The following is a 57,671-nucleotide window of genomic DNA, read 5'->3' as shown; positions in this document are numbered from 1 at the left end:
GAAATACTTGTGCACCGGATGGTCTTTGCTTAGGGCCTCGCTTTCGAGCAGGGTGTAGAGACGAACCATTTCGGGTCGGTCTGCGTTGGTTTCCACGGTTCCTGTGGAGATGGCCTTGAGTCCGAGAGCGCAATGGTATGCGATGCCGTCTTGCAAAACTTCGCCGGTCACGCCTTCAACGCCAAGATGCTCTGCAATGGCGATTTGGTTGGTGCGGTCGGCGTATTTGAGGGTTTCTTCAAGGAGTTGTTCTTTGGATTTGAAGTAGTAAAGGAGGCCTGCTTCGGTGATGTTCTGAGCTTGTGCCACGTCGCGAATGGTGAATCCCCAGAAGCCGAATTGGGAGATGAATGAAACGGTGGTTTCGAGTATCGCTTTTCTGCGATCTTCGGCGCTCATTCGTTTCCTGCGTTTATCTTCGATTCGGCGGCGCATGCTCTCTCCTTTTCTTGTACTTACTAAGTTACAGTACGGAGGAGAGGAAGTGTGGCAGAAACGTTGGAACACGCTGAGAAGTGACAGATAAAAGAGATTGTAATACGCTTTAACTAAGCAGTTACTAGGTAATAAAAACCGAGATTCTGCTTAAGAGTAAAACTAAACATGGAATCATGGTGTCGGATTCGCAAAATCAACAAATCGAACACGATTGACTTGCGCTTTTGGCAGAAATGATTTACGGTAACAAATACGTTAATTACTGATTGGTAGTTAATTGACTGGGCGGGGCAGTCCGTGTCACACAACAAAAACACTACTGAAACATGAATCGAAGGAGAGAGTTTCATGAGTGAAGCAATCGCAAGCAAAGAGGAGCGTTTGGTGGCGTACAACGCCAACATCGCAGCCGCGGACAAGGATCCGTCGCTGTCTCCTGAAACCGGCAAGCCGCTGAGCAAGGTCAACACCATCCGCTTCGGCGCTGGCTTCCTGGTGTTCGGCATCCTGTGGATGTCAGGCCTCGGCATCGTCTCCGCCGTGCTGCTGCCGATGCACTACAAGACCATCGAAGGCGCCGATCCGGACGCCCTCGTCGGTATCGTCAATGCGTTCACCGCAGTGGCGTCCCTGGTTTCTAACCTGATGTTCGGCAACTTCTCCGATCGTTCCCGCTCCAGGTTCGGTCGTCGTACTCCGTGGATCGTTTTCGGTGCGGTGCTCGGTGGCGTCACCCTGTTCCTGACCGGCACCACGCATAACGCGGTGCTGCTCACCATCTTCTACTGCGCCTGCATGTTCGGCCTCAACTGCATGATTGCCCCGCTGGTCGCCGTGCTGTCTGACCGCGTGCCGTCCGGCATCCGTGGCACTATGTCAGCCTTCTATGGTGCAGGCTCCACGATCGGCGCCCCGATTGGTACCATGATCGGTGCATTCTTCATCGAGAACCTGACTGTCGGCTTTGCTGTTGCAGGCGTGCTCATGTTCCTCGGCGGTATCGTTGCGGTGATCATTCTGCCCAAGGAACGTTCCGCTGACTTCCTGCCGAAGGAAGAGGGCTCTTTCAAGGACATCCTCGTATCCTTCCGCCCGCCGAAGTTCGCTGGCGCCCACGACTTCTACAAGGCTTTCGCCGGCCGTTTCTGCATGCTCATGAGCTACCAGATGATCAACGTCTACCAGCTCTACATCATCCAGAACTACATCGGCCAGTCCGTTAAGGAATCAGCCGTCACCGTGTCCGTCGTCTCCATGATCATGATGGTCATGTCTCTGGTCGGCTCCTTTATCTCTGGACCGGTTTCTGATCTCATCGGCCGCCGTAAGGTCCCGGTTGTCGTAGCTTCCGTGCTCTTCGCTATCGGCATCGCCATGCCGTGGCTGATTCCGTCCACCTTGGGCATGTACCTGTTCGCGGGCATCGCTGGCCTCGGCTACGCCGTCTACTACGCAGTCGACCAGGCTCTGCTCGTCGACGTGCTGCCGAACAAGGAAGAAGCTGGCAAGGATCTGGGCATTCTGAACATGGGCACCACCCTTGGCCAGATGTGCGGCCCGGTCGTCATGTCCACCATCGTGGTGTCCCTCGGCTACAACTTCGCCTTCCCGACCGCCATCGCCCTGGCCATCATCGGCTGCTTCTTCATCATGGCCATCAAGAAGGTCAAGTAAGTAATCCTTCCTTGAATGATTGCCCCGGATCCGTCGTTTTCCCCTTCTCGATCGGGTCCGGGGTTTTCCGTAAGGAAGCGAACAATTGCAAATTGATGAATCCGAAGGATTTGTGACGATGCCGAGGGTTTTGAATTTGCTGATCCTTGCAATGTCGATCGTGGTATCAAGGTGACGCTTGCTCCGTTTTTGTTTAACGCATTCGTGTTGGACTGACGGGGAGTTGCCTGGCTGACGCGGATGTGTGCGTAACGCGTCAGCTTGGCTGTGGCAACGGTTTGTTGAATGCCGGGTGGTGGATTTTCCCTTCTCTTCCTGCCACCTTCGCAAGCCGGTGTTGTGTTGCAGGGCGTTTGTCTGTGGTGATTGGTTACTGGTCGCCGTGGGCAAACGCTTTTTCGTTACAAGTTGCGCAGAGAAGAAAAATGTATTATCATTTAACTAAGTAGTTACTAAGTAATAGAAACTATGGTGAAAACGTACGAAGGAGTGCATATGGGTCTCAATTACATCAAGGGCGTGAACCTGGGTAACTGGCTGGTTCTGGAAAAGTGGATGAACCCGGCATTGTTCGATGGCACTACCGCCGACGACGAATATTACCTGCCGACGCAGCTCGACCCGGCCGTCTATGAGGCACGCATCAAAACGCATCGCGCCGAATACATCAACGAACGCGACTTCGCCACCATCAAATCATGGGGATTGAATTCCGTACGAATTCCGGTACCGTATTTCATCTTCGGCGATCGAGCACCGTTCATTGGGTGTATTGATGAACTTGATAAGGCTTTCAACTGGGCTGAAAAATACGGTTTGACGATTCTTATTGATTTGCATACCGCTCCGATGAGCCAGAACGGTTTCGACAATGGCGGCATCTCCGGCGTGTGCAAGTGGGCACAACTGCCGGAAGAGGTTGAATTCGTGCTTAGTGTGCTCGAGCGTCTTGCCAAGCGTTATGGCAATAGGGAAGCGCTGATGGGCATTGAAATCATCAACGAGCCGAACACCACCACGTCCTGGCCGATGATGAACGTGACCGAACGATACAAGGCCGTCGATGCCGAACTTGCGGAAGGCACCGGTCCGATTGAATTCGACTGGCTCAAGAACTTCTACATCACCGCATATCGTCGCCTGCGCGACGTCGACAAGGGTGCTTTGCCGATTGATAAGGCTGTGGTATTCCATGATGGATTCGATATCGAACAGTGGAAGGACTTCATGCGTGGCGCAGATGGCAAGCTTGCGTCAGAGTTCGAAAACGTGATCCTCGACACCCACCAGTACTTGATGGCCGCGGAAATGATGGGTTGCCCGCAGACCGTGGAAGGCTACGACGATTTCGTGCGCAACACGTACGCTCCGATGGTCGCCGAAATGAGCGAATACTTCCCAGTGATTGTGGGCGAGTGGTGCCTGTTCAACTCGGTCGGCTGTGGTGTGGACACCCACGGCGGCCAGAGCGTGCTCAACGGCGAGGAAGGTGCGCAGGCGGAAACGCTCAGTGCCGAAGAAAAGCGTGCGCTCTACCAAGGCGTTGCCAAGTCGCAGCTTGAAGCATGGAGCAACGGCAGCGGCTTCTACTACTGGAACTACAAGCTGCTCACCGACACGGTCAACACCCCTGGCTGGATCGGCTGGGACTCTTGGGACCTAGGCCGCTGCATAGCCCAATCCTGGTTCCCCCTCCCTCCCATCCTTTAAAAAAGGAAAAACTCACTAAAAACATCAACTTGCGTAACACAACGTAAGTGCAACGCAACGTAACGCAAAAGCGTTACGAGCCGGAGTCTGCGATGCTCTGTTGAAGACCGTAAAGACTGGCCAGAGCGGCCTTGGAGCGTGTCAGCAATAGAGCATCGCAGCCTCCGGCGGACACTGCAGTAACCAAATAACACTGCAGTAAGCGGCGGGCGCCGCAATAACTAAAGCAAAATCGCAATAAGTAAAAAACGAAAAAAGAAAAGCAGAAATCAAAGGAGAGATAATGCTGCAGAATCCTATTTTTAAAGGCTTCAATCCTGATCCGGCCATTTGCCGTAAAGGTGACGACTATTATGTTGCCGTTTCCACATTCGAATGGTTCCCAGGCATTCCGATCTACCATTCGAAGGACATGAAGCATTGGGAATTGCTCACCCATGTGCTTACCGATGATACGAATCCGAACCTTACCAAGCTGCCGAGCGCTAAGGGCATTTGGGCTCCTTGCCTCACGTATTGTGAGGAAGAGGACATGTTCTACGTGATTTATGGTGTTATGAATTCCATGAATGCACGCTATTTCGACGTGAATAATTATCTTATTAAGTCGAAGAATATTGAAGGCCCGTGGAGCGAGCCGGTGTATTTGACTTCCTCCGGTTTCGATGCGTCCATTCTGCATGACGATGATGGCAAGAAGTACATCGTCAGCTTGGAGTGGGAGACCCGCGAAGGCTACGAGAAGCCGGGTGTGATCTGCTGCGTGGAATATGATCCGGAAACCAAACATGTGGTCGGCTATCCGAAGCGTATTTGGCGTGGTGCTACTGATCGTGGCTGCATTGAGGCTCCGCATCTGACCAAGCGTGACGGCTGGTATTACATTATGTGCGCTGAGGGCGGTACTGGCTACAACCATTCCGTGACCATGGGGCGTTCCCGCAATGTGTGGGGTCCGTACGAGCCGGATCCGAATGGCCCGCTGGTTACGTCACAGCCGAAGGAGTCGAACGAGCGTGCCGATGACGATCATCTGAAGCCGCGCTATTTCAACCCGGATTCCGTGCTGCAAAAGTCCGGGCATGGCTCGTATGTTGACCTGCCGAATGGCGAAACCTATCTGGTGCATTTGACCAGTCGTCCGTTTGTGCCGGAATTGCGTTGCACGCTTGGCCGTGAAACCGCTATCCAGAAGATGCAGTGGACGCCTGATGGCTGGCTGCGTATGGCTGACGGTTCCAATCTGGCGAAGATTGAGGTTGAGGGACCGAATCTGCCGGATGTGCCGATGCCGGAGATTCCGAGCTTTGATGACTTTGATGGCGGCGAATTGGGCAACTGGTATTACTCGCCGCGTCAGATGCCGAGCACGTTTGCGAATGCTACGGAACGCCCGGGCTGGCTGCGTGTTCGCGGTGAAGAATCGCTTGCCTCGCTGAATCGTACGAGCCTGCTTACTCGCAAGCTGACGAGCGTGTATGCCACGGTGACCACCAAGATGGAGTTCGAGCCGGAAGTCTACCAGCACAGCGCTGGCTTGACCATCTACTACGACAACATGAATAACATTTTCCTGCGCAAGTATTATTCGCAGACGCTTGGCGGCAGCGCGATTTCGATCGTGCGTCTCGAAAACGGCGAAAAGACGGAAATGCTTGACACTCGTGTTGCCGTGGAAGATAAGCCGATTTACTTCCGTTTGAACATTGAGGGCCGTCGCACTTGGTTCGAATGGGGTTATGATGGCGAGAATTGGACCAAGATCGGTCCGGATTTCGATACCACCACGTTCTCTGACGAATACTGCAAGTTCGGTGAGTTCACCGGCACTATGGTCGGTATTGCCGTCACTGATGCTTCGCTGCATGAGAAGACCGCCGATTTTGATTTCTTCGATTATGAGGCGGACGAAACGAAGCCTGTCGACTGATCCCGCCCGGGCGGCCACCACGATCATTCAACGACCCTGATCCGGTCGTGATCCGATTCCGGGCGGCCGTGTGGCCGCTCGCGGGGCACATACAATGGACCAAGGAATGTTGCGAATGACGCACGGTTCCTTGGCCCATTGGGCCGAATGGGTTTTGCCATGGGTTGTGATGGACGGAAACGAAAAGTCGGGCAACCCCCGAGCGTAAGGGCGGTGAGACGCATGGTGCTAGGCATCGATGAGCGAATCGACGGCGTGAACCTCGGCAACTGGCTGGTGCTGGAGAAATGGATGGATCCGAAACCGTTCACCCGCAGCGCCGAAGACGATGAAATCTGGATGCACCGCACGCACGTATCCCTCTGGTCCGAACGGAATCTCGCCGAGGAACTGCGCCGGCACCGCGAAACCTACATCACCCTGGAGGATTTCCGTATTATCGTCGGTCACGGAATCAACCTCGTACGCATTCCCATACCGTATTTCATCTTCGGCGACTGGCCCGGGCATCCGGGCTGCATCACGTACCTCGACCGCGCGTTCCGTTGGGCGCGGGAGACGGGATTGAAGATTATGATTGACCTGCATACCGTTCCCGAATCGCAGAATGGTTTCGACAACGGCGGTCTGACGGGTGTGTGCAAATGGGCGCAGAATACGGACTTGGTGGAGTACACGCTGAACGTGCTGGAGCGATTGGCTCGCCGATACCGCGACGAACCGGCCCTGCACAGCATCGAAGTACTCAACGAACCAGTGAGCTGGTCGGTGTTCCATAGCACGTCGAACACGGCGAAAGACTCTCATGAGGCTTCCGGTAGCACGTATGTCTCACTGCGGTTTCTGAAGCGCTTCTACCGCGACGCTTACGCCCGGTTGCGCGCCGTGCTGCGTCCGGAAACCGTGATCGTATTCCATGACGGTTTCCGACTACTCCGCTGGGGCGGTTGGTTTCGTCGTGCTGGCATGCGCAACGTCATGCTCGACACCCATCAGTATCTCATCGCGATGGAGGATCCGCTGTTTTCGGGACCGGCACGCCGGCTGTACCTGCGATCGCGGCGACTGCCATGGCTGTACCGGATGCTGGTGGGCGCGAGTGGTATCGCCATTCGTTCGGCGGCTCGTCGTATTCCCGTGCTGGTGGGCGAGTGGTGCGTGGAGAATCAGTGGGCCCTACACAGCCAAAACCGATCGGCTGCATACCGCCAAGTGTCACGATTGCAACGCGCGGCATGGGACGTGTCGGCGGGACAGATCTATTGGAGCTACCAGCTTGCGCGCTCCGCGAAACCGGGTAGTGGCGAAGGGAAACCGCCGCGGGATCCTCGCAACGGCGGCAATCTTGAGGCGTGGGATCTGACTCGCGTATGGCGTCATGGATGGATTCGGGCGGATACCTCTCACGATGACATGCCATAGTCAGTCAATCAACGGCAATCGACACAAGGTGCATTAGACTCGGAATCATGGCAGAGGAAGAGACTCCGAAACGTATCCGAAAATCACCGCAGGAGCGGCGTGAGGAAGTGCTGGATGCCGCGGTGCAGCTGATCAGCGAGCGTGGGTTCAACGGTATTTCCATTCAGGATGTGGCTGATCGTGTTGGCATCTCCAAGCAGGGTGTGCTTCGGTATGTGGGTAATAAAGACAATATGCTGGCCATGGTGTTCAACGAGTATTACGGTGAAACGGGCACTCCTGAGGATTTCTTTGCATCAGGTATGCCTGGCAGTGATCCTACTGCGCCGCTGTTTCCTGCGTATTTGCGTTATTTGGTGCGGCATAATTCGCGTCGTCGCATGATGGTGCAGTTGTTTACCGTGCTTTCTGCGGAGTCGTTGAATCCTGATCATCCGTTGCATGATGAATTCACTGCCCGTATGGACGATATTTGGGAGCATTATTCGCGATATCCTTGGCTGATTCCTCCGCAATTGGGTTCGTGGAAGTCGAGCATGCGTCCGGTGGTGCGTAAGGCCATGGAAATCATGGATGGCGTGCAATTATGGTGGTTGCGCGAACCTGAAGTTGATTTGTGCAAAGAGTGGGCTCAGATGGAAAACATGCTGTTTCCCGCTCCATTATGGGATGCATATCGCTGATTATTTAAGATTGCATTGCATGTATTCGTGTGAGAAGGCGAGGGGTCTGACGGGCTTCTCGCCTTCTGTGTTGGTATGGTCATGCCGAGTTGCGTGCGTGCCTGCATCGTGTTAAACTACCAATTGGTAATTAAAGGAAATCGCTTCAATGAGGAAAGTGAGCAATCCCATGACCGAAACCATTGAAAACACTGCGAATCTGCCGTATAAGAATCCGGAACTTCCCACTGAGGAACGCATCGCCGATCTGCTTGGCCGTATGACCCTTGAGGAAAAAGTCGGACAGATGATGCAACTTGACGCGCGAAGCGGCGATTTGGACGATCTAATCGTCAACAAGCATGTTGGTTCCATTCTGCACACCTCGCCGTCCGACCTGCCGAAAGCCGTGGAAACGGTGAACACCAAAACCCGTCTCGGCATTCCGCTGGTGATCGGTGACGACTGCATTCATGGCTATTCCTTCTGGCCGGGAGCCACCATTTTCCCGGAACAATTGGGCATGGCGACCACGTGGGATTCCGAAAAAGTGCAGGCCGCGGGCCGTGCCACCGCCGAGGAAGTGTCGACTACCGGCGTGCATTGGACGTTCTCTCCGGTGCTGTGCATCGCGCGAGACACCCGTTGGGGTCGCGTGGGCGAAACCTTTGGCGAGGACCCGTACCTGATCGGCGAAATGGCATCGTCCATCGTCAAAGGCTATCAGGGTGGTGCCAAGGCGGGCGAGCCGCTTGCCAAAGACGCGATTCTCGCATGCGCCAAGCATTTCGCGGGCTATTCCGAAACCCAGGGAGGCCGTGACGCTTCCGAAGCCGATCTGAGCCACCGCAAGCTGGAATCCTGGTTCCTGCCGCCGTTCGAACGCGTGGCCAAGGAAGGCTGTGGCACCTTCATGCTTGGCTACGAATCCATCGAAGGCGTGCCGGTCACCTTCAACAAGTGGCTGCTTTCCGACAAATTGCGTGGCGCTTGGGACTATCAGGGCACGCTTATCACCGACTGGGACAACGTCGGACGTTCCGTATGGGAGCAGAAGGTTAAGCCGGACTATGTGCAGGCCGCCGCTGACGCGGTCAAGTCCGGCAACGACTTGGTGATGACCACCCCGAAGTTCTACGAGGGTGCGATCGAAGCCGTGAAGACCGGTCTGCTTGACGAATCGTTGATTGATGCCGCCGTGGCTCGTATTCTCGCACTAAAGTTCCGTCTTGGACTGTTCGAAGATCCGCGTCTGCCTGATCAGGAACGCATCAATGCGGTGATCGGCTCCGAAGAACACCAGCAGCTCAATCTCGAAGTGGCTCGCGAAGCCGTGGCATTGCTGAAGAACAATGGTTCGCTGCCGTTCAATGTGGCTGGCGCGAAGCGTATCGCGGTCGTTGGTCCGCTTGCCGACGATGCGCAAACTCAGCTGGGCGACTGGGCGGGCAGCTCCGGTCAGATCAACTGGATGCCTGACGGCCACCCGCGCGAGATGATCACCACCGTGCTTGATGGCTTCAAGCAGCTCTCTCCGGAAGGCTGCGAGGTCGTGTACTCCCGCGGTGCCAATATCGTGGATTTGGTGCCTGATCCGGAAGGCGAGTTCTACCCGGATGGCCAGCCTCGCCCGAAGATCGGCGTTTCCGCCAAGCTCGACCGCGCACTGCTCGATGAAGCCGTGGAAAACGCTCGCCAAAGCGACCTGATCGTGGCCGTGGTGGGTGATGTGATTCAAGCCATTGGTGAAGGCTGCTCCACCGCTACGCTTGAACTGCTCGGCGGCCAGAATGCACTGATCGACGCGCTGTCGAACGTGGCTCGCGAAACCGGCAAGCCGTTCGTGGTGGTGCTCGTCAGCTCCAAGCCGCAGGTGCTGCCGGCATCCGTGATCGGTACCAACGGTGTGATTGTTGACGAAACACCGGCCGAAGGCACTTCGGCTCTGCTGTGGGCTCCAAGCCCGGGCATGAAGGGCGGCCAGGCCATCGCCGAAATCATCCTCGGCGAAACCGAGCCGAGCGGACGACTGCCGATCACCTTCCCACGCCATGCAGGTCAGCTGCCGGTCTACTACAACCAGATTCGCGGCCAGCACGGCAACCGCTACGCCGACCTCACACAGGATCCGGCATTCGCATTCGGCGAAGGCCTGAGCTACACCACGTTCGAATACGGCGAACCGACGGTCACCAACGTTCCGGAATCCGGCGCATTCGGCGAAACCGACACCGTGCATGCCGAAATCACCCTCACCAATACGGGCGATCGCAAGGGCACGGAAGTAGTGCAGCTCTACATCGGCGACATCGTGACCTCTTACAGCTGGACGGATCGTGAACTCAAAGCATTCCAGCGTGTGGAACTCGAACCGGGCGAAAGCGAGACCGTTGCCTTCGATATTCCGGTTTCCGATTGCACCATCGTCGATTCTGAAGCTAACCGAATCGTTGAGCCGGGCGAATTCGAAGTGCTTATCGGTCACTCCAGCCGTCGCGAAGACCTGAAGCGCACCACCTTCACCGTCGCATAAGCAACCAAAATAAACCGTGTCGCAGAACTCGATAATCGACACGCCAGACTGATATGAGCCGCCTACGAAATGCTGATCGTAGGCGGCTCATGCAATTTCACGTAACATTTCTGCCTTACATAATGTTCTGCCTTACGTAATGTGTGGTGTGTGCCGGCGCAAACTGTAGCCGCGCCGGCATGCGAATATCGTCGACAATTTCGAAGCAAAAACTATTACACAACCTTTCTATCGAAGGAGCAGAATGTCTACGGATAAGAGGGACGCACCATCAGACATACCCATCGAACATGCCGAAAACGGCACGGTTTCCGCCACCAACGGCGTACAAAGCGGCGCAATCAACGACAAGTGTATGAGCGAAGGCAAACTCACCATCGTGGTGGTGACGCTCGCCATTCTCACCTTCCTCGGCATTCTGTCGGAAACTTCGCTGAACATCGCATATTCGGCGTTGATGGAAGAGTTTGCGATTTCCGCCGACGTGGTGCAATGGCTGACCACCGGGTATCTGCTGTTGCTTTCCGTGGCCATTCCGACGTCACCGTTCATGGTGCGCAAATTCCCGACCAAAGCGTTGTTTGTTATGGCCATCGCGCTGTTTTCCGTGGGAACGCTCGTCGGCGCGCTCGCATTGAACTTTCCGATGCTGCTTGCCGCACGACTGATCATGGCGCTCGGCACGGGTGTTTCCCTGCCGCTGCTGACCAACATCATTCTCGACAAGGCTCCATTCCACAAGCGCGGCATGATGCTTGGGTTGGTGAGTTTGGTGACGTGCGCGGCTCCGGCCATCGGGCCGGTGTTCGGCGGATTGGTGATGGAATTCCTGAACTGGCATTGGATTTTCTATGCCATGATTCCGTTCCTGGTGATTTCGTTCGTGCTTGGCGCGGCTACCGTGCCTGACATCCGTCACGGTGAGAAGGGCTATCTGTCGGTGCCATCACTGCTGTTGGTGGCTGTTGGCTTGGCCGGCATTATTGTTGCGGCCAGTTTCTTCGCGCAATGGAATGGCGATTGGCGATTCTGGAGTGTGCTTATCGGTGCCATTGTGGTGTTGGCGGTGTTCGCCGTATTGCAGTTGCGTATGGCTCATCCGTTGGTGGAAGTGCGTACGTTTGCATATTCGGGATTCACGCTCGGCATGGTGATTCTGCTCATGTCTTCCGGCGGTGTGCTTGGTGTGAACTTCTTGCTGCCGATTCTGCTGCAGCGAGGATTGGGGCATACGTCGATGACGGCCGCTTTGATTTTGCTGCCGGGCGCTGTGATTGGCGCGGTGTCGGCTCCACTGATCGGCGGCGCGTTGAAAGAGCATTTCCCGCCGAAGTTCATCGCCTGCGGTTTTGTTGGCGTAGCGGTGATGGATGTGGCGATGATGCTTGGCGGCTCGCACGAAGGAGCCATTGCCGTGGCATACGCGCTGTTCATGGCCGCTTCCGGATTCGTGCTGGTGCCCGATCAGACGCATGCGTTGAACCAGTTGCCGTCTTCCATGAACGCCGACGGTTCCGCGGTGATGAATACCATGCAGCAGCTCGCAGGCGCCATCGGCACGGCTGTGGCATCCACGTTGATTTCCGAATTCTCGGCCGCCAACGTGAATGCCGGCATGCAGCAGGCTGACGCTTATGTGGCTGGCTTCTCCACCAGCATGTGGGTGTTCTTCGGCATGGCCGTATGCGGTGAGATTCTGGCGTTGCTCATGTTCCGCTTCTCGGTGAAGCGTGCTCAGGAGTAGCCTGCAAGCCGAACCATTTGGGGCATGACTGCCCCAAATCTCAGTCATGGTGACATGCGGCCAATCCTCAGCGTCGAGCGATTCAGCCAACGCCATGCCATCCTCAAAGCATTGCGCCAACGATTCACGCTCGATTACGCGACTTTCCGCAGGACCTCCGGGAGGATTGATAACAACGGTTCCAGTGGGAAAGTGGTAATCGTAGGTTACTTGCGAACGATCGCCGGAATGGAAAATATCAAGCATGCGCTGCGTTGGCGCGAACTGTTGAAAAGCGAACGCCTTGCATTCCACCAAATCCAACAGTATGCCTCTGCGCAGCAAATGCGGTGCCTGCGCATCGCGAATCAAGGTACGCAACGACGTCATTATGCGTAAATATCGTTTTATATCGCAAACATTACCGTAGAGGCAAGGTTGTGCAACCAGCCAAGTCGGCAGCAAATCGGCACGCACCAACCCATCTTCGGGGGAGAAGGCCTTGCGTACCAATTCCCCGGAATAATCGGTGATTGACGTCTGCAATCGTCGTAATTGCTGAATGCGCTCATCCACCTGCGACTGCGCTGCGGCAAGTAACGCTCGCCAATCAAGCGAACCGTCTTCGAAACGGAATTTCTCCAACGAATCCAATGGCACGCCGGCGGCGATGCAGATACGCATCACATCGACGTCAAGCATTTGATCGGGGTGTAGTATCGGTAGCCGGTAGCCGGTAGCCGGTAGCCGGTAGCCGGATCTACTGCGGCTGGTTTCAAGATGTTATGCGCATCGTAATAGCGCAACGCCTTGGCGGTGATGCCGTCCAATTTGGCCACTTCGCCAATCGTCAGCAGCTCGTCATCATCGCCGGCCACGTATTGTTTCCTTGTCGTGGGCTTCACTGTTCGTGTTGACCTTGCCCTCGGGGCAAAGTCTATCATTCCGTGAGGTTGCTCCGTGAGGATGCGGAGCCTGAATGATATGCCGCTTCGACGATGAATGGCGGTAGGAGGTAATGCCATGGGCAATGAGGAACAGCGCGACTGGCTTGGTTCGGCCACACCGGTATTCGGTGACTTGCAAGACAAGTCCCGTGCCGCAGTCTGATGGTTTGAAATTTTCAAACGCTGCAGAATAGTAGTAAGGGTGGGTTTCGCCAGGTAAGGAGACCCACCTTGCCGTTGTGTTGCGTCGAGTTGGGCTGTGCTAACAGTGTTCCGCATGCGATTATGCGCGTGTGGATTCGCGTCGGATTAGAGTCGGCTCGATAAGCGTGGTGCTGTGCACGTGTGCGGCGGGATTGTCGATGTAGTCGAGCATCTGCGCCATGGCCTTGCGCCCCATGTCGATAGCGGGCGCGTTCACTACGGTCAGCGACATGGGGCATTTGGTCTCCAACCGTGCCCCCTCCATGCCGATGACGCAAACATCTTCTGGAACCCGTGGGCCGTTATGGTCATGGAATGCCGACAGCACGCCGGCGGCAAGCGCGTCCGAGACGGTGATGATGCCGTCTGGAATGGCGTTCAGGCCGCTACGCTTCATTGTGTCGATGATGTCCAGGCCGAGCTGGTAGCCGTCTTCAAACATCAGACCTTTGGAATTGATGAGTTCCAATTGCGTGCTTCCATGCGTGCGCGCAATGGTTTTTTCGACGCCCATCTGCCGATCTTGTACGGATTCATAGTCGAATGAGTGTGCGGCGAACGCGATGCGGCTGCATCCGATGCGAATGAGTTCATCGGCTGCGATCTGCCCGGCCGCCATATTGTTTTCAAGCACGCAGCACACCTGATCGGCGTGACGGGGATTGGTATGGTCGAGCAGGATGATGGGAATGTTGGCCGCTCGTGCCGCGGCCACGTCTTCGGGGGAGTCGGATATGGTGCTGAGCAGAATTCCGGCCACGTTCATGTCGATGAGTGTTTTCACCAGTTCGTTTTGCCGTTGCGCGTCGGATGATGCGTTCAAGGCGATAAGCTGCAGGTCGTTTTCTTCGCAGACCTCCTGCGCTCCTTCATGGATGAAGGTGAACAGGGAATGTTCGATATCGGTCATGATATAGCCGATGAGGCGCGGTCCGGCGTTCTCTCGCTGGGGGAGAAGCGTGTTTCTGCGGGGGGTGTAGCCCAGTTCTTTGATGCTTGCGCCGATTTTCTCTTTTAAGGTGTCCGATACGCGTTCGGGGTAGTTGAGATAGTTGGATACGGTGCCGATGGAGACGCCGGCATGTTTGGCGATGTCGGAAACGCCCACACGTTTTGATGCTGGCATGAGATTGCTCCTGTTCGTACATAAACCGGTTATTCCTTGATGTATCAATAGTCTACGCGCTCTCTTTTGAAATTGTATATTGAAAAACGCGCGACGATTTTGAAATTTTCAAAAACGAATGTAGTGTTTCAACTACAACATCACTGGAGGTGCTGCTGAGAACGGCAGGATGTTCTGGTGTATAAAACAATGGAATCGCAGTGTTTTCTGAATGCTGGACAGATCAAAGGAGATGCCTCGGCAATTTGAAAACGCAGTGAAAATCATTTGAAAAAAAGAAGGACATACTTGTGTGAAAAAACGCATGCAAGTATGAAAAAGTAAGGAAAGAGCAATGAATACTTCAACCAAGAAGGGCAAAGGATTGGGCGAATACATGCCGCTCGCCTTCGCCGCAGGCATCGGATCGATGCTGGGATCCGGCATCATCGTCGGTCTGTCGGCAACCATTGTGGTCTGGCAGGAAGGCCTTGGACTCGATACCACGCAGGTCGGCCTGCTTTCCGGTATTCTGACCTTCGCCATCGCCTTCGGCTCGCTGTTCGGAGGCCGCTTGGCCGACAAGATCGGCCGCGTGCTGTTTTTCAACTGGATCAACCTGTTCTACGCCATCGGTGCCGCCATCTGCGTGTTCGCCCCGAACTTCACCGTACTGCTGATCGGCCTGATCATTGCAGGTTTGGCTTCCGGCGCGGATCTGCCGGTTTCCATGACCATCGTCTCCCATGATGCTCCAGACGAGGCCACCGCCGCACAGCTCGTCTCCACCACCCAGGTGTTCTGGCAGGTGGGTGTGTTCATCTCCTTCATTTGCGCGTTCCTGGTTTCCGCCATGCAGGGTGCCACCGGTGGTCGTGTGGTGTTCGCCATCCTCGCAGTATTCGCTGTGATCGCATGGCTGTGGCGACTGCTTTCTCCGACCTTCCGCCGCTTCCATGAAGCTGCCGACGTTCGTGACGCCGCACGTCCGGCTGTTGTAGGCAACGGCAAGGTTTCCGTGACCAAGGTGCTGTTCGGCGCCGACAAGAAGGTGCTGCTCACCTACTTCCTTGCCATCGTGATCTTCTACGTCGGCTGGAACCTGCTGGCCAACACGTGGGGCCAGTTCCAGACCTACATGTTCTCCAAGGCCGGAGCCGCCCAGTCCCTGGCCACCGGCTTGGGCATCATCCTCAACTTCGTGACGCTCGTGCTCAACATCGTGTTCGCGTCCATCGCAGGCGGCAAATATCGTAACAAGGCGTTCTTCGCAGGCATCGTGATCTCGCTGATCGCCATGGCCGCCATGGCCATGGGCGGTGCAAACCTATGGGTCATCGTCGGCGCGACAGCCTTCATGAACCTCGGATCCCCGCTGGCAGGCGAAGCACTGTACAAGGTGTGGACCCAGGAATCCTTCCCGATCGAGATTCGCGCCTCCATCCAGGGCTTCATCAACGGCTTCTCCCGCCTGTGCTGTGGCCTGTTCGCGCTCATCACCCCGGCTCTGGTGCTTCCTGAAACCATTCAGACCACTATGTGGTGCTTCTTCGGCATCGTAATCATCGAAGGCATCGCCGGTACCATCATGATCCGTGCTCAGAAGAAGTACGGCACCGACGAAGAACGTCAGGCACGCAAGATCGCAGCCTGATTAGCAACAGCAATCACATAACAACTCAATATCTCCAATCGCAAGTCAGTTATGCAATACCTTGCGATTGCCAGCCAAAGTCCCAGCCATCGTCGCCGTTCGTTTCTCTCTCCTTGCGGCATGGCTCGGACTTTGGCTTCCCACCATCACAAATAAGTGATCTATTATTTTTGTAGACAAAGGGGTCATCATGGCCATTACTGATCCGCAGATTGTGCCCAGTACGCTGGCTTCGGATCTTGACATCATCAGCTTCACCGTGGAACACTACCCGGGAGATGCGCTCGGCATCGCCACCGCAGCCCCACGCATGACATGGGTGTGCTCCGGCATGCTGCCAATCGACGCGCAGATCCTGCTCAAAGTGACACGACGTGTTCCCGGCGGGCAACCTGTGGAAGAACGCACCTACCTGCCCACTGACACTTCCGTGCTTATTCCATGGCAGTTCGCGCCGCTCGCCTCACGCGAAGAAGTGTTCGCCACCATGCAGGCCGTTTCGGCAAGTCACCAGCCATTGGGCAAACCGAGCGCAACCCTGCATTTCGAAGTCGGACTATTGGAAGAACATGAGCATGTCGCCGATTTCGTCGGACCATCGTGGAGCGAATCCGAAACTGACCATCGTCACCTGCCATTAGTGCGCACCGAAGTCGAACTGAAGGAACAACCCAAACGCGCACGCCTATATCTAAGCGCACTCGGTCTTGTGGAAGCCGAAATCAACGGCGTCAAAGTCGGCAATGACGCGCTCGTACCAGGCTGGAGCAACTACAACCAGCGCGTGGAATGCTTCACCTACGATGTGACCGACGAACTGCAGTCCGGTGCCAATGCATTGGGATTCTGGCTCGGTGACGGATGGTACCGCGGACGCCTCGGCTTCGATGGCGGTTACTCCAACTTCTATGGCGATCGTATTGCCGTATTCGCGCAACTTGAGGTCGAATATGCCGACGGCAGTATGCAGAACATATATTCCAACGCATGGGACCGCCAATGGAAGGCGACGCTCGGACCGATCGTCTGCTCGGATCTGTGCGAAGGCGAACGATATGACGCTCGACTGGAACAGCCGGGATGGTCGAAACCAGGATTCGACGACAGCTCCTGGCAGCCGGTCGCGGAAGTCATGTATGACCCGGCACGTATTGAAAATCCTGAAACATCGCCGGTGCGCGCGCATGAATCGCATGAGCCGGTCAGCGTCGAACGCATCGGCAACACGGAAGATGGTCGTGGCATATGGCTGGTTGACTTCGGACAGAACTGTTCGCAGCGCATCCGCCTGCACATGCGCGATCTTGAAGCAGAACAAAGCGTGACGTTACGTCATGTGGAAGTGTTGGAACCGGACGGATCCATCGCCACGCGAACCTTGCGCAGAGGCCAGCAGTGCGATGTGTACACTTCCAACGGTTCCGACGCTTGGTGGGAGCCACGATTCGCGATGCACGGCTTCCGCTATGCACAGATCGAAGGTTTCGCAGGAGAACTGACCGCAGCCGACATGGATTGCCGCGTCTACCATTCCGTGATGGAACGCACCGGCGAACTGACCACATCGAATCCGCTGCTCAACCGTTTGCACGAGAACGCCGTATGGTCGATGCGTTCCAACTTCGTGTCCATTCCAACCGACTGCCCGCAACGCGACGAACGCATGGGTTGGACGGGAGACATCTGCCTGTTCGTGCCTACCGCGGCTTATTTGTATGACGTATACGGGTTCCTGAAAAGCTGGCTGAAAGACGTGCGTGCCGACCAGGTCAAGTGGGGCACTGTGCCGTTCTACGTGCCGTTCGTGCCGTTGGGCGTATGGGCGCATCCACAAGCCATCTCCACGTGGGGCGATTCGGCGGTGGAAGTGCCGTGGACGCTGTACATGGAAAGCGGGGACGTGCAGGTGCTCGCCGATTCCTACGATCTGATCCGTGATTGGATCGATGAAGTGGCAGGGTACCTTTCGCCCGATGGCGTATGGGATCGCAAGCCGGACTATCCGCTCGGGCAGCTTGGCGATTGGCTTGATCCGACCGCGCCTCCGGAAGATCCTACGCAGGCCATGACCGAAAAGGAACTGGTCGCCACCGCGTTCTACGCACGCAGCTGCATGCAAGGCACGCATATCGCGCATATTCTCGGCAAAACCGATGATGAAACTCGATTCGCCGCCCTGCGTGACCGTGTGATTGATGGATTCCTGCAGCGTTTCACCAACCTTGACGGCACCATGACATCCGACACCCAGTGCGCCTACGCGCTCGCCATCGCCTTCGGACTGCTTGACGGCGAACCGGTGCGCCGCGTGAAGGCCGGCAATCGACTCGCCTGCCTGGTGCGCGAATCCGGCGGCAAGGTAAGCACCGGATTCGCCGGCACGCCATTCGTGCTTCCGGCGTTGACCATGACCGGCCATAACGACGAGGCCTACGCGCTGCTTACCTCCACCGAATGCCCAAGCTGGCTTTACCAAGTGGTTATGGGGGCCACCACCACGTGGGAACGTTGGGATTCCATGCGGGCCGATGGTTCGCTGAACCCCGGCGGCATGACCTCGTTCAACCATTACGCGCTCGGATCGGTGGCGGAATGGATGCATGCGCATATCGGCGGCCTTGAAGCCGTTGAACCCGGCTGGAAGCGGTTCCGTATCGCTCCGGTGATCGGGGGAGATCTCACCCATGCCGAAACCTCTCACATCACCCCATATGGCAAGGCGGAAGTGCAATGGGAAGTCAACGCCAATGTGCTTGATCTGACGGTTGCGGTACCTGCCGGAACCACGGCATTCGTGGATATCGTCGACCATGAGTGCGTCGATCTTGTTGCGGGAACGCATCATCTGCAGATGGCGCTGTAATCGTACGGAATCGTGTGAAATCGTATGAACGAAAGTCCTGCCGAAGCTGAAGCCGAATAAAAGTCGGCGTCGGCAGGACTGCGATCATACCAAAAATGAAAAAAAGCTTTCTTCATCGTATATTTCAAATCATTGCAATATTTCAAAAAAGAACATGCTTCCAAAGGGGGAATCATGACAGCAAACGCATCACGCGAGCCAAGCACCGCAGTATTGGGTGATATCGCACCTGACAGCGGCCGCAAACTGACATCCACCGAAAAATGGCGATTCGGCGTCGGCTTCGTGCTCTTCTCGCTGATTTGGATGGTCGCAGGCACTTCCGGATCGGCCGTGCTGCTGCCGCAACGATTCACCGAACTGAACATAGGCGTGCCCGAAGTGATTCTCGGCACCATGAATTCCGTAGGCTGCGTATTCGCACTGTTCTCCAACGTGATTTTTGGTGCGTTAAGCGACATCACGCGCTCGCGTTTCGGCAAGCGCACGCCATGGATTGTGGCAGGTGGTCTGATTACGGCAGCCGGCTATGTGCTCGCCTTCTCCAGTGCGCAGTTGGTGGGTATTGTGGCCGGATGGTGCATTGTGCAGGTCGGCGTCAACATGATGATCGCTCCGGCTGTGGCAGTGCTGTCCGACCGCATTCCGGAAAACGTGCGTGGTACGTTCTCCGCATTCTATGGTGGTGCGCAGATCGTCGGATCATCCGCCGGAACGTTCCTCGGATCGAAATTCATTGAAAACATGGGCACCGGATTTGCGATCGGTGCGGCACTGTTCGCAGTCACCGGTATCGTGACCGTGCTGATCTGGCCGCGCGAACGCTCCTCGGCTGCTTCTGTGGCTTCCGTCGAGTCTTCGGATGCCACCGCAAAGCTCGACGTCAAGCAGTTGCTGCGTTCGTTCATTCCTCCTACCAAGAATTGCCGAGATTTTTACTTGGCATTGATGGGCAGATTGCTGCTTATCTTGGGTTGGAACATGATTTCCGGCTATCAGCTGTATATTCTGCAGAAATACTGCGGGTTGAGCGTAAAGGATTCCGCGGCGACGATTTCCACCATGTCGGTGATTTCCATGGTTGTGCTGATCGTCACGTCCATGGTGTCGGGTCCGCTGTCGGACCGTCTGCAGCGCCGCAAGGTCATCGTGGCGATCGGTTCGGTGATTATCGCGATTGGTGTGGCCATTCCGTGTTTCATGCCGAATGCTTTGGGCATGATGCTGTTTGCAGGCATCGGCGGTGCCGGTTATGGCATTTACATTGCCGTCGATCAGGCGTTGAACGTCGATGTGTTGCCAAGTCAGGAAGAAGCTGGTAAGGATCTGGGCATTCTGAATCTTGCCAACACCGTTGGTCAGGTGCTTGCGCCTGTGGTTGTCGGTGCGATTGTGCTTGCCACTGGCAGTTATGCGGCGCTGTTCCCGATCGCTGTGGTCGCGGTGCTGCTGGGTGCGGTGTTCATCATGCTGATTCGCAGGGTGAAGTAGCTGCGGTGATGCGCAATGTGCTGGCGATTGCGGCACAGGTGATTTCGACATTGCGTTCCGTGTTGGCGATCAACGTTGTAAGATCTGCTGGCCCGGGCGCAATGCCGAATGTTGCGATAATGCCGGCTTTGTTCAGCGCTTCGACGGTGTGTGGGTCACGGGTTACCGTTCCGCCGATGGCAATGGTTGGTTTTCCTTGCGATTGCGCCAATTTTGCAATGCCGCTTGGCACTTTGCCGTATGGCGTTTGACTGTCGATAGAGCCTTCTCCGGTGATGACGACGTCAGCCCAAGCGCACGCTTCACGGCCATGTGCAAGATTAAGCACGAGTTCGATTCCCGGCTTCACTGTTGCGTTGAACAGGCCAAGCATGCCACCTCCGGTACCTCCCGCAGCGCCCGCTCCCGGAGTGTGCTCGATATCGCGGCCGTTATATTGCATGATTGCGCGCGCGAGATTCGCAAGCCCCTGATCGAGAAGCTCGACCTGTGTTGCGGTCGCGCCTTTTTGCGGGGCGAACACATGGGCGGCACCTTCCGGGCCGGTCAAAGGATTGGTGACGTCGCAAGCGAGAACAATCGGAACGTTTTTGATGAAATCGGAAACTCTTGAATCGTCAATCCTTGCCAAATCAACAAGAGCGCCGCCACCAAGCGGAGTATCATGACCTGCCGTATCAAGAAAATGAAATCCAAGCGCGCGAGCCAATCCCGTGCCACCATCCGTAGTGGCACTACCACCCAAGCCGAGCACAATACAATCCGCGCCAGCGTCAATCGCAGCGCGAATCAGTAAGCCGGTACCGAACGTGGAAGCAACCAACGCATTGCGGTCGGCAGGGGAGACCCGTTCAAGTCCGCTTGCCGAAGCCAATTCGACCACGGCGGTGTGGAGAATACAAGAAGCATGATTATTGCCAAGAAAGCCAAACTGAGCGGTAATCGGGCGGCCGATCGCGTCAACTGTCTCAGCACTGTGCAACGTGCCGGCGGTGGCATGAACCAAGGCCTGTGTCAATCCTTCGCCGCCATCGGAAAGCGGCAAAAGCCAGCATTCCGCCTGCGGATTGCCACGCTTAATGCCGCGAGCCATCGCCTGTGCGATTGCTTCAGCCGAAGCGGCCTCCTTGAACGAGTCCGGTGCCAGCAAAATCCGCATACATGCCTCCTTCTACGTCTGCATCCATACAGTAATGCAGTGCCGGGGCAGAGGCTTAGCGGTAGCCCTCCCACATGGGCAGGGGGAACAGGGTGTCTTCGCATTCCGCCCACATGGCGTTCAGGTCTTGGCCGGGCGTGCGTAGCCAACGCAGCTGCACGCCATCCATCATGGCGAATCCCGCATTAAGCAGCCGACGCGTATCAACGCCTTCGGGCACACGCCAACGGATATTGAGCGCGGTATCGGCATTATGCAGCTCACGATTGGCGAAGTACTCGTGTGCAGGGTGGTTCGGGTCGATCGCTTCGGCACTCAACGTGGAAAACATGTGCACCTGAAGCGGTCTGCGTGCGTTCACCGCCACGATTCTGCGCCACATGTCGGCGATCAACGGTCGTGGCTCACGTACCATGTCGGTAAGAATGTCTTCCGTTTCGGAATCGTAGACTTCGTCCAGCGCGGCTGTGAGCAGTCCTTCCTTACTGCCGACATAATGCAGTACGCCAGCCTTGGTGAGTCCTACGCGATCGGCGATTTTCTGCAGGGAAGTGCCGTAATAGCCGAGCGTCCCAAACAGTTCGACGGCCGCGTTGAGAATCTCCGCCCTTCGGTCGACTTCTTCGTTGGCCATGATGATTCCCTCTCTTGCCCTTCATTGATGGCGATTCATGTGCGCTGCAATGCTTATGAATCGTCATTTCTCTCAAGTTGTAAATACTGCAGTTACTTTACGGTCGGTTAATTGATTTTTCAAAGAAGATTGGCGTGTTGCGGTGTTGGTTTTGATAAAGTACCTACCAACCGGTTAGTAGAGATTTCGGGGTTGAGGTCTCATGCAGATCGGTTAACCGATACGAACTCAAGAAAACGATGCGAAAGAGGAACGTATGAGCGAAAAAACCTATCCTTCCATCAATGATCTGACGCTTGAGGAGAAGGCATCCCTGACTTCCGGCGGCGACGCTTGGCATCTGCAGGGTGTTGAAGCCAAGGGCATTCCCGGCTATATGATCACCGATGGCCCCCACGGCCTGCGCAAGTCCAACTCGGCCACCACCGGCGAAGTCGATTTGAACAACTGCGTGCCTGCCACCTGCTTTCCGCCGGCCGCTGGTCTGTCCAGCTCGTGGAACCCGGAACTCATCCACCGGGTCGGCGAAGCCATGGCCGAAGAGTGCATTCAGGAGAAGGTTGCCGTAATCCTCGGCCCGGGCGTGAACATCAAGCGCAACCCGCTTGGCGGCCGCTGCTTCGAATACTGGTCCGAAGACCCGTATCTGGCGGGCCATGAGGCAGTCGGCATCGTCGCAGGCGTGCAGTCCAAGGGCGTGGGCACCTCGCTCAAGCACTTCGCCGCCAACAACCAGGAAACCGACCGTCTGCGCATCAGCGCCAACATCTCCCAGCGTGCGCTGCGCGAAATCTACTTCCCGGCATTCGAACACATCGTCAAGGAGGCCCAGCCGTGGACCATCATGTGCGCATACAACTGCATCAACGGCGTGCATGCCGCCCAGGATCACTGGCTGCTCACCGACGTGCTGCGCGACGAATGGGGTTTCGAAGGCATCGTTATGAGTGACTGGGGTGCCGACCATGATCGCGTGGCCTCCCTCAACGCGGGCCTCAACCTCGAAATGCCGCCAAGCTACACCGACGACCAAATCGTGTATGCGGCACGCGACGGTCGCATCCAGCCGGCACAGCTCGACCGCATGGCACAAGGCATGATCGACCTGGTCAACAAGACCCGCGCGGCCATGAGCATCGAAGGCTATCGTTTCGACATCGAAGCCCACGACGAAGTCGCCCACCGGGCCGCCATCGAATCCATGGTGCTGCTCAAGAACGACGACGCCATCCTGCCGGTCGCAAACGATGCCAAGGTCACCGTCATCGGCGAATTCGCACGCACTCCGCGCTACCAGGGCGGCGGCTCCTCGCACATCACCCCAACCAAGATGACCAGCTTCCTCGACACCCTCACCGAACGCGGCGTGGATGCCAAGTTCGCCCCAGGCTTCACCCTCGACCTCGAACCGGCCGATCCGGCACTCGAAGCCGAAGCCGTCGACGCTGCCAAGGGCGCCGACGTGGTGCTCATGTTCCTGGGGCTCCCCGAAGCAGCCGAATCCGAAGGCTTCGACCGTGAGACCCTCGACATGCCGGCCAAGCAGATCGCACTGCTCGAAGCCGTCGCAGCCGAAAACAAGAACGTTGTGGTCGTACTCTCCAACGGCTCCGTCGTCACCGTGGCACCGTGGGCCAAGAACGCCAAGGGCATCCTCGAATCCTGGCTGCTCGGCCAGTCCGGCGGTCCGGCGCTCGCTGACGTGCTGTTCGGCAAGGTGAGCCCGTCCGGCAAGCTCGCGCAGACCATTCCGTTCGACATCAACGACGATCCGAGCACCATCAACTGGCCGGGCGAAGAGGGGCATGTCGACTACGGCGAAGGCGTGTTCGTGGGCTACCGCTATTACGACACCTACAACAAGGCCGTCGACTACCCGTTCGGATTCGGCCTGAGCTACGCCACGTTCGAAGTGAGCGACGTGAAGGCTGTCAAGACCGGTGCCTGTACCGCATCCGTCAGCGCAGTGGTCAAGAACACCTCGAACGTTGACGCCGCCGAAACCGTGCAGGTGTACGTGGCTCCTGGCAAGGCCGACGTAGTTCGCCCGAAACACGAGCTTAAGGGCTTCAAGAAGGTATTCCTCAAGGCTGGCGAATCCGCAGAAGTCTCCTTCGAGCTCGACGATCGCGCCTTTGCCTACTGGTCTGAGAGGTTCAATGACTGGCACGTGGAGAGCGGCGAATACACCATCGAGGTCGGCACGTCCAGCCGTGACATCGCCGGTTCCGCGGTGGTGGAGCTCGACGGCGACGGCAAGGCCCAGCCGCTCACCGAATGGTCCAACTTCATGGAATGGCGTAAGGATCCGCTCGGTTCCAAGGTGCTTGAAATCCTGCGTGCCGAGGGCGAAGCCGGCCGCATGCCGGTGGTGCCCGACAACGACATGACCCGCCTGTTCCTCGATTCCATGCCGATCAACAGCATGTCGGTGCTGATGGGCGCCGATGGCAAGCAGATCTTCGAATACATGCTTGAGAAGTACGCTGAACTCACCAAGTAGTTTCGTAGGATTCAAGGCTTAAGGCCGAGGGATTCGATCCGTTAACGCTGAACCGGTGCGGATCTGATTCCTCGGCCTTTTTGTCGCGGACGATGAGATGTGCGACACGCTAATCGTTGCATGTGCAACAGTTGTATATGCAACGGTTTAGCATGTGTGGTGTGACAGAAGTGACGAATGAACAATACAAGGAACCGTCAGGTTCACGACTTGCCGAAGTCTGGGAAAGTGGCCTGACCAAGCCTCCCAGCGTGGCCATTCGCTCGCTGCACAACGTGGTCAACCGGTATTTGCGCGTCACCCGTCCCGAAGAGGCGGAAGACGTCAGCAACGGCAACGTTGACATCATCGTGTACTTGGCAAGACATGATAACGAGGAGATCTTCCCTCAAGACATCGAGCAACGTTTCGGCGTGACCCGATCCACATCATGCCGAGTGTTGGGACTGATGGAGCAGAAGGGGCTGATCGCCCGCGAGTCGGTGAAGCGTGACGCACGTCTGAAAAAGATCGTATTGACGGACAAATCGAGGCATATTGCCGAAGTGCTGCACGACAATGCGAAAAACATGGAACGAATCCTGTTGGAAGGTCTTGATGACGACCAGATCCGCCAATTCATGCACATGCTTGACGTCATGCAGACGAATCTGGTGAAAACAGGTTTGATCGGAGACGAAAGCCGATATTCAAGCTTGGAAATACAGGAACAGGATTTTGGCGAATCGCAGGTTTCGCAAAAGCCGCAGGTTTCGCAAGAATCGCAAGAATCATGCGATGGACGGAATCCGCATAATCGCGATTCTCATGATGAATACGTTTCGCGCATACTGCGAATGTCGCAGGAAATGGCGATCGCAAACAACCTCAGGTAACACACGCAAGCAAGTAAGTACGAAAAAGAAAGGACAAGGAGTGACAGCGGCAAACGCAACGACGTCCACAACGTCAAAACCAAAGCAACACGTCATTCGCACACTGGGCAAATCCCTGCGCGAATACAAAAAAGCCAGCCTGCTCTCCCCGGTATTCGTAGCCGTGGAAAGCGTGCTGGAAATCCTTATTCCGACTGTCATGGCATCGCTGATTGATGAGGGCATCAGCGGTGGCAGCATGCCGGCGATTTTGAAATTCGGCTTGATTCTGCTGATTTGTTCGGCGGTTTCGCTGACATCCGGCTTTTTGGCCGGAAAGTTCTCGGCCATTGCGGGCGCAGGATTCGCCAAAAACCTGCGTCACGACCAGTTTGAGAAGGTGCAGGGCTACAGCTTCACCAATATCGACCGTTTCTCCACCGGTTCGATCATCACGCGACTGACCACTGATGTGACCAACCTGCAGAACGCATATTCAATGATCATCCGCATGGGTGTGCGCGCTCCGATCATGGTGATTGTGGCGTGGATCTTCTCCTTCCGCATCAGCCCATCCATCTCTTTGGTGTTTCTCGCCTGCATTCCGGTGCTTGCCATCGGCTTGTGCGGTCTGGCAGTACTGGTGCATCCGGTGTTCGAGCGCGTGTTCCACACGTACGACAAGCTCAACAACGTGGTAGACGAGAACCTGCAGGGCATCCGCGTGGTCAAGTCTTACAATCGCGAACAACACGAAACCGAAAAGTTCAACCGCATTTCCGAGCGCATTTTCAAGGACTTTACCAAGGCCGAACGCATTATGAGCTTCAACAATCCGCTCATGATGCTGTGCGTGTACGTGTCCATGCTGCTTATCGCCTGGATGGGTGCCCAGCAGATCGTGGCGTCCGGCAACAATGCGGCCTTGGGTTTGACCACCGGCGATCTGACCGCACTGGTCACTTACGCCATGCAGATCCTCATGGCCATGATGATGCTGTCCATGATTTTCGTGATGTGCATTATTTCGCAGGCTTCCGCCGAGCGTATCTGCCAGGTGCTGAACGAGGAAAGCACGGTTACGAATCCGGAAAATCCGGTTATGGAAGTGAAGAATGGTGAGATTGATTTCAACCATGTCACCTTCCGTTATTCCGCCACTTCCGAAAAGCCGGTGCTTGACGATATTGATTTGAAGATCCGTTCCGGTATGACCGTCGGCATCGTCGGCGGCACCGGTTCCGCAAAGTCCAGTTTGGTGCAGCTTGTGCCACGTTTGTATGACGTGACCGAAGGCTCGCTGAAGGTCGGCGGCGTGGATGTGCGCGATTACGATTTGGAAGTATTGCGCGATCAGGTCGCCATGGTATTGCAGAAGAACGTGCTGTTCTCCGGAACCATTGCCGAAAACCTGCGTTGGGGCAATCCGAACGCCACTGATGAAGAGATTCGTCACGCATGCCAGCTTGCGCAGGCCGACGGCTTCATTCAGGAATTCCCCGACAAGTACGATACGTACATCGAACAGGGCGGTACCAACGTTTCCGGCGGTCAGCGCCAGCGTTTGTGCATTGCGCGTGCGCTGCTGAAAAAGCCGAAGATCCTTATTCTCGACGATTCCACGTCCGCGGTCGACACCAAAACCGATCAGCTGATTCGCGCCGCATTCCATCATGAGATTCCCGACACCACGAAGATCATCATCGCCCAGCGTGTGGCCTCCGTGCAGGAATCCGACATGATTCTCGTCATGGATCATGGCCGCATCATGGCGGCCGGCACGCATGACGAACTGCTGGAAACCTGCGACGAATATCGCTCCATCTATGAATCGCAAACCAAGAATCAGGCCCAGCCTGAGGAACTGCGGTGAAAGGAGGGCAAAAATGACTGAACAAACTTCCGCATTGAAATCCAAGGACAACAACAACGCGGCCGGCATGCAGCAATCGCATGGCAAACCGCTGGTGCAGAAAGCCGCACCCGGCACCACCAAGCGTATCTTCGGCTACGTCTTCCAATACAAGTGGCGTGTGGCGCTCGTGGTGGTGTGCATTCTCGTCGGTGCCGCGGCCCAGGCCGGATCGTCGCTGTTCCTGCAGTCGCTGGTCGACACGTACATTCTGCCCATGGTCGGCGCCTCCGATCCTGATTGGATGCCGCTGCTGCGCGCGTTGACGCTCATGGCGTGCCTGTATGCGGCCGGCATTTTCTGCAGTTGGCTGTGGCAGTGGGTCATCGTCACCGTGGAGCAGGGCACGTTGAAGAAGATCCGCGACGACATGTTCGCCCACCAGCAGACCCTGCCGATCCGCTACTTCGACACCAACGAACACGGCGATATCATGAGCCGCTACACCAACGACACCGACACGTTGCGCCAGGCCATCAGCCAATCGTTCCCGCAAATGTTCTCGTCCGCGGTGTCCGCAATCGCCGCGCTCGTGTCGATGCTGTGGCTGTCGGTGCCCGTCACCATTTTCGTGCTCGCATTCACCATGATCCTGTTTGTGGTGGTACGCAAGGTCGTTTCCCGCTCCGGACGTTACTTCGTCAAGCAGCAGATCGCCATCGGCGACGTGAACGCATTCGTGGAGGAAGCGGTCAACGGCCAGAAGGTCATCAAGGTCTTCAACCATGAAGACGCCACCCAAACCACCTTCGACAAGAAGAACGAAGAACTGTTCGAAGCTTCCGCCGAAGCGAACACGTGGGGCAACGTGACCATGCCAATCGTAGGCAACATGGGTTACCTGCTGTACATTCTGCTGGCTATTTTCGGCGGATCCGCAGCGATTTCCGGACTTGGCAACTTCGGATTGTCCGGTGCTGGCCCGCTCACCCTGGGTACGCTGATCTCGCTGTTGACGTTGTCTCGTTCCTTTGTGAACCCGCTTGGCCAGGTGTCCATGCAGTTCAACATGGTGATGATGGCGCTTGCAGGCGCATCCCGCATCTTCGCGCTTATGGACGAGCAGCCGGAGGACGACGGCGGTTCCGTGACCTTGGTGAACGTGGAACTCGGCGAAGATGGACGCACCATGACCGAAGTTGACCATGAAACCGGTCACTGGGCGTGGAAGCGCGAGGAAGGCGATGACGGCACCCGTTCGCTCAAGGCCGCGCAATCCTTGAGCCCGCGTGCCGCCGAAGTGGCCATGAAAGCCCGTGAAACCGCCATTACCTCACCGGACGGTCGCCTCACCCTCCTGCAGGGCGATGTGCGCTTCACTGACGTGAACTTCGGCTATAACCCCGACAAACCGGTGCTGCACGACATCACCTGGTTCGCCAAGCCCGGACAGAAGATCGCATTGGTGGGCGCAACCGGTGCTGGCAAAACCACCGTCACCAATCTGATCAACCGTTTCTACGACATTCAGGACGGCATGATCCTGTATGACGGCATTTCCGTCAAGGGCATCCGCAAGCCGGATCTGCGTCGTTCGCTGGGTGTGGTGCTGCAGGACGTGAACCTGTTCACCGGTACGGTGATGGACAACATCCGCTACGGTCGCCTCGACGCCACCGATGAGGAATGCATCGCCGCCGCGAAGCTCACGAACGCCGACGGCTTCATCCGCATGCTGCCCAACGGCTACCAGACCGTGCTCGAAGGCGACGGCTCCGGCCTGTCCCAGGGCCAGCGCCAGTTGATTTCCATCGCACGTGCTGCCGTGGCCGATCCGCCGGCCATGATCCTCGACGAGGCCACCTCGTCCATCGACACCCGTACCGAAGAGGTGGTGCAGGCCGGCATGGACAACCTCATGAAGGGTCGTACCGTGTTCGTGATCGCCCACCGCCTCTCCACGGTGCGCAACTCCGACGTGATCATGGTGCTCGACCATGGCCGCATCATCGAACGCGGCTCGCATGACGAGCTCATCGCGCAGAAGGGCGAGTACTATCAGCTCTACACAGGTGCCGTAGAACTCGAATAATCTAATAGTCTCCTGAATTGGAGCGATGCGAGCACACGCTAGCGTTCTACACTAGCCGCGCTTCGATCCCTGTCGGCTGATACCGCCCTTATGGCCGGTGGCTTTGAACGGCACGGATCCTCTGGAAAATCCCTTGCTTTGAAATTGCGATTTTGAAGCAAGGGATTTCTTATTGTCTTTGCCATGCATGGTATTCGGCTGCGGCCAGCCCGCCTTCCGTGAAGGCGGTTCCGTCATACGTTCATGAGACTGCTGCATGAGCAGCGATTATAATTGGCTTGCGTAATCGTTGCATAAATCTCGCTTGGTTTGTCGTTATGTCAATAATAGGTTATCCTTTCATGGGTAAACGATTTACTAAATTGGAGAGCGAGACATGGCGACGATTAAAGAGATTGCGCAACGTACCGGGTTTTCTCAGGCTACGGTGTCTCGACTTCTGAACGGTGATCCCACCCTATCGGTGCGTGAAGAGACTCGTCGCAAGATCATTCAGGCGAGCGAGGACCTCGGCTATAGCGTGCAGACCAAGCGCATCGTCATCCCTCATGAGGTTGCATTGCTTGACAATGAAAAGTCCGACGAGGCGTTGCGGGACTCCTATTTCACCGATTTGCGTTCAGCGCTCGAACGCAATGCGGAACAGCAACGCATGGAAATGACGGTGTTCCACAATCTCGACGATATGATCGCTCGCAGTTCCAAATTCGACGGGTTCATGGCGATCGGCGCCGACCAGATCAGCGAGGAAGACTTGGAGCGGCTGCATAGGGCCATGCCGTATGGCGTGTTCATTGACGTGAATCCGGCGCCGAATCTGTTCGATTCCGTGCAGCCTGATTTGCAGCAGACCATGCATGATGCGGTCGCGGCCTGTGCTGCCAAGGGCATGAAGCGCGTTGGATTCATCGGAGGCAAGGGCTGCCTGATGAACTTTTATGAGGTCGATGAGGAGAATCGCGCCACATATTTCCGTCGTGAGGCAAGGCGTTTCGGTATTCAATCCGACGGATTGGTGTATTCCGACGGCTTGTTCACCGTGAGCAACGGCCGTGCGTTGGGGGAGCAATTCGTGCGCGACCATAATGGCGTGCTGCCTGATGCCGTGATCGTAGCTGCCGATGTGATTGCGGTTGGCGTGCTGCAGGCGTTCAATGCGGTTGGCGTGCTGGTGCCGCGCGATATCAGCGTGATCAGCATTAACAATCAAACGATTTCGCAGTTGACCTCGCCGCCGTTGAGCACATTCTCCATCGATCAGAACGAGCTTGCGCGTGTGGCGACGCTGATGTTGGGTGATGCCATTTCCGGCAAACGCACGATTCGTCAGCATGCGTACCTGTCGACGTCGCTGGTGGTGCGCGATAGTTTTGTGCCGGCAAAATAGCGGTTATTTCTTTACTTCTGTATAGTAATCGGGCTATTTCCAGATTGGCTTGGTTTCGTTTCGACGTGGAAGCTTTTGCATATCGTAAATATCGATTTTGGTAAAAGCTGCCACAAGATAATGCGACAGTTTGCCTATTTTGTTGTGTAAATGGCGAAAAAATAACGTTTTTGGCTATCTTTCGAACAGAAGCTCACAAAATATGACACGCCGATAGGCGATATGTTCAGTGATAAATTTTACTAACTTTAGGTAAGGGGATATACTGATAGTTAGGTCAAGGAAGGACCTGTATCTGACTTCTAAGGAGAAGCAAAGATGGGAAATGGCAACAACGGTTCCAAAGGCGGGAACCTCTTGTCTCGCGTGGCGTACTCGTTCGGTAACGTCGGCCAGTCCGCGTTCTACAACGCACTGAGCACCTATTTCATCGTCTACGTGACGAGCTCGCTGTTCTATGGCGTCGATAAGAGCGTCGCCACCAAGCTGATTGGCATCATCACCGGCCTGGTCGTGGTGATTCGTATCGCAGAAATCTTCATCGACCCGCTGCTGGGCAACATCATCGACAACACCAACACCAAGTGGGGTCGCTTCAAGCCGTGGCAGCTCATCGGTGGTACCGTTTCCGCCATCCTGCTGGTGCTCGTCTACACTGGTCTGTTCGGTCTGGTGAACGTGAATACTACCCTGTTCATCGTGCTGTTCATCATCACCTTCATTGTGCTCGACGTGTTCTACTCGCTGCGTGACATTTCCTACTGGGGTATGATCCCGGCATTGAGCTCCGACTCCCACGAGCGCTCCACCTACACCGCACTCGGCTCCTTCGGCGGCTCCATCGGCTACAACGGTCTGACCATCGTGGTCATCCCGATCGTTACCTACTTCAGCTGGGTGTTCACCGGCAAGTACGTCGAAAGCCAGTCCGGCTGGACCTGCTTCGCCATCATCGTGGCCATCCTCGGCATCCTCACCGTGTGCTCCGTGGCGTTCGGCACCAAGGAAAGCACCACCACGCTGCGTGCCAAGGCCGAAGACAACGGCGGCCCGCTGCAGGCCTTCAAGGCTCTGGCCCAGAACGATCAGCTGCTGTGGGTTGCCTTGAGCTACCTGCTGTACGCCATCGCCAACGTGGCCACCACCGGCGTGCTCATGTACCTGTTCAAGTACATCCTCGACAACACCGCCGCATACTCCATCGTGGGCGTCATCCCGGTCATCACCGGCTTGGTTATGGCTCCGCTGTACCCGATCCTGAACAAGCGCATTCCGCGCCGCTACCTGTACTTGGGTGGCATGGTGCTCATGATCGTCGGCTACCTGCTGTTCGCCGTCGGCTCCAGCAATCTGGCAATGGTCATCGTCGGTCTGGTCTTCTTCTACCTGCCGCAGACTTTCATTCAGATGACCGCCATCCTGTCGCTGACCGACTCCATCGAATATGGTCAGCTCAAGAACGGCAAGCGTAACGAGGCCGTCACCCTGTCCGTCCGCCCGATGCTCGACAAGATCGCAGGCGCATGCTCCAACGGTATCGTCGGCTTCATCGCCGTAGCCGCAGGCATGATCGGTGACGCAACCGCCGCGGATATGACCGCCGCGAACATCGGCATGTTCAAGGTCTGCGCATTCTACGTGCCGCTGGGCATCATCGTGCTGAGCCTGCTCGTGTTCCTCTTCAAGGTGAAGATCACCGAGAAGATGCACGACGAGATTGTCGAAGAGCTCGAAGCCAAGCTTGCTTCCGGTGAAATCTCCGAATGATCGAACATAGTATGTTCTAAAAATACATATTGAAAATACGATTACAATGCCGATACTGATGGGCTGTCAGTATCGGCATTTCTGTTGTATGTAATCCTACATAAGAGCTATTGTGAATCGTCATGAAACCTATTGTGAAATCGTCCATAATCATGCAAAACAAGCGAAAATAGTTCGCGCTGCATGCTATAGTGACAACCGAAATGCGAGCGATGATCCGTTATCAGCGGGGAGCTTCCGGAAGAACGGTCGCGTGAGCGACTTATTAGACCCGGCGGGAAGGCCCGAATAGCCGAACATACAAGCGGTCGCACGTATATTTGAAAGTGCGGCAAACGAGGTGGTACCGCGGTGGCGGCGTCCAGCAGACGTTACGGCCATCGTCCTCGTAGGAGATAGATAGCAAGAACCTACGAGGAGATACGGTGAGCGAAAACAACGTGTATCCGAAGGCAGCTGCGGGTGAGCAGAGCGCCAATGTAGCGCCGAACCCCAGTTTCCCGAAGCTGGAAGAATCCGTCCTTGATTATTGGGAGAAGGACGACACTTTCCAGAAGTCCATTGAACGCCGTCCTTCCGGCGATCACAGCCAGAACGAATTCGTCTTCTTCGACGGACCGCCGTTCGCCAACGGCCTGCCGCACTACGGCCACCTGCTGACCGGCTACGCCAAGGATGTGATTCCGCGCTACCAGACCATGAAGGGCCACAAGGTCAATCGTGTGTTCGGCTGGGATACGCACGGTCTGCCGGCCGAGCTTGAAGCCCAGAAGGAACTGGGCATCGACTCGGTCGATCAGGTCAAGGAAATGGGCATCGACAAGTTCAACGACGCCTGCCGCGCCTCCGTGCTCAAGTACACCAACGAGTGGAAGGACTACGTGCACCGTCAGGCACGTTGGGTCGATTTCGAGCATGGCTACAAGACGCTGAACATCCCATACATGGAATCCGTGATGTGGGCGTTCAAGCAGCTGTACGACAAGGGCCTCGCATATCAGGGCTACCGCGTGCTGCCGTACTGTCCGAAGGATCAGACGCCGCTTTCCGCGCACGAGCTGCGCATGGACGCCGACGTGTATCAGGATCGTCAGGACACCACCGTGTCCGTGGCCGTGAAGCTGCGCGACGAGGAAGACGCCTACGCGGTGTTCTGGACCACCACGCCGTGGACCGTTCCCACCAACTTCGCCATCGTGGTCGGCGCAGACATCGACTATGTGGAAGTACGTCCGACCGAAGGCAAGTTCGCGGGCAAGAAGTTCTACCTGGGCAAGCCACTGCTCGGCTCCTACGCCAAGGAACTTGGCGACAACTATGAGATCGTGCGCGAACTCAAGGGTGCCGAGATGGAAGGCTGGCGCTACTACCCGGTGTTCCCGTACTTCGCAGGCGACGAGAACGCCGTCGAGGGCAAGGTTCCGGGTCCGGAAGGCTATCAGATCTTCACCGCCGACTATGTCGATACCGTTGAAGGTACCGGCCTCGTGCATCAGGCTCCGTACGGTGAAGACGATATGAACACGCTCAACGCCAAGGGCATCAAGAGCGTTGACGTGCTCGACGCGGGCTGCAAGTTCACCGCGCTGTGCCCGGACTACGAGGGCATGTACGTGTTCGATGCGAACAAGCCGATCCTGCGTAACCTGCGTGCCGGCGACGGCCCGCTGGAGCGTATTCCGGAAGAGCAGCGCGCGATTCTCTTCCAGGAGAAGAGTTACGTACACTCTTACCCGCACTGCTGGCGTTGCGCCACGCCGCTCATCTACAAGCCGGTGAGCTCGTGGTTCGTGTCCGTCACCAAGATCAAGGATCGTCTGCTCGAACTGAACCAGGAAATCAACTGGATTCCGGGCAATGTGAAGGACGGCCAGTTCGGCAAGTGGCTGGCCAACGCCCGTGACTGGTCGATCTCCCGCAACCGTTTCTGGGGTTCGCCGATTCCGGTGTGGGTTTCCGATGATCCGAAGTATCCACGCGTTGACGTGTACGGTTCGTTGGACGAGCTGAAGGCTGATTTTGGCGATTATCCGCGTGACCATGAGGGCAATGTCAACATGCACCGCCCGTACATCGACGAGCTGACCCGCGTCAACCCGGACGATCCGACCGGCAAGAGCCACATGCACCGCATCACCGACGTGATGGACTGCTGGTTCGAATCCGGTTCCATGAGCTTCGCCCAGTACCATTACCCGTTTGAGAACAAGGAAACGTTCGAACAGCATTTCCCGTGCGATTACATCGTGGAATACATCGGCCAGACCCGTGGCTGGTTCTACGTGCTGCACATCATGGCGACCGCACTGTTCGACAAGCCGGCGTTCAAGAACGTGATCTGCCATGGCATCGTGCTCGGTTCCGATGGTCAGAAGATGTCGAAGCACTTGCGCAACTACCCGGATGTGAACGGTGTGTTCAACGATTTCGGCTCCGACGCCATGCGTTGGTTCCTCATGAGCTCGCCGATCCTGCGCGGCGGTAACCTAATCGTGACCGCCGATGGCATTCGCGACACCGTGCGTCAGGTCATGCTGCCAGTGTGGAGTTCGTACTACTTCTTCACCCTGTATGCGAACGCCGCCAATAATGGTGCCGGTTTCGATGCTCGTGCGTTGCGTGCCGATGAGGTCGCCGCACTGCCGGAAATGGACCGCTACCTGCTGGCACGTACCCGCCGTCTGATCGAAAAGACGCAAAGCTCGCTGGATGACTTCCTGATCTCCGACGCTTGCGAAGCAGTGTCTGATTTCATCGACATGCTCACCAACTGGTATATCCGCAACAATCGTGACCGTTTCTGGAATGAGGATGCGAACGCGTTCAACACGCTGTACACCGTGCTTGAAGCATTCATGCGCGTGATCGCACCGCTCGCTCCGATGGAAGCGGAAGCCGTGTGGCGTGGTCTGACCGGTGGCGAATCCGTGCATCTGGCCGACTGGCCGTTCCTTGCCGACGAACAGACCGGCGAAGCGACCGAACTGGGCCGTGTGCTCGTTGACGATCCGGCTCTGGTTGACGCGATGGAGAAGGTGCGCGAGGTCGTGTCCGGCACCCTGTCGATGCGTAAGACGAAGCAGATCCGCGTGCGCCAGCCACTGCATAAGCTGACCGTGGTGGTGGAAAACACTGATGCCGTGGCCGCATACGACGAGATTCTGAAATCCGAACTGAACGTGAAGAACGTTGAACTGTGCACGCTTGAGGATGCCGAAGCCCAAGGCTTGAAGATCATCAACGAGCTGCGCGTGAACGCTCGCGTGGCAGGCAAGCGCCTGCGCAAGGACGTACAGTTCGCCATCAAGGCCTCCAAGTCCGGCGCATGGCATGTGAACGCCAACGGTGCTCCGGTATGCGAGACGCCGAACGGCGAGATCGTGCTTGAGGAAGGCGAATACGAGCTGATCAACAGCGTGGAGGAGAAGAACGCCGAAGAGGCCGCCAACTCCGTTTCCGCCGCGCTGCCGACCGGTGGCTTCGTGATCCTCGACACCGAGCTGAACGATGATCTGATCGCCGAAGGCTACGCCCGCGACGTGATCCGCGCCGTGCAGGACGCCCGTAAGGCCGCCGGTCTGCAGATCTCCGACCGCATCGCACTGAAGCTCGTTGTGCCCGCCGAAGACGTGTCCAAGGTTGAACAGTTCAAGGAGCTCGTCTCCTCCGAAACCCTCGCCACCTCTTTCGAAGTGACGGCCGGCGATGAGCTGAACGTTGAGGTTGCCAAAGCCTGAGTGGGCTGACGGCTGCTGATGACTGATCGTTGATTCAGGTTGATGAACGGCCCGTCGTCTAAGCCGTATCTGGATGACATCCAGCTACTACTAGACGGGCGAACGGTCGCCAACCGTAGCAGGTCTCGAATCCAAAAGAGTTCGGGACCTGTTTTAGTAGTGCTGAACAATCAACCATGAGATGTTCAAACATGAGACTACAGTAACTACGTGGCTTTCGAGCCTTACAGACTTGATTTGCATTCCGCAAGTACGTGTCTTGCGTCGACATGCGGTTACGCGAGTGATCGCATCGTATGCGCAGCCGTACAAGCGGGATCAGATCGTTTCGCGAATGGTTCTCAGTACCATCCATGTGAGTCAAGCACACATTTGAGAAGCAGTCGCACACCGGGAATCGCGCTCGCGTGGTTCCCGTTTTTCGCTTGTTTTCCTCACCGCAATATGCATACGCGTGTTTCTTTTTGTGATTTGTGGATATACACAGCAATCCGTAGGGGTTGATCTGCTAGCATGCGGTATATTGCATGTCATGATAAGCGCGCACGATTGTTTTGCGGAGTCGTGCTGTGGAAAACGAGGATGTTATGTGTGATGGAGAAATAGAACTATCTGACCGTGCAAAATCGCTTTGGGGCAAAACAAATCGAGTGGATGATACTGAATGGTTGCCCCTATATGTCCACATGGCGGATTCGGCTGCGATGGCAGCGAGAATTTGGGACACTTGGGTTCCTTATGGAACGAAATCAATAATATCCCGTGACCTTGGTAATGATGACGATTTAGCAAGAAAACTAATGATTTTCCTTGCCGGTGTGCATGACATCGGCAAGGCGACGCCTGTGTTTCAGGCGAAACCCATTTCATTCGGTCCCGATGCGGAAAGCCTTGTCTGGAAGCCGGAGCAAGCAGGGCTTCCTATGATTGCGGGACTTAGGGACACCAGTCATCCCACTCATCCTATTGCCGGGCAGGTCATTCTCGAAAGGTATTTTTCGCTGGTTCATAAATGGGGTGGAAGAGAGTCGAGGCAATACGCTTGCGTTGTGGGAGGCCATCACGGAACTCCGCCGGATAAAAGCAAGCTTGAAAGCGCGAGATTGGGGAAAACGGAATCCGGTCTGGACTCAGAAGTATGGAAGACAACTCAGAATGAGCTTATAGAATTCATTGCCGGAACCGTTGGCATGGGGGATGAAGAGTGGGAATTGCTCTCTAAGAAGAGATTCAGCGCTCAGTCCGCTGTTCTTGCAACAGGCTTGGTCATTATGGCCGATTGGATTGCCAGTGACAGTGATGCTGATATGTTCCCCCTAGTGCGAGTGCATCCTCTGTGGGAAGATGAGGAGTCATTCGGCATGACGGAGCGAGAATACGATGATATTCAGTCATGGTCAGGGCTGAAAAGAAGAGCAGAACGCGCATGGGCGTGTGTGCAATTGCCTCATGCGTGGGAGCCGGCAGATATACCGTCATCCTGCCAAGATCTTTTCTCGACTAGATTCAGACTGCCCGAAGGGGCGCATCCGCGTCCTGTTCAAGAACAAGCCGTTCGTGTTGCTCGTAATACGGATACTCCAGGATTGCTGATAATCGAAGCGCCCATGGGCGAAGGGAAGACTGAGGCCGCCCTCGCCGCTGCAGAAATCCTAGCGCAGCGTACAGGCAGGGGCGGCATATGCGTAGCGTTGCCGACGATGGCTACCACGGATGCCATGTTCTCACGAGTGCATCGGTGGCTGGATGCTTTGCCGTCCCGTGATTCTACGGATGAGAAAACGGTTTGGTTGGCACACGGCAAAGCGAAACTTAATGACGATTTCCAAGGCATTATCGCAGCTTCACGTCGACATTTCTCTTCGCTCAGTCAGGATGATACCGATGAACCTTACTCAAGGAAACATGGTGAGATTCCTCCTGAAACCGTTATCTCCGATTGGCTATGGGGGCGCAAGAAAGGAGCGCTCGCTAATTTTCTTGTGTGCACAGTCGATCAAGTGTTGATGGGCGCTCTGCAAATGAAGCATGTGGTGCTGCGTCAACTTGCGATGGCAAACAAGGTTGTCATCGTAGATGAATGCCATGCTTACGATGCATATATGCGCGAGTATCTCAAGATGGCACTGGAATGGCTTGGTAGTACCCGAACTCCGGTCATTTTGTTATCTGCAACATTGCCGGAGAGCCAGCGTGAGGAAATGGCGGAGGCATACTTGAAAGGATGGAAGAACAGCAAGCTTGAGCTTCCGTCGGAAGCAAAGCATGGAGGAATTCGGGAACTCAAAAGAAGGCAGCTTGCGGCGAAGACTGAGAAGGTATGCGTCAACGCACCTAAATTGGTTCAAGAAAAGGAAAATTCATCTGCCCGCAATGTCTCGTCTGCGTATCCGGTGTTGACATATACTTCTGATACTGAAATCAAACACATGGATGTGAAACCCTCTGGCAGATCAATGAACGTGCGTTGCCAGATCGTTGATGACAGCGATGAAGCGCTGATTAGCTTACTTGATCGTCTGCTTGAAAATGGCGGTTGTGTGGGAGTGATTTGCGATACGGTCGGTAGGGCGCAACATGCGGCGAAACTGCTAGGTGATTATTTCGGTAGTGAGTATGTGAAGCTGACGCATTCGCGGTTCATGGATATTGACCGTATGTCCAATGAAGCCGAACTGCGTCAGCTGCTAGGGCCGGATAGCACTGTGGGGAATGGCGGGCGTCCTCAGCGCATGATCGTAGTTGGGACACAAGTGCTGGAACAGTCGTTGGATATTGATTTCGACGCGCTGGTGACGGATATCGCGCCGGTTGATTTAATTATGCAGCGTCTTGGAAGGGTACATCGTCACAGGCGTGGTGACAACGAGTTCGACCGTCCAAGTCTCTTGCGGGGAGCGGCGTGCTATATCCGAGGCATTGCATTCTGGAATGACAATGGTCCCGAGTTCGCTAAGGGGGTGGATGCGGTATATGACGTGGCTTCTCTGATGGAATCGCTTGCGGTTCTAGAATTGACTGGTTCTTCCGCTTTCTGCACGCAATGTTTGCCGAAGGACATAGCTCGTACCGTAAGGAATGCATACGGCGATGACGCTCGGAGTCTCGTGCCTACGGCGTGGAATATGCAATATGACAAAGGCTGCGAGGAGCGAGTGAACAAGCAGGAGAAGAAGAGAGCAGATGCTCACAGCTATCTCATTCAATCGGTAGCTGTCATGAATCGGAAACGCTCGCTGGTGGACTGGTTTTCTCCTCAGATCGATGAGGCTGATGATGACAAGGGACAACGTGCCGTAAGAGATACGCAGGATACTGTGGAAGTGATATTGCTCTGCAAGCGTGATGGTGAGGCGTGTTTGCTGCCTTGGATCGGTGATAAGCGTAACGGCATAGAACGAGGAGCAGTTATTCCTGTCGATACAGTTCCTTGTGATGATGTGGCTAAGGTTGCAGCACAATGCTCCGTGAGATTGCCTGTGGCGTTGTGTGCGCACGGGCGAATTGATACGTTGATTGCTGCTCTGGAGAAAGGCTGCGAGACTGAGGCTGTGTATTGGCAGGAATCGCCTTGGCTTGCGGGAAAGCTTGCTTTGTTCCTTCATGAGGATGTGGAAAAGCACTTGTCCTCAGATGAGTTGTGCGGGTATACGATTTCGTATTCGCGTGGTGGTGGATTGACATATGCGAAGAAAGAGGATAATTGAAATGTCCTCATTTGGGGATGATCCCATAAAAGACTTGGGATTCGTAGTGTTCCCCGCATCTGCGGGGTTGGATCAACGGGATTGCCTATTTTGTGCTTTCTCGTTGCATCTTTGGAAAATACAAAAACAAAATCTTTTATGTTGACATTTGTAGATTCTGAGTATATGCTCTAAAAAGAACCTTCGATCAAGGCTGATATGTAAAGGAGACGGGGGAATGGACGGAAACTTCTCATTGCTCGATGATAGGTGGATTCCGGTTTCCTATGTAGATGGGCATCCTGATGAAGTGTCGCTCCGGCAGCTTTTTGAGGATGCTCAGAAGATTAAGGGAATACGAGGCGATATTCCTCAGCAGGCGATGACTATGCTTCGGTTAGCACTTGGCATCCTGTATCGCGCATATTGCGTTGAAGATCCCAGCGAGGAACAGATGCGGGATATGTGGGCGGATGTGTTCCTCGCGGGGCACTTCGATATGGATATCTTGGATGGCTATTTCAACGAATGGAAAGATAGATTCTTCCTGTTCGGGGACAGGCCTTTCTTCCAGGTTCCTGAACTGGAATATGTTGGGCAGAAAGAATATGATCCCGTTTCCGAAATGATTGCGGACATGCCTAAGCCCGAAAAATATCTGTTTGCGATGCGTGGTTTGGGGACTACGGACACGCTTTCTCTGCCGGAGGCTGCACGGTGGCTGGTGTTTTTGCAGTCGTTTGACACGGCGGGCATTAAGACTCCGGTGAAGGGAAACACCCATATTAATAAGGGGAAGATATACCCTCTCAAGGGCTTCCTGGGTACCGGTTGGCTTGGCGGTATCGGCGGTGTGTATGCGGAGGGGGCGAACCTCTTCGAGACGTTGATGCTCAATTGGGTCCTGTATGACGACCGCTATGACTTGGAATATTATCGTTTGTTTGGCAATGTGAACGATATTCCGGTATGGGAGAAGGACGAGGTTCCTTCTGCGGACATGGATGATCAAAGCAGCTTTGCCGGTCCTGTTCAGGCAATGACTTGGCAGTCGCGTCGTATTCGATTGGTACCGAATGAAGAGCGCACAAGGGTTATCGGTGTCGTGAACTGTTATGGGGATGCCGTAACCCTATACAACACCGATGGTTTTGAAAAGATGACTGCATGGAGGAGGAGCATTCCGCAGCAGAAGAAGCTGGGGCTTCCCACTCCTCCGCATATGCCCGTTACCCATGATGCAAGCAAAGCGTTGTGGCGCGGCTTGGAACCTATCCTGTGTGTGGGGGATGATGGCGATTTCCGTCCTGGAATCATCAGATGGCTGGAAGAAATTCGTACTGAGGTGCTTGGCTCGGAAGAGCATGTGCTGAATATGGTGACGATTCATGCTCAGGGCATGACCTACGGTACGCAAAGCAGTTTTTTTGAAACCGGTATCGATGACAATCTGTCTCTAAGCATGATGATGTTCCGACATGATTATGCAGGTATTGCTGCAGTGGTGGATGTGGTTAAGCGCACGGACAAGGCCGTGACGGTTTTGACTACGTTTGTCCGAAATCTGCGGTCGGCGGCAGGCGAACATAGTGGGAAAACCCAAGAGATAGCTGACCAGATTCGTGAAAGTGCATATGCGGATCTTGACATGCTTTTCCGTGACAGATTGGCAAACTTCGATGAGTCTCAAAATCCCGTGGCGTACTCCAATGCGTGGTTGGATGAAGTCCATCGGATGTTGCTGATGATGGGACGGGATTACCTGAGTCAGTCGCCAGTGCCGGTTTTCGAAGAACACGAATCCGGAAGGTTCGGCGTAATGAGCGCCCCTCTTGCACAATTGTTGTTCCGCGGATCGCTGAACAAGGAACTTGGTCGTATCTCAGACTAGGGTTTTGACCGCACTTGACCAAAGGAGGAAATGACTATGGCGTCGTTATCAAGATACGATAAGGTGAAAGCTGTTGGGAAATATGCTGCCAGTCTGGTTTATGACGTGCAGCGTGATTATGTCTCAGGCAGCGGCAGCAACGCGAGGGGTAGGGCTAGGCTCTCGAGATTGCACAGGGACCTGGATGGGGTATCCCCGTCTTGGATGCTGATTGGCGACGAACTGTTTTCGAATTGGCCGACCGAGCTTGATGAGCCAGCGGATAATTCACCTGAATTCGAGCGCCAGAGCAACGCAATCAGAGCTGCGCTGGGGTTATATGCAGTGCATCAGCGTTCGAAAAAACAGGGAGTCGCGCAAAAGTTTCAGAGCGATCCAAGCCTACGTATGACTTTTGGGCGTGCGTGCAGAAGGATTGAACCTGATACGGACAGTGCGAAAGGTATTCTGCGACGATTGAGAGTCGCGGAGAATGCACCCGATTTCAACGGAATCGTTCGCAGTATGCGCGCTCTTATCATGCTGATGCGCAACACTGATATTCAGGTTGATTATGGTTCCTTGGCTAGCGATCTGTATTTGTTGCAGTTCTCTGATAGCCGTGGGTCCGTGTTCCAACGATGGGGCAGGGATTACTACTCCAAGTTCCCGTCAGCGCAAAGTGGTCAAAAGGCCGACAAGTAATCATCATTCATTTTCAAAAACATCTTCACAATAAACCGATTAGGAGAAAAATCATGTTCGTAGATATCCATTGCCTTCAGCAGGTGCCGCCGAGCAATATCAACCGAGATGATACCGGTAGCCCGAAAACCGCATACGTTGGTGGAGCGCTGAGAGCTCGTGTGTCCAGTCAGTCTTGGAAGCGTGCCATGCGCGAGATGTTCGGTAGCAAGCTGGACAGCAGCAAGATGGGGAAGCGTACTAAGAGCGCGGTGGCGCTGATCAGTAATGCTATTGCTGAGAAAAGGCTGGATTTGGCTGAAGAAGCCAATAATTTGGCAGAGAAAGTGCTGACTGCTACGGGCGTCAAGGTTAAGGCATCCGATCGCGCTGGAGCAGACAAGGGGTCAGCTGCTACAGAGTATTTGATTTTCATCGCTAACCGTGAAGTTGAACAGCTGGCTGATATCGCGATTGCCGCATTCGATGAGGGGAAGGATCCCTCGAAGTTGAAGAAGGAGGTGGCTGCAGTGTTCCATGGTAAGCAGGCTATCGATATCGCTTGCTTTGGCCGCATGCTGGCTGATGCTCCAGATTTGAATACGGATGCCTCGGCTCAGGTTGCCCATGCGTTCTCCATCGATCAGATTACGCCTGAATATGATTACTTCACTGCTGTTGATGATTGTGCATCGGACGACAATGCCGGTGCTGCCATGATCGATACTGTTGGTTTCAACTCCTCGACCTTGTATCGGTACGCGACGTTGAACGTTGATGCGTTGAGGGATCAGCTGCAGGATGCTGATGCAATGGTGGAAGGAGTTTCCGCCTTCGTGGAAGCCTTTGTCAAGTCTATGCCCTCCGGCAAGCAGAATACGTTCGCCAACCACACACTTCCTGAGGATATTGTGATCGTGCTTCGCGATTCACAGCCGATTAGCGCAGCTGACGCCTTTGAGAATCCCATCAAGAGGAAGGATGGGATTTCGGTCTCCAGACAAGGCATCGAACGACTGGGCGACAGGTTGAACGAGATTCGTATCAACTACGGCGAGGAACCGGTGAAGGCTTGGCATGTTGTGTCCGGTGGTTCTGTGCCCAGTCTGGATGAATGGAGTGAACAGGTTACGCTGCCGGAGCTTGAGCAGAGCTTGCGAGAAACGCTGAGCGCCGCGTATTCCGCGTGATGCTCGGAAGGAGTTGAAATGAGCGTTCTATTATTGCAATTGGCCGGACCATTGCAGTCATGGGGCGATTCTTCGCGATTCGTTCGGCGTGAGACTCGTAACGAGCCAACCAAAAGCGGTGTGATCGGCATGCTGGCTTCGGCGCAGGGACGTACCCGGGAGGATTCCATCGAGGATTTACTAGGTATATCGTTTGGTGTGCGTGTCGAGCAACGCGGTAGGGTAATCCGTGATTTTCAGACCGAAAAATCCCTGACAAGGAAACGTAATTCCAGGAAGTTCGATAAGGAGATGTCGCCGACTTATCGGTATTATCTGGCGGACGCCTGTTTTCTGGTCGCGCTGGGTGCTGATCATTCGGTGTTGGAAACGTTGGATAATGCGATTCATTCGCCGAAATGGCCGCTTTATCTAGGTAGGCGTTCGTGCCCGCCGAATTATCCGTTGTCGTTGGGCATCCACGATGAGTATGAAGATATTCGCCAGGCTCTGAATTCCGAGGTGTGGCACGCTTCGGAATGGTATCGGAGACGTTACAAGTATCCGGATTTGGAAATCGTCTGCGATGCTGAAGAAGTCGAAAACGTAACGACGCAATCGGATTTGCCGCTAAGTTTCAGCCGGGAGGGGCGACGCTATGCGAATCGTGCGGTGCATCATTACCGCATTCCTAACCCGGATAAGCCCGTGGATGAAGGCGAGAAGGACGATACTCGGCCTCCTTCCTTTGAATCTACCGGTGAATCGGATCCGATGAACTTCATCTAGGTAGGAAAGAACGATGTTTATCTCGAGAATAGCCTTGAACAAGGCGCGTTACGGGGCTCGGCAGCTTATTAGTTCGCCATATAAGCTGCATGCGGCAGTGGAATGCGCATTCCCTCCCAATGCAGTTCGAAACAACGATGAAGGACGTATCCTGTGGAGGCTGGACACGTCTGTGGCCGATAACGGTGTTTGGCTCTATGTGGTGAGTCCGGAGAAACCTGACTTCATGCATATCGTCGAACAGGCTGGTTGGCCGATGCATGCGGAGTGGGAAACGAAGAATTATGAGCCGTTGCTTGAGCGTATCGCTAAAGGACAACGGTGGCATTTCAAACTTCGCGCGAATCCAGTCCGAAAGGCAAAAGAAGATAGGGGGCGGAGGCGCAGGAACGGCGGAATCGTTGGCAAGGTGCAAGGCCACGTTACCGTTGATCAGCAGTTGCAGTGGCTGATCGATCGTTCGGCGTCCCATGGTTTCGCCATTCTGTGCGACCAGAATGATCGACCTGACGTGGTGGTGAGGGAACGCCATAAGGAGAACTTCAAACGTGCTGATGCAACCGTTACTTTGGTCACAGTGGTTTTTGAAGGATGCTTGGAGGTCACCGATGCGGAACTGTTCTGCAAGACTCTTTGCCAAGGCATAGGAAGGGCGAAAGGTTTCGGATGTGGATTGTTGACAATTGCTCCGGATCTGAACAATTAAGGGCGAATGATGAATGCGCAAACGACAGATGGCGACAAGCTTACAGACGATTATATTGAGGCGGCGGAGCGTCAGCCGAGGAAAAACGGGCACTCTCACATGGGTACTCCGCCACCGGAGATTAGTGAACTTGTCCGTGCGGAAGACCGTCTGTCGTTTGCGTATTTCGAACATTGTACCATCGGGCGTGATGACAATGCCATTACCGCAACGGATAGTACCGGCGTTACCCACATTCCTGCAGCGACGCTGAGCGTGTTGATGCTGGGGCCTGGAACGCGCGTGACACATCAGGCGATGACGGTCATAGGGGAGAACGGCGCGACTGTGATTTGGGTAGGGGAGCGTGGCGTTCGTATGTATGCCTTCGGCAAACCATTGACGCATTCTTCTGTACTGCTGCAAAGACAGGCGGCTCTCGTGTCTAACACGAGGAAGAGATTGAATGTTGCGCGCCAGATGTACCAAATGCGTTTCCCAGGCGAAGATGTGAGTGGCCTGACCATGCAGCAACTTCGGGGTCGCGAGGGAGCGCGTATACGGCGGGTGTACCGTGAGTGTTCCGCTCGTACCGGAGTGGAGTGGGACAAAAGAACGTATGATCATGATGATTTCATGGCTGGCTCGGAGATTAACAAAGCCTTGTCTGCTGCCCATACATGTCTGTATGGTCTGGCGCATGCCGCAATAGTGGCGCTAGGTTGCTCTCCGGGGTTAGGTTTCGTACATGTAGGTCATGAGCGGTCGTTCGTCTACGATATAGCCGATCTTTATAAGGCTGAATTGTCGATTCCGGTTGCGTTCGAAACGGCGGCAACTCAGCCAGAGGATATTGGATCGGCAGTACGGCATAACGTTCGCGATGCAATATACGATCTTAGTTTGCTGAAACGAATGGTGAAAGACATTCGCACGTTATTGGGAGAATCTTCCTCCGATGATGTTCAGAGCGTTGGGGATCATGTCGGACTGTGGGATGAACGGCTGGGAGAAGTATCTGCAGGAAAATCCTATGCCGATGATGAGTGGGGATATGAGGAATGGTAGTTATTGTATTAACGGCATGCCCGGTGGGTTTACGCGGTGACCTTACTCGATGGCTATTGGAAATATCGCCAGGCGTGTTTGTGGGGCATTTGGATGCACGTGTTCGTGAAAAACTGTGGGAGCGAATCGTTGAACTCTCAAAGAACGGTCGTGCCATTATGGTTTATTCGGCTCGAAATGAGCAGCATCTTGCTTTTAAAGTGCATGGAGCTGAGTGGTCTCCGACAGACTGTGAAGGCTTGGAGCTTGTAAAACGTCCTTCTGGTCCAAAGGAAGTGTCGTTTGGTAGTGCTCTTCACCGTGGATGGAGTAATGCCAGTAAGTATCGGCAGGCGAAGAAGTATTCAAACTAAATGAAAAACGAATGACATGAATTTAGAAACCACGAAATTGCTATAATCTCTTAGTGTGTTCCCCGCATACGCGGGGATGATCCCACAGCGACTTACGAAGTAACTGCCACCCGTGGGTGTTCCCCGCATACGCGGGGATGATCCCGATCGTTCGCACAACCATCGTCACCATGCTTCGTGTTCCCCGCATACGCGGGGATGATCCCGGACGCCCGTGACATGCTGCGCCAGATTCGCGGTGTTCCCCGCATACGCGGGGATGATCCCGGACGGATTTCCCGATGCATATCCATGCCACGGTGTTCCCCGCATACGCGGGGATGATCCCCACTGGGGTATCTACGGCGTGTCGCCGTTCACGTGTTCCCCGCATACGCGGGGATGATCCCCGATACAGACTACGCCGAAACGTTGAAACAACGTGTTCCCCGCATACGCGGGGATGATCCCTGCAGGATACGCGTCGCGTCACCTGCGTCTCCGTGTTCCCCGCATACGCGGGGATGATCCCAATTCAATTTACGCAAAAGATACCGGAATCTAGTGTTCCCCGCATACGCGGGGATGATCCCAATCAGATCGTTTGGCCGGGACAATATTGTCAGTGTTCCCCGCATACGCGGGGATGATCCCACTTCGTAACGTCCGCGACTCATGTAGGACGGGTGTTCCCCGCATACGCGGGGATGATCCCTACGGGGAGTGTCAAAATCGTAGTCGTTCGTGGTGTTCCCCGCATACGCGGGGATGATCCCGAAGCGCTTGCGCTCGGCCTTCGCCCTTGCGCGTGTTCCCCGCATACGCGGGGATGATCCTCCATAGTCGGCGAGGCGCTGCTTCCCGTGCTGGTGTTCCCCGCATACGCGGGGATGATCCTCCGCGTTCGCGACGACGAAATAGCGTCCGTATGTGTTCCCCGCATACGCGGGGATGATCCCTGTACGTACGTAGCTCGACATGCCCCGAAGAGGTGTTCCCCGCATACGCGGGGATGATCCCTGTTACATTGGCGGCACGGCGACACCGGCTGTGTGTTCCCCGCATACGCGGGGATGATCCCGCCCAAGTGCAGCAGACTCAAACCGTACCCCCGTGTTCCCCGCATACGCGGGGATGATCCCACCGATATCTTGACGCTCTCGCGCCCCACATCGTGTTCCCCGCATACGCGGGGATGATCCCCGGCGATGTGCCGCTCTCCCCATGACGGGACGGTGTTCCCCGCATACGCGGGGATGATCCCCCTTCAACACGACCAACTCCACCAGCTCATTAGTGTTCCCCGCATACGCGGGGATGATCCCGTCAAGTTCACCGGCAGTGGACAGCAGAACTAGTGTTCCCCGCATACGCGGGGATGATCCCTTACATTGCATGCCGAAACCAGCGTCTGCTGGGTGTTCCCCGCATACGCGGGGATGATCCCGAACGGAGTTCGGCCGGCACGGCGATGCCGATGTGTTCCCCGCATACGCGGGGATGATCCCCGTTTCCGCAGCGTTGTCTGTGCCGGTTGTCGGTGTTCCCCGCATACGCGGGGATGATCCCGACAAGGTGGTCTACATGTTCGCCACCAAGCTGGTGTTCCCCGCATACGCGGGGATGATCCCCCATGGGCTCAAGCTGCCGGTCGACTACGAGTGTGTTCCCCGCATACGCGGGGATGATCCCTTGACGCCGACTTCGTGGCGGACGTCACGGACGTGTTCCCCGCATACGCGGGGATGATCCCAGGACAGAAAACACAACAAAGCGACAACGCCGGTGTTCCCCGCATACGCGGGGATGATCCCTGGAGACACTATTGCAGAAGCGGTAGCCGAAGGTGTTCCCCGCATACGCGGGGATGATCCCTGCTTAACATTTTGCGCGAGTACGATCAGCGCGTGTTCCCCGCATACGCGGGGATGATCCCCTTTTCACCTTTTTTGACCCCAACGTCGGCGGGTGTTCCCCGCATACGCGGGGATGATCCCCGCCGTGGAATCCTATTTGCAGTGGGCTCTGGAGTGTTCCCCGCATACGCGGGGATGATCCCGGGGGGGGGGGTAAGGGATTCCTGGGACAGGAAGGTGTTCCCCGCATACGCGGGGATGATCCCGTGGTCACGATCTGGTCAACGCATGGAAGGTTGTGTTCCCCGCATACGCGGGGATGATCCCCCCTGGAGCGTCGGAACTTCCACCCTCGCACGTGTTCCCCGCATACGCGGGGATGATCCCTGGGAGGTGGCACCCTCAAGCATGTACTTGATGTGTTCCCCGCATACGCGGGGATGATCCCACACGTTTTAAACTGTGCAACGTCCCGTGGGAGTGTTCCCCGCATACGCGGGGATGATCCACCTCAAGCACCTGCCCAACGACCTCAAAATCAGTGTTCCCCGCATACGCGGGGATGATCCCGTGCCTATCAGTTTCGCCCGTTCCAATATGGTGGTGTTCCCCGCATACGCGGGGATGATCCCGTCACCAAGATCGACAAGAAGATCAAGAGCGTGTGTTCCCCGCATACGCGGGGATGATCCCTCGCCGCTCACGTCGCGGTCGTTGTCGCTCTTGTGTTCCCCGCATACGCGGGGATGATCCCATCAGTCGGGGGGTTATCTTCGGGTTTTCTATGTGTTCCCCGCATACGCGGGGATGATCCCCGGAGCCGGAGCAGGAGCCGGAGTGCCGGAAGGTGTTCCCCGCATACGCGGGGATGATCCCGCGGGTAGTTGCAAGCATCAGTGTAATCAGGCGTGTTCCCCGCATACGCGGGGATGATCCCGGCATGCCGATGAGCCACCATGCGATCCAGCAGTGTTCCCCGCATACGCGGGGATGATCCCAAGGATACGCTGCCCATGATCGTCGGCACGAAGTGTTCCCCGCATACGCGGGGATGATCCCCGAGGCATGAAAAACCGGAAGCAAGCCCGCGCGAATCGGCTGTTATCTCAAGTCTGCACGGGGACTTCCGGCAATGCAAAATCATACCCCACAACCGAGAAAAGCAAGGCAACATGGCTGGATACCGAAGCAGACCAACGGAGCCGCCTGTAAGTGTTCCCCGCATACGTGGGGATGATTTTAATTAAAACTTCGACCTGCATATAGCTTTCTGTCGAGCATAATGAGGGGCGCGCTTGCGATTACCGGTTGTATCTCGCTTCGGTGATCCGGATTCCTGGTGTTCGGAGCGTTGATGACGAGTCCACGGTTGGATGCAGAAAGCATAAGCGGATGGCGGTCGATGAAATGCCGGACGACAAGAAAACCTACGACATTAATTCGTGCGCGGTCAGCATGCCGACGGCGCACGACGGGAGGGGTCCGTCCTGGAGTCAAAGATCGAGCCAGTTCCCCAGCTCTTGACTGGCGATTATGTCTATTGGATAGTGTACCTCGCTTATATATGGCAGGTGTTCGTGCGAAAAGCGTCAAAAACACCCCCCCCCTTAAGTGGCTTTTCTCGAAAGGCATGTGCTATATGTAAGCGAGAAACCTCCGGTCAAGATGCCAAATCTGCCATATATAAGCCAGATATCACGGTTCAGCTCAGATGAACTGGGTGTATGTCCATGCATTTCGATGATTGGGGTGTATCGAGAGTTTCGAGTTGGTTTCAATGACAATCCGAGGGGTGAAAACGAGTTTATGGGCACGCGTGCGGAGTCTCAGATGCGCAGAACTCCTCACGCAGCGCATATCACAATCCCAGCCAGGCGCGTAGGTCACGAATTTCCTGATCGCAGATGCCGTGGCCCATTCCCGGATATTCGAAATACGTGAGATTGCCGGTTTGCGCAAGTTTGTTGTGCGCGCACTGTTGGTCGGCTAAAGGAATTGTGCGGTCTTCGCTGCCGTAGCAGAGTGCGAATCGCGTGCGTCCGGTCGCGGGCAAAGGCTCAGCGGTTTCGCCTTTGAATGATGGGCTCATCAGAATCGCCATGTCGAACGCATCGGGATGTTCCGCAACCATGCGATACGACAGGTATCCGCCCTGCGAAAACCCGATCAGTACCTTGCGGAAATGCGCGTATGCGGGCGAATCCAGCAATCGTACGACGGCGTCGCCTACGGCACTGCACTCACGTCGACGCTCTTCTACGGAACATCCATCCGGATACCAGTAGTAGCTTCCGATGTAAGGACGTTCGTACGTGCCTCGGAACGACAGATAATTCGGATGCTGGGCAGGAGCAATGGAGTTGTCCGTTGAAGATGCGTCTTGCTTCGGAACATCATAAATCGCATCAATAATGCGGATCATCTCATTTTCATCATTGCTGAATCCATGAAATCCCAAGAACAGCAGATCATCGCCGGCTATTTCGCAGGCGGCCGTCTCAATGCTGGTACTCACGTTCAAACGCATATCATCCTCCCATCGCATGTCGATAGTATGCAGATTTCCAACGGCACCATAACGGTGGACAGCGAAGTGGGGAAGGGCACGACGTTCACCGTTATGCTGCCGTTGGTTGAGGAAAACACTGAATATGTGGCGAAGCCTACAATAATCCGTCGGCGTGCAATGCGTTGAACATGCGGTCCAGGCATTCGACCAGCAGCGGATACGGCATTGCTATGTTCACGCGCACGCATCCGGCACCGGTCTCGCCGCATGAACGCCCGTCGGTCAACGCCACTTGCGCCTTCTCAAGAAAGTATGCGGCCGGATCGTCGATGCCAAGCGGCGAGAAATCAAGCCATGCGATATATGTGCCCTGCGGTTTGATATAGCCGACGCCGGCGAACCTTTCACGCATCTGCTCGTCGAACAACGCCAAATTCCTGCGCACATAGGCAAACGCATCCTGGAACCACAGGTCGCCTTCGTTATATGCGGTGGTGGTGGCGATTGCGCCGATGGTGGCGGTCTGATGTTCGCTCCACTCCGCCTTGACCGCCCACATGTCACGATCCGCAGGATTGGTAAGCAGCACCTGCGCGCACTTCGTGCCCGGAATATTGAACGATTTCGACGCGCTGGTAGCGGTCATCGACTGTAATGCGGCCTGCTCGCTGATGGTGGGGAACGGAATGTGCTTGCCTTCGAACACGAACGGCGCATGAATCTCATCATTGAAAATACGCACGTCATACTGTGCCGCAAGATCGCTCAGATGCAGCTCCTCCTCCAAGGTGAGCACTTTGCCGATCGGGTTGTGCGGGTTGCAGAGCACGAACGCATGGCATCCGGCAGCAAACGCGCGTTCGATGGCGTCGAAGTCGTACACCCATTGCGCCTCTCCGGTTTCGGCGTCGCCGCTTTGCAGCATTTCGATTTCGATTACGTCAACGTCGTACAGTTTCGGAACGCTCAAAAACGGCATGTAGGCAGGCGTCGGCACGATCACGCTGTTGCCCGCACCGACCAGTTCACGCAGGAAAATCTCATAAGCTTCGAGTACGTCGGGAACCACGCGAATAATGCTCGGATCGACATCCCATCCGTAATGCGAGCGTTGCCATCCTGCGCATGCTTCTGCCACGCGCTGTTTCCAGGGTTCGGGAATGTAGCCGAGTTTGCAATGGTCGCAGGCGTTGTCGATGGCTTTCTGAATGCAGGGAGCCAGGCCGTAGTCCATTTCGGCGATGAACGCGCCAATGCAGCCGGGGTAGCGTGTCCACTTGTCGGAGCCGACTGCGGCAAGATCGGCTGCGGTGGTGTGGTCGATGGCGTCGGCGTCAAAGCCGGAACCGGTACGATGCTTCATTTCCATGATTTCTTCCATGGTTCCAGCATGACGTACCGATGCTTGCACGAACAGTGTGTTCTTGTACTGAAAGCAAAGACTGTTATGAAGTTTTCTTATATCAGATGCTTTTGCTATTCAATTATTAATCTGATTATGACGATATAGCAAAATACTGGAAACAATTGTTTGCTGCAGTATTCCGCGATTGCGAATAAGCACGGATATCAAACGATGAATCAGATGCTTTCCAAATACTGGTGTGACGCTTTTTCGATTTCATCCTTGACGCGGGCGACCGCTGGGCGATCATCCGCTTTTCTCGTGACGAAACAGACTGTGCGGAACGCGTTGTCGTCGACAATCGGAAGCGCGGCCAAGTCAGGCTGCGTTCCGGCGGTTGTGGCTAAGCGAGATACGATCGAGACGCCCATGCCGACTTCCACCAGATTCTGCGTGGCCCAAAAATCGTCGGTCGAATGTGTGATTTCCGGTGTGAAGCCGGCGGCACGCGCCAACGACACCAGATTCGCCTGGCAGGTTTCGCAGCCGGCGATCCACTGTTCGCCGCGTGCCGAAACCAATTGGACCGGCAGGTGCGAGCTTTCGTACTGGCGCGCGATCGCATTGTTCGCGCCGATCAGCAGCATCAGCGGATCGACGCCGAAAGGAGCGACTTCCAAATCGTCCGGTCCGGCCAAAGCGGGGAGTGAATTGTATTGGAAGATGATCGCGCAATCGGCAAGCCCCTGTTCCAACGCCTCCATGGCCTCAGGCGGCTCCATCTGCATGAGGCTCACGCGAATGTCGGACGTTTTGCTGATATGCACGAGCACGCGTGCCACGAACGACGAACATACCGATGGAGGAGCGACCAAACGAATATGCGTCGATCCGTTGCGCTGGTACTCTTCCACATCTTTGACGGCTTGGGTGACGCGATTGTCGATGAGCTGCCCGTGGCGTGCCAGAATACGGCCGATCGGAGTCAATTCCACGCCATGCGACGTGCGCTGCACGAGTTTTGCGTCAAGTTCGCGTTCGACCTTGCGGATCTGCTGGCTGATGGCCGGTTGCGACCAGCCGGTTTCGCGCGCGACCGCGGAGAACGAACCCAAACGTTCCACATTCCACAAGGTCACGAGAATCTGCGGGTTCAGTGTTTTCGTGCTGAATCCCGTGGCATTCGCGGTGATGCTGATGTCGGTGTTCGTGTTGGCGTTTTCACGCGTGTTGCTATCGGCTGGAGTGTTCATATGAGGGTAGTGCTCAGCTTTTTAGGAATGCGGGAATGGCCTCGGCCGCCGCATAGCCTGCGCGGTACATGCGTTCCAATCCTTCGAACGACTTGCTCAACGTGTTCAGGCCGTACAGGCTTTCCGGCGCGAGGATGAGCACGCGGCCGTCCTGCTCGTATTCCTTGGCCAGCGCCACTTCGTCGTTGTACGTCTGATAACGGTTGAGCAGTTTTTCCGCGGCTTCGGGGTGGCTGCGCTTCAAAATCCTGGCCGGGCCGATGTCCCTCTTCTGTTCGCGTACGGTGTCTTTCGGGCGGGTGAGTATCACCACGATACGGTCGTAGCCGTCATCGATGGCCTTTTGCACCGGAATCGGATCGGCGATGCCGCCATCGTAATAGGGAATGCCATCGATCGCATACGGTTCGCAAGCTACCGGCACCGCTGATGACGCCTTCAGGATGTCGAAATTGTCGTAGCCCACGTCGGATTTGCCGAAATACTTCGTGGAGCCGTCTTCGGCGTTGCACGCAACCACGGTGAAACCGGTCGGGTTGGCTTCGAAAGCCGCGTAGTCAACCGGATTTTCGCCATCATGATTGCTGAGCGTGCTATACACGTAATCGAGGTTGGCGAAATTATGGTTCTTGACATAGCTGTCGAAGCTCGCGTATTCCTTGCGGAACGCGTACTGCGTGTAGAACGTGTGGTTGCGCCCATGCTGCTTCGCGATGAACGAAACCATGTTGGCGCTGCCGGCGGAAACACCATAGCAGTGGTCGACGCTGATGCCGTCCTCAAGCATGCGGTCCATCACGCCCGCACCGTAGATCGCGCGGAAACCGCCGCCGACGTCGATCATTGCCGTCCTGTGAGCCATATGCGTCCCGTCCTTTCGCCGTTCGTCCCTTTTGCGGGTTTCAATCGACTTTACGCGGTCTAATTGACGTATTTTTGCGTGTTCGGTCATTTCTTATCGAAGGACGACGTAAGATATCTGCGAATAATCAACAAAAATGGAGTGGAGAAGATATCAATGAACGAAGCTGCACTGCCTCAGTCGACGGTCCACATCGCCCAAGCTGATCCGGACGGGATTCTGCTGGTGATTCACGCGGGTGCCGGCAATCGTGGCAAAAAGGATACGCCAGAGCGTCGTGCCCAGGTGGAGCAGGATTTGAACAGGGCTCTTGAAGCTGGCTATGCGTTGCTGGAGCAGGGGGCTCCGGCGGAGGATGCCGTGTGCGCGGCTATCCGTGTTATGGAGGATGCTCCGGAGTTCAACGCTGGTCGTGGCGCTGCATTGACGAGTGAAGGCATCGTATCCATGGATTCCTGCCTGATGACCGGTGTCGATGGCGAGGTTGGTTCCGCATGCGGTCTGACCACGTCTAAGAATCCGATCAACGTAGCGCGTGCCATCAAGGAAAAGACCAAGCATGTCATGTTTGCCAAGCCTGGTAATGATTTGCTCAAGGAGTGGGGAATCGAACTGTGCGACAGTGAATATTTCATCACTCCAGCACGTCAGGAATCCTTGCGCGAGGCGCAATCCAACGGCGATGAATGGGAGAAGCATGGCACCATCGGCGCTGTCGCCCGTGACTCGTCCGGCAACATCGCTGCCGGCACCTCCACCGGTGGCATCACCAACCAGATGCCGGGACGCGTCGGCGATTCGCCTCTGCCGGGCTGTGGTACCTATGCCAACAACGATTCCGTCGCGATCTCCTGCACCGGCATCGGTGAGGCGTTCGTCAAGGAAGTCGCTGCGCATCAGGTTTCCGATCGTGTTCTGTACGCCAAGGAGGAGCCGATCGAGGCTGCGAAGGCGGCGCTGGATGGTGTCGCCCGTCATCATGGCGATGGCGGTATGATCGTCGTTCCGGCTCATGGTGAAGGCGCAATGGTGTTCAATAGCGAGATGATGAACTGCGGTTGGAAGTCTCCGAAGGGCAGCTACGTGCAGAGTTGATGCTGTAGTGGCAAACCGGCAAAACAAGCCACAAAAGTACAGTGGGGTTCGAATCCATGAAGGATTCGAACCCCACTGTACTTGAGCTCCCTATATGGCCGGCGAATCGTTCGTCCGCCGGCCAGAAACATCACTTAGTGATGGTGTTGTAGGTAGGCAGATTGGTGTAATCGAACGATACGTTCTTCACGTTCGTCGCGGACGCGGCGGCGACGTTGTCGTTCCACAGCGGAATCACCGGAAGATCCTTGGCCAGCACTTCCTGCGCCTTGGTGAAGTCCTCGGTCCGCTTCTTTACGTCGGTCTGGGCAAGTGCGGCATTCAGGAGCTTGTCGAATTCCGCGCTCTTGTAATCACCATCGTTCGAACCATGACCGTCAGCGGAGCTGGAGGCATATAGCGGATTGAGATAATCTTCAGCGGACGGGTAATCCAGCATCCAGCCGGCACGGAACGCGGTTTTGATGGTGCGGTTGGTCACCTGGTTACGCACGTCGCTGAACGTGGCGTACGGCTCGCCAGCGGCGTCGATGTCGAGTGTGTTCTTGATCTGGTTGCACACGGCATCGACCCATTCCTTATGGCCGCCATCGGCATTATAGGCGATTCGGAAGTTGCCGGACCATGGCTTGATGGCATTGGCTTTCTTCCAGAGTTCCTTGGCCTTGGAAGCGTTGTATTTCAGGTTGCTGCCGTTCTGTTCCAGTTTCTTCACGTATTCGGGGACGAGCGGTGAAGTGAAATCGGTGGTCGGGGTCTTCGTGTTGTTGTAAACCTTCTTGACGATCTGGTCGCGGTCGATGGCCATGGAAATGGCCTGACGACGCAACTGGCCTTCTTCGTCGTTGCCGAAATGCTCAAGACGTTCCGGAATGACGAAGGACTGGAATGAGGATCCTGCCTGGCTGTAGGCGATCACGCTGGAATCCTGGCGGAAGGTCTTCACCGCGGACTGTGGAATCTGATCCATCACGTCGAGGTTGCCGGACAGCACGTCGGAGTAAGCGGAATCCTCATTCGTATAGACGCGGTATTCGATGCCTTTGTTGGATACCTTGCGACTGCCCTTATAATCCTTGTTTGGTACGATGATGATGTTCTTGTCGTGGGACCAGGACTTGAACTTGTACGGACCATTGCCAATCGGAGCCTGGCCGAACTTCTTGATGTCCTTAAATGCCACGCTTGGCAGCGGGAACATGGATTGGTGCGCGAGCTTGGTCGGGAATACGGAATCAGGCTTGTTCAGCTCGACGACCAGCGTGTAGTCGTCCGGGGTGGAAAGACCGGAAAGTGTGGCCTTCGGATCGACGTTCGGATCCTGCAGTTCGTCATAGCCCTTGATGGTGGAGAATCGGCTTGCGGTCTTCTGCGCGTTCTTCACGTTGGCGGCGAAACTCCAGGTGTCGGCGAAGGAATGGGCGGTTACCGCCTCGCCGTTGGTGAACTTCCAGCCTTTCTTCAACTTGATTGTGTACTTGGTGGCATCCTCGTTCGGGGTGATACTCTCGGCGACTTCGAGATGTTGCTTGCCCTTTGCGTCGAAGCTCACCAGACCTTCGAACAGGTATCGAATAACTCTGCCGCCGCCCATTTCGTTGGTGTCGCTTGGAATTAGACCGTTCTGCGGTTCGCTGTTGTTCACTGAAATCAGCGAGGTGCTATCGGAGCCGTTGGAGGCTGTGTCATCGTTGGAAGACGATCCGCATGCGGCGATCGACGTCAGCATGGCACCCGCCGCGGCCATGGCCAGCAGACGCCGGAATGTGTTGTTCTTCATTTCATTCTCCTTTAATGTCGATTTTTCCGCCGATTATGTCGACGAAAAAACAATAGGACATAATATGGGAGTTTTATAAAATTTTCGTGTCATGTCTCAATTTGAAAACGAACCGCTGGCAGGCGTTGGATATGGACGTTATCTTCAGCTTTTTAGGAATGCGGGGATGGCCTCGGCCGCCGCATAGCCTGCGCGGTACATGCGTTCCAATCCTTCGAACGACTTGCTCAACGTGTTCAGGCCGTACAGGCTTTCCGGTGCGAGGATGAGCACGCGGCCGTCCTGCTCGTATTCCTTGGCCAGCGCCACTTCGTCGTTGTACGTCTGATAACGGTTGAGCAGTTTTT

At 55.5% G+C, this 57,671-nt stretch carries 38 protein-coding genes and 1 CRISPR repeat array (1 of these 39 running past the window's edge); of the genes, 27 read left to right on the top strand and 11 right to left on the bottom strand.

The features are described 5' to 3' along the window. A protein-coding gene (locus KSY55_RS08510) for a TetR/AcrR family transcriptional regulator (RefSeq protein WP_117659300.1) crosses the window boundary here: on the bottom strand, window positions 1-435 show its 5' portion. Its footprint begins 192 nt before the window's first position; only the first 435 of its 627 coding nucleotides appear in the window; it begins with the start codon at window positions 433-435; the stop codon falls past the left edge of the window. A 351-nt stretch (window positions 436-786) separates the two neighbouring features. Between KSY55_RS08510 and KSY55_RS08505 the strand changes: the two genes are divergently transcribed. The 8 genes from KSY55_RS08505 (at window position 787) to KSY55_RS09165 (ending at window position 12,491) form a co-directional block, all read left to right on the top strand. Then, window positions 787-2,112: an MFS transporter gene (locus KSY55_RS08505; RefSeq protein WP_065447148.1), complete on the top strand. Its 1,326-nt coding sequence runs from the start codon at window positions 787-789 to the stop codon at window positions 2,110-2,112. Window positions 2,113-2,607: 495 nt separating this feature from the next. Further along, window positions 2,608-3,822, top strand: a complete 1,215-nt coding sequence (locus KSY55_RS08500; RefSeq protein WP_065441229.1) for a glycoside hydrolase family 5 protein — start codon at window positions 2,608-2,610, stop codon at window positions 3,820-3,822. A 283-nt stretch (window positions 3,823-4,105) separates the two neighbouring features. After that, the gene (locus KSY55_RS08495; protein WP_217749694.1) at window positions 4,106-5,752 is read left to right on the top strand and encodes a glycoside hydrolase family 43 protein; all 1,647 of its coding nucleotides are present in this window, start codon (window positions 4,106-4,108) and stop codon (window positions 5,750-5,752) included. Between the two features lie 222 nt (window positions 5,753-5,974). Beyond that, complete coding sequence (locus KSY55_RS08490) at window positions 5,975-7,174, top strand: glycoside hydrolase family 5 protein (protein ID WP_034880874.1); 1,200 nt, start codon at window positions 5,975-5,977, stop codon at window positions 7,172-7,174. A 47-nt stretch (window positions 7,175-7,221) separates the two neighbouring features. Next, window positions 7,222-7,857: a TetR/AcrR family transcriptional regulator gene (locus tag KSY55_RS08485; protein ID WP_065438122.1), complete on the top strand. Its 636-nt coding sequence runs from the start codon at window positions 7,222-7,224 to the stop codon at window positions 7,855-7,857. 148 nt (window positions 7,858-8,005) lie between these two features. Then, window positions 8,006-10,369 carry a glycoside hydrolase family 3 N-terminal domain-containing protein gene (locus tag KSY55_RS08480; RefSeq protein WP_217749695.1) on the top strand — a complete coding sequence of 788 codons (2,364 nt, stop codon included), beginning with the start codon at window positions 8,006-8,008 and terminating at the stop codon, window positions 10,367-10,369. A 244-nt stretch (window positions 10,370-10,613) separates the two neighbouring features. Next, the gene (locus tag KSY55_RS08475) at window positions 10,614-12,113 is read left to right on the top strand and encodes a DHA2 family efflux MFS transporter permease subunit (RefSeq protein WP_217749696.1); all 1,500 of its coding nucleotides are present in this window, start codon (window positions 10,614-10,616) and stop codon (window positions 12,111-12,113) included. Window positions 12,114-12,137: 24 nt separating this feature from the next. Further along, window positions 12,138-12,491 (top strand): hypothetical protein, encoded by a 354-nt coding sequence (locus KSY55_RS09165; protein WP_117659290.1) that lies wholly within the window; start codon window positions 12,138-12,140, stop codon window positions 12,489-12,491. A gap of 284 nt (window positions 12,492-12,775) precedes the next feature. Here the strand turns inward: KSY55_RS09165 and KSY55_RS09160 are convergent, their stop codons facing one another. Beyond that, window positions 12,776-12,970: a MerR family DNA-binding transcriptional regulator gene (locus tag KSY55_RS09160; RefSeq protein WP_223057891.1), complete on the bottom strand. Its 195-nt coding sequence runs from the start codon at window positions 12,968-12,970 to the stop codon at window positions 12,776-12,778. Window positions 12,971-13,322: 352 nt separating this feature from the next. After that, window positions 13,323-14,369, bottom strand: coding sequence for a LacI family DNA-binding transcriptional regulator (locus KSY55_RS08465; protein ID WP_065441227.1), 1,047 nt, complete (start codon window positions 14,367-14,369; stop codon window positions 13,323-13,325). A 334-nt stretch (window positions 14,370-14,703) separates the two neighbouring features. On the opposite strand from KSY55_RS08465, the gene KSY55_RS08460 reads away from it, so the two are divergent. The 3 genes from KSY55_RS08460 (at window position 14,704) to KSY55_RS08450 (ending at window position 20,356) form a co-directional block, all read left to right on the top strand. Further along, a complete protein-coding gene (locus KSY55_RS08460; protein WP_034880881.1) occupies window positions 14,704-16,002 on the top strand; it encodes an MFS transporter in 1,299 nt (432 codons plus the stop codon). A 190-nt stretch (window positions 16,003-16,192) separates the two neighbouring features. Further along, window positions 16,193-18,865: an alpha-L-rhamnosidase gene (locus KSY55_RS08455; protein WP_217749697.1), complete on the top strand. Its 2,673-nt coding sequence runs from the start codon at window positions 16,193-16,195 to the stop codon at window positions 18,863-18,865. A gap of 174 nt (window positions 18,866-19,039) precedes the next feature. Beyond that, window positions 19,040-20,356 carry an MFS transporter gene (locus KSY55_RS08450; protein ID WP_117645294.1) on the top strand — a complete coding sequence of 439 codons (1,317 nt, stop codon included), beginning with the start codon at window positions 19,040-19,042 and terminating at the stop codon, window positions 20,354-20,356. Here the strand turns inward: KSY55_RS08450 and KSY55_RS08445 are convergent. Further along, window positions 20,331-21,515 (bottom strand): glycerate kinase, encoded by a 1,185-nt coding sequence (locus tag KSY55_RS08445; RefSeq protein ID WP_217749698.1) that lies wholly within the window; start codon window positions 21,513-21,515, stop codon window positions 20,331-20,333. The two genes, KSY55_RS08450 and KSY55_RS08445, sit on opposite strands and share 26 nt — an antisense overlap. A gap of 55 nt (window positions 21,516-21,570) precedes the next feature. After that, a complete protein-coding gene (locus KSY55_RS08440) occupies window positions 21,571-22,149 on the bottom strand; it encodes a TetR/AcrR family transcriptional regulator (protein WP_117664675.1) in 579 nt (192 codons plus the stop codon). Window positions 22,150-22,405: 256 nt separating this feature from the next. Here KSY55_RS08440 and KSY55_RS08435 point away from each other — a divergent pair, with 256 nt between their 5' ends. The 15 genes from KSY55_RS08435 (at window position 22,406) to cas2e (ending at window position 46,645) form a co-directional block, all read left to right on the top strand. After that, window positions 22,406-24,652 (top strand): exo-alpha-(1->6)-L-arabinopyranosidase, encoded by a 2,247-nt coding sequence (locus KSY55_RS08435; protein WP_217749699.1) that lies wholly within the window; start codon window positions 22,406-22,408, stop codon window positions 24,650-24,652. A gap of 152 nt (window positions 24,653-24,804) precedes the next feature. Further along, the gene (locus tag KSY55_RS08430) at window positions 24,805-25,527 is read left to right on the top strand and encodes a MarR family winged helix-turn-helix transcriptional regulator (RefSeq protein ID WP_065435233.1); all 723 of its coding nucleotides are present in this window, start codon (window positions 24,805-24,807) and stop codon (window positions 25,525-25,527) included. 40 nt (window positions 25,528-25,567) lie between these two features. Continuing rightward, on the top strand, window positions 25,568-27,379 hold the full coding sequence (locus tag KSY55_RS08425; RefSeq protein WP_217749700.1) for an ABC transporter ATP-binding protein: 1,812 nt from the start codon (window positions 25,568-25,570) through the stop codon (window positions 27,377-27,379). A 13-nt stretch (window positions 27,380-27,392) separates the two neighbouring features. After that, window positions 27,393-29,450 (top strand): ABC transporter ATP-binding protein, encoded by a 2,058-nt coding sequence (locus tag KSY55_RS08420; protein WP_217749701.1) that lies wholly within the window; start codon window positions 27,393-27,395, stop codon window positions 29,448-29,450. Between the two features lie 376 nt (window positions 29,451-29,826). After that, window positions 29,827-30,837, top strand: a complete 1,011-nt coding sequence (locus KSY55_RS08415) for a LacI family DNA-binding transcriptional regulator (RefSeq protein WP_065441211.1) — start codon at window positions 29,827-29,829, stop codon at window positions 30,835-30,837. A gap of 318 nt (window positions 30,838-31,155) precedes the next feature. After that, window positions 31,156-32,604: a glycoside-pentoside-hexuronide (GPH):cation symporter gene (locus tag KSY55_RS08410; RefSeq protein ID WP_217752275.1), complete on the top strand. Its 1,449-nt coding sequence runs from the start codon at window positions 31,156-31,158 to the stop codon at window positions 32,602-32,604. 425 nt (window positions 32,605-33,029) lie between these two features. After that, window positions 33,030-36,341: an isoleucine--tRNA ligase gene (gene ileS, locus KSY55_RS08405; RefSeq protein ID WP_217749703.1), complete on the top strand. Its 3,312-nt coding sequence runs from the start codon at window positions 33,030-33,032 to the stop codon at window positions 36,339-36,341. Between the two features lie 569 nt (window positions 36,342-36,910). Beyond that, window positions 36,911-40,048, top strand: a complete 3,138-nt coding sequence (gene cas3 / locus KSY55_RS08400) for a CRISPR-associated helicase Cas3' (RefSeq protein ID WP_117659271.1) — start codon at window positions 36,911-36,913, stop codon at window positions 40,046-40,048. Window positions 40,049-40,265: 217 nt separating this feature from the next. Next, entirely contained in the window at window positions 40,266-41,918 is a 1,653-nt protein-coding gene (gene casA, locus KSY55_RS08395) for a type I-E CRISPR-associated protein Cse1/CasA (protein ID WP_117659269.1), read from the top strand. A 36-nt stretch (window positions 41,919-41,954) separates the two neighbouring features. Further along, window positions 41,955-42,602 carry a type I-E CRISPR-associated protein Cse2/CasB gene (gene casB, locus KSY55_RS08390; RefSeq protein WP_254881860.1) on the top strand — a complete coding sequence of 216 codons (648 nt, stop codon included), beginning with the start codon at window positions 41,955-41,957 and terminating at the stop codon, window positions 42,600-42,602. Between the two features lie 53 nt (window positions 42,603-42,655). Beyond that, window positions 42,656-43,771, top strand: coding sequence for a type I-E CRISPR-associated protein Cas7/Cse4/CasC (cas7e, locus tag KSY55_RS08385; protein ID WP_117659265.1), 1,116 nt, complete (start codon window positions 42,656-42,658; stop codon window positions 43,769-43,771). Window positions 43,772-43,789: 18 nt separating this feature from the next. Continuing rightward, on the top strand, window positions 43,790-44,539 hold the full coding sequence (gene cas5e, locus KSY55_RS08380; protein ID WP_117659263.1) for a type I-E CRISPR-associated protein Cas5/CasD: 750 nt from the start codon (window positions 43,790-43,792) through the stop codon (window positions 44,537-44,539). 13 nt (window positions 44,540-44,552) lie between these two features. Continuing rightward, entirely contained in the window at window positions 44,553-45,245 is a 693-nt protein-coding gene (cas6e, locus tag KSY55_RS08375) for a type I-E CRISPR-associated protein Cas6/Cse3/CasE (protein ID WP_117659261.1), read from the top strand. A 99-nt stretch (window positions 45,246-45,344) separates the two neighbouring features. Beyond that, the gene (gene cas1e, locus KSY55_RS08370; protein WP_117659339.1) at window positions 45,345-46,292 is read left to right on the top strand and encodes a type I-E CRISPR-associated endonuclease Cas1e; all 948 of its coding nucleotides are present in this window, start codon (window positions 45,345-45,347) and stop codon (window positions 46,290-46,292) included. After that, window positions 46,286-46,645: a type I-E CRISPR-associated endoribonuclease Cas2e gene (gene cas2e, locus KSY55_RS08365; protein ID WP_117784041.1), complete on the top strand. Its 360-nt coding sequence runs from the start codon at window positions 46,286-46,288 to the stop codon at window positions 46,643-46,645. Before cas1e ends, cas2e begins: the two co-directional genes overlap by 7 nt. Before the next feature lie 55 nt (window positions 46,646-46,700). Further along, a CRISPR array of direct repeats spans window positions 46,701-49,539; the repeat unit is 29 nt; unit sequence GTGTTCCCCGCATACGCGGGGATGATCCC. 799 nt (window positions 49,540-50,338) lie between these two features. On the opposite strand, the gene KSY55_RS08360 is transcribed toward cas2e, so the two are convergent. The 4 genes from KSY55_RS08360 to KSY55_RS08345 all read right to left on the bottom strand — a co-directional run bounded on the left by KSY55_RS08360 (window position 50,339) and on the right by KSY55_RS08345 (window position 54,449). Beyond that, the gene (locus KSY55_RS08360) at window positions 50,339-51,007 is read right to left on the bottom strand and encodes an alpha/beta hydrolase (protein WP_065439282.1); all 669 of its coding nucleotides are present in this window, start codon (window positions 51,005-51,007) and stop codon (window positions 50,339-50,341) included. Window positions 51,008-51,143: 136 nt separating this feature from the next. Next, complete coding sequence (locus tag KSY55_RS08355) at window positions 51,144-52,370, bottom strand: MalY/PatB family protein (protein ID WP_217749705.1); 1,227 nt, start codon at window positions 52,368-52,370, stop codon at window positions 51,144-51,146. A 200-nt stretch (window positions 52,371-52,570) separates the two neighbouring features. Continuing rightward, window positions 52,571-53,587, bottom strand: a complete 1,017-nt coding sequence (locus tag KSY55_RS08350; RefSeq protein WP_217749706.1) for a LysR family transcriptional regulator — start codon at window positions 53,585-53,587, stop codon at window positions 52,571-52,573. A 13-nt stretch (window positions 53,588-53,600) separates the two neighbouring features. Continuing rightward, complete coding sequence (locus KSY55_RS08345; RefSeq protein ID WP_118268985.1) at window positions 53,601-54,449, bottom strand: patatin family protein; 849 nt, start codon at window positions 54,447-54,449, stop codon at window positions 53,601-53,603. A 156-nt stretch (window positions 54,450-54,605) separates the two neighbouring features. Between KSY55_RS08345 and KSY55_RS08340 the strand changes: the two genes are divergently transcribed. Further along, window positions 54,606-55,544, top strand: a complete 939-nt coding sequence (locus KSY55_RS08340; RefSeq protein WP_022245330.1) for an isoaspartyl peptidase/L-asparaginase family protein — start codon at window positions 54,606-54,608, stop codon at window positions 55,542-55,544. Window positions 55,545-55,674: 130 nt separating this feature from the next. Here the strand turns inward: KSY55_RS08340 and KSY55_RS08335 are convergent, their stop codons facing one another. Continuing rightward, window positions 55,675-57,324, bottom strand: a complete 1,650-nt coding sequence (locus KSY55_RS08335; RefSeq protein ID WP_118268986.1) for an ABC transporter substrate-binding protein — start codon at window positions 57,322-57,324, stop codon at window positions 55,675-55,677. A 144-nt stretch (window positions 57,325-57,468) separates the two neighbouring features. Next, window positions 57,469-57,671 (bottom strand): DUF6363 domain-containing protein (locus KSY55_RS08330; RefSeq protein WP_333519602.1); only part of this gene is annotated, 203 nt, incomplete at its 5' end.

The sequence above is a fragment of the Bifidobacterium sp. MSK.13.1 genome, from assembly GCF_019131435.1.
In the GTDB taxonomy this organism is placed as follows: Bacteria; Actinomycetota; Actinomycetes; order Actinomycetales; family Bifidobacteriaceae; genus Bifidobacterium; species Bifidobacterium pseudocatenulatum.
The sequence above is the reverse complement of the archived record's forward strand: the minus strand, read 5'-3'. Positions and strand labels throughout refer to the sequence as shown.

Excerpts from the sequence above, each read along its gene's own strand:
- KSY55_RS08505 (WP_065447148.1), top strand. The coding sequence starts at position 787 with ATGAGTGAAGCAATCGCAAGCAAAGAGGAGCGTTTGGTGGCGTACAAC.
- KSY55_RS08500 (WP_065441229.1), top strand. The coding sequence starts at position 2,608 with ATGGGTCTCAATTACATCAAGGGCGTGAACCTGGGTAACTGGCTGGTT.
- KSY55_RS08495 (WP_217749694.1), top strand. The coding sequence starts at position 4,106 with ATGCTGCAGAATCCTATTTTTAAAGGCTTCAATCCTGATCCGGCCATT.
- KSY55_RS08490 (WP_034880874.1), top strand. The coding sequence starts at position 5,975 with ATGGTGCTAGGCATCGATGAGCGAATCGACGGCGTGAACCTCGGCAAC.
- KSY55_RS08485 (WP_065438122.1), top strand. The coding sequence starts at position 7,222 with ATGGCAGAGGAAGAGACTCCGAAACGTATCCGAAAATCACCGCAGGAG.
- KSY55_RS08480 (WP_217749695.1), top strand. The coding sequence starts at position 8,006 with ATGAGGAAAGTGAGCAATCCCATGACCGAAACCATTGAAAACACTGCG.
- KSY55_RS08475 (WP_217749696.1), top strand. The coding sequence starts at position 10,614 with ATGTCTACGGATAAGAGGGACGCACCATCAGACATACCCATCGAACAT.
- KSY55_RS09165 (WP_117659290.1), top strand. The coding sequence starts at position 12,138 with ATGACTGCCCCAAATCTCAGTCATGGTGACATGCGGCCAATCCTCAGC.
- KSY55_RS08465 (WP_065441227.1), bottom strand. The coding sequence starts at position 14,369 with ATGCCAGCATCAAAACGTGTGGGCGTTTCCGACATCGCCAAACATGCC.
- KSY55_RS08460 (WP_034880881.1), top strand. The coding sequence starts at position 14,704 with ATGAATACTTCAACCAAGAAGGGCAAAGGATTGGGCGAATACATGCCG.
- KSY55_RS08455 (WP_217749697.1), top strand. The coding sequence starts at position 16,193 with ATGGCCATTACTGATCCGCAGATTGTGCCCAGTACGCTGGCTTCGGAT.
- KSY55_RS08450 (WP_117645294.1), top strand. The coding sequence starts at position 19,040 with ATGACAGCAAACGCATCACGCGAGCCAAGCACCGCAGTATTGGGTGAT.
- KSY55_RS08445 (WP_217749698.1), bottom strand. The coding sequence starts at position 21,515 with ATGCGGATTTTGCTGGCACCGGACTCGTTCAAGGAGGCCGCTTCGGCT.
- KSY55_RS08440 (WP_117664675.1), bottom strand. The coding sequence starts at position 22,149 with ATGGCCAACGAAGAAGTCGACCGAAGGGCGGAGATTCTCAACGCGGCC.
- KSY55_RS08435 (WP_217749699.1), top strand. The coding sequence starts at position 22,406 with ATGAGCGAAAAAACCTATCCTTCCATCAATGATCTGACGCTTGAGGAG.
- KSY55_RS08430 (WP_065435233.1), top strand. The coding sequence starts at position 24,805 with ATGTGTGGTGTGACAGAAGTGACGAATGAACAATACAAGGAACCGTCA.
- KSY55_RS08420 (WP_217749701.1), top strand. The coding sequence starts at position 27,393 with ATGACTGAACAAACTTCCGCATTGAAATCCAAGGACAACAACAACGCG.
- KSY55_RS08415 (WP_065441211.1), top strand. The coding sequence starts at position 29,827 with ATGGCGACGATTAAAGAGATTGCGCAACGTACCGGGTTTTCTCAGGCT.
- KSY55_RS08410 (WP_217752275.1), top strand. The coding sequence starts at position 31,156 with ATGGGAAATGGCAACAACGGTTCCAAAGGCGGGAACCTCTTGTCTCGC.
- casA (WP_117659269.1), top strand. The coding sequence starts at position 40,266 with ATGGACGGAAACTTCTCATTGCTCGATGATAGGTGGATTCCGGTTTCC.
- casB (WP_254881860.1), top strand. The coding sequence starts at position 41,955 with ATGGCGTCGTTATCAAGATACGATAAGGTGAAAGCTGTTGGGAAATAT.
- cas7e (WP_117659265.1), top strand. The coding sequence starts at position 42,656 with ATGTTCGTAGATATCCATTGCCTTCAGCAGGTGCCGCCGAGCAATATC.
- cas5e (WP_117659263.1), top strand. The coding sequence starts at position 43,790 with ATGAGCGTTCTATTATTGCAATTGGCCGGACCATTGCAGTCATGGGGC.
- cas6e (WP_117659261.1), top strand. The coding sequence starts at position 44,553 with ATGTTTATCTCGAGAATAGCCTTGAACAAGGCGCGTTACGGGGCTCGG.
- cas1e (WP_117659339.1), top strand. The coding sequence starts at position 45,345 with ATGGGTACTCCGCCACCGGAGATTAGTGAACTTGTCCGTGCGGAAGAC.
- cas2e (WP_117784041.1), top strand. The coding sequence starts at position 46,286 with ATGGTAGTTATTGTATTAACGGCATGCCCGGTGGGTTTACGCGGTGAC.
- KSY55_RS08360 (WP_065439282.1), bottom strand. The coding sequence starts at position 51,007 with ATGCGTTTGAACGTGAGTACCAGCATTGAGACGGCCGCCTGCGAAATA.
- KSY55_RS08355 (WP_217749705.1), bottom strand. The coding sequence starts at position 52,370 with ATGGAAGAAATCATGGAAATGAAGCATCGTACCGGTTCCGGCTTTGAC.
- KSY55_RS08350 (WP_217749706.1), bottom strand. The coding sequence starts at position 53,587 with ATGAACACTCCAGCCGATAGCAACACGCGTGAAAACGCCAACACGAAC.
- KSY55_RS08345 (WP_118268985.1), bottom strand. The coding sequence starts at position 54,449 with ATGGCTCACAGGACGGCAATGATCGACGTCGGCGGCGGTTTCCGCGCG.
- KSY55_RS08340 (WP_022245330.1), top strand. The coding sequence starts at position 54,606 with ATGAACGAAGCTGCACTGCCTCAGTCGACGGTCCACATCGCCCAAGCT.
- KSY55_RS08335 (WP_118268986.1), bottom strand. The coding sequence starts at position 57,324 with ATGAAGAACAACACATTCCGGCGTCTGCTGGCCATGGCCGCGGCGGGT.